This is a genomic window from Thermophilibacter sp. ZX-H3, assembly GCF_052599055.1.
On sequence record NZ_JBQXES010000003.1, the window covers coordinates 1 to 55,591 of the forward strand.

Sequence of the window (55,591 nt, forward strand, 5' to 3'; positions counted from 1 at the left end):
ACGTTCACGGCGATGAGGACGGCGACGACCTCCGCGATGAGCTTCCCGAGCCTCGAGCCCGAGGCCCCGCGGGCGCTGACGGGCTCGGCCGCCGCGGGCCGCGGCGCCCGGCGCGACCGGCGCCCGCCCGCCGGCGGCCCGTCGATGGAGGGGGCGTCGTAGTCGTGCCCCCGCGTGGTGGGCGCCTGGTAGTTGTCCTCGCGCTTGTGGGGCTGGCCGCCCGGCTCGCCGTGCGGCGCGTACTCGACGGGCTCCGCCTGGGGCCCCGGCTCGCCCGCCCCCTCGTACGGGCGGTCGTCGAAGACGTCCCCCTCGTCAGCCAGCGCGTCCGGGTCATCCCAGGGCAGGACGGGCTCGCCTGCGTTGAAGGGGTCGATCTGGGACTCGTCGCGGCGCGAGAAGCGGAAAGCGGGCATGGGTGCTCCCTCCGTCCGGCGGAAATGCCAGCTCACGGTAAAAACTCAGCTTCCAGTATATTGTTGTCCGGCCAGATGGGTATGCTGAGAAGAACCTGTTGGTCGTTCTAGGGAGTGACTATGGAGCTCTTAGGCTTCGTTCTTCTCGTCCTTGTCGTGTTCTTGATTGTGGGGCTGGTCACGGGCAACCTGTTCTACGTGGTCAAGCAGCAGCACGCCGTGATCATCGAGCGCCTGGGCAAGTTCCACCGCATCGTGGGCGCGGGCTTCCACGCCAAGATTCCGTTCGTGGACCGCAAGGCCGCCACGGTCTCCCTGCGCACGATGAAGAACGGCTTCAACATCGACGTCAAGACGCAGGACAACGTCACCATCGGCCTCGAGGTCTCCGCGCAGTACCACGTGAGCTACGAGACCGGCGCCACCCCGCAGCAGTCCGGCGTCTACAAGAGCTACTACATGCTGCAGCAGCCCGTGGCGCAGATGCGCGACTTCATCACCGACGCGCTGCGCTCGTCGATCCCCGTCTACACGCTCGACGAGGTCTTTGCCAAGAAAGACGACATCGCGCGCGACGTCAACGACACCGTGTCCGAGCAGATGACCGCCTACGGCTTCACGCTCGTCTCCACGCTCATCACCAAGATCGCGCTGCCGGCCGAGGTCGAGGACTCGATGAACCAGATCAACGCCGCCCAGCGCACCAAGGCCGCGGCGCAGGACCTGGCCGAGGCCGACCGCATCCGCCGCGTGACCGAGGCGCAGGCCGAGGCCGAGGCCATGGAGAAGTCCGGCGAGGGCATCGCCAACCAGCGCAAGGCCATCGCCGCCGGCATCTCCGACTCGCTCGCCACGATCCAGGAGACGGGTGTCTCCGCCGCCGAGGCCAACCAGCTCTTCATGTTCACGCAGTGGACCGAGATGATGGGCGAGTTCGCCAAGGCGGGCAAGAGCTCCACCGTGGTGCTGCCGAGCGACTTCACGCAGACCGCGGGCATGTTCGAGCAGATGCTCGCCGCCGGGCAGGCGAACGAGGGCTCCAAGGTTCCGCCGGCGGCCCCGCAGAAGTAGCCCCCGCGCCCACACGATCCGCTTCGGGCGGGCTCCGGTCGTTCCCCTCGGGGGCCTCCGGGCCCGCCTCTCTCGTCTAGCGGGCGTCCCGGCCCAGCACGGCGGCGGGGAGCTCGCGCAGGCTTCCCAGCACGGCGGCGCACCGCTCGACGACCTCGGGGGTGGGGGTGGCCCACTCGGGCACGAGGTAGGTGGCCATGCCCGCGGCGCAGGCGGCAAGCGCCCCGTTGACCGAGTCCTCCACGGCCGCGCAGCGGGCGGGGCCGAGGCCAAGCCGGCTGGCGGCCTCGAGGTAGATGTCGGGCGCCGGCTTGGCGCGCCCGATCTGGTCTCCGAAGGTCATGGACGAGAAGAACGGCGTCATCCCAAAGCGGTCCATGAGGGGCAGCGCGTGCTCGCGGGCGGTGGAGGTGGCCAGCGCGAGCGTCATGCCGGCCTCCGCGAGCGCCCGGAGCGCGTCGAGCGCGCCCTCGCAGGGCTCGAGGCTCTGCTCGCGGATGGCGAAGTAGAGCTCGTGCTGGTGCGAGAAGAGCCGGTCGGTGAGGGCCGGGTCGCCGAACTCGGCGTCGACCATCGCGTGGGCGTCGGGCATGCTGCAGCCGACGAAGGCGTCCCAGATGCGCTCGGGGACCTCGATTCCGAGGTCGGACGCCGCGCGCCGCCATGCCGTCTGGCTCACGCGCTCGGTGTCGACGAGCGTTCCGTCCATGTCGAAAATGACCGCCTGGGGCGTCTGCATAGGGTTCCTCTCGCCTGAGCCTCGTCCGACGCCGCATTGTAGCGCAGGGACGGGTGAGACGGGGGGCGTGAGACAGAGGGGACGGGTGAGACAAAGGGGACGGGTTCATTTGTCTCATTGGGGTACATGAGACAAATGAACCCGTCCCCTTTGTCTCACCCGTCCCCTCTGTCTCACGCCCCCCGTCTCACCAGGCTAGAGCGCGTCGGCGCGCAGCGCCTCCACGAGGTTCATCGCGTGCGTCTTCCTGAGCGCGTAGATGGCGCTTGCGGCGAGGACGGCCACCACCAGGGCAAACGCCATGGCGATGTGCGCCCAGGGCACCGCGGGCGTGATCCCGCTCACGGAGAGCGACATCGCCTGCCACAGGAAGAGCTCCACGACGAGCGAGAGCAAGGCGCCGAGCGCGAGCCCGCGCAGCGCGTAATCGGCGCACTCCACGAGGATCATCCGCCGGAACGCGCGCTCGCCCATGCCGGCGGAGCGCAGCGCGGCGAACTCGCGCGCGCGCAGCATCATGCCCGAGGCGATGGTGTTGAAGACGTTGGCCACCGCGATGAGGGCGAGAATGGCGGCGAAGCAGTACAGGAAGACGCGCACCGTGAACGACACCGCGCGGGCGTCGCGCTGGACGGCGGCGAGGTTGGTGGTCCCGAGCGACTCCACGCCGGGCAGGCCGGTCGCGACGTCGGTCATCCCCCTCAGCGCCTGGGAGGCGTCGGCACCCTCGGCGAGGCGCGCGTAGAAGTTCGCCCAGGTCGTCTGGCGACCCTGGCGGAGCGCGTCGAGGGCGCTCGCGGACGCGCGGACCGCCCGGGCGGGCATCACGAGCGTGGGGAACTGCGCGCGCATCTGCGCCGCCGCCACGGGAAAGTCCCTCCCGAGGTCGTCGGGGACCACGGTCGTGGGAACCTCCGCGACGACGCTCGCGACCTCGCTCACGGGGAGCTCGATACCCTCGGCGCCGTCCGACTCCGAGAGCGGCGGGTAGTAGGCGCTCGCCTCGTCGATCCCCCAGGAGACGAGGGGGTCGTCATAGCCCTCCCTGCCCTCGAGGACGAGGAGCTCGACGGTGCCCGTCGTTCCGGCGGCCAGCGCCTGGCGCGTGCCGTAGCGAACCCCGTCGTTCACGTCCACGGTTCCGACGAGCAGGGCGGAGAGGCGCGCGGGGTCGGCCGCCTCGGGGGAGACGTGCCCTGCCTCCGCGAGCGCGCGCCAGGTGGCGTCGTCGACGAGGTGCACGTTCGCGGTGGCGATCCCGTCCGCGGCGACGGCGAGGCTGCCCGCGAGCTCCCCGCCCGCGTCCGCGGACGCGTTCCAGCCGAGAAGCCCTCCCGAGAGGCGCACGGTCGTCGACGACTCGCAGACGTAGGCGGCGCCCTCGACGCCGTCGAGCGCGGCGATTCCCTCGAGCACCTCGTCCGCCCCGTCGAGGACTGCGGAGCGCTCGGGGGCCTCCAGTGCGTCGGACTCGTCGGCGGCCACGAGCTCGAGGTCGAAGCCGGTCACGGTGAAGGGGCTCGCGCCCGACGCGCCCGAGAGCATGTCTCCCGTCACGCCCGCCGTCACGAGCAGCGCCACCGAGACGGCGAGGGAGACCACGGCCACGCGCGCCTTGCCCGCGCTGGCGGCGAGCGTGCGCCGCGCGAGAAACGCCGGGACGCCGCCGAGGCGCGCTGCGAGCCCGCGCGGCCTGCTGCCGTCCTCCGAGAAGTCGTCCATGGCACGGCGACGGCGCGAGAAGGCGCGGCGCAGCCGCCTGCCCGGCCGGACGTCGCGCGAGCCGCGGATGGCGTCGACGGCGGAGACGCGTCCCGCGCGGAGCGCCGGCACCGCGGCGCTCACGAGCAGCGTCGCGGAGGCGAGAAGCACCGTGAGCCAGAGGCACCACGGGCGCACGACGAGCGTCACGGCGGTGTCGGTTCCCACGATGCGCGCCCAGCCGGTGCCGGTGACGGCGAAGGCGGCCGCGGCGCCCGCGATTCCGAGCGCCACGCCGAGCGGTATACCCACGAGCCCGAGCGCCCCCGCCTCCACGAGGACGGCGCCCCTCAGCTGGCGCCGTGAGGCGCCGAGCGAGGAGAGCAGGCCGAACTGGCGCGTGCGCTCCGAGACGGAGATGGTGAAGGCGTTCGAGATGAGGCTCACGGCGGCGACGACGATCACCGTCGCGAGCGTGGCCGCGAACATGCCGAGGCTGTCGAAGACGCGCCGGTCTCCCGTGAGCCCCTCGTAGGCGAGAAGGCCGCCGTTCAGGACCGTGGGCCGTGCGCCCGCGGCGGGGCGCACGGTATTCACGAGGGAGGTGAGCTCCTCGTGGCTCGCACAGCTTGTCGAGAAGTACGCGTCGGTGCGCGTCGAGGCGGCGCCGCCCGTGTCGCCCGCGCTCACGTAGGCCACGGTGCCCGGGAGTGACCAGTCGGGCTCGACGAACCCGACGACGGTGTAGGAGCGCGGCGCGGAGACGCCATCGAGGGTCTCGGCGATCTGGACGGGCTCGACGTTGGGGGTGCCGTCGGGGTCGGTCCCCTCGATGACGCTCTGGTACATCACTCCGGTCTCCGCGCCGACCTCCTGGCTGGTGCCGTCCTCGAAGTGGGCGACGCGCCTGCCGAGGGAGAGCGTGACCGTGGAGCCCACCTCGATCGGCCCGTCCGACGACACGCCCGCCTCCGTGCCGGGGAGCTCCGAGGCGCCCTCGGCGAGCTCAGCCCCCATGAGGCCGGAGTCAAGGGCGATCTCGCCGTCTCGCTCGGGAAGTCGTCCCTCCGCGACGGCGGGGGAGGGCAGGACCTCGTAGTTGAGGTCGCCCCTGGCGCGGGCCGTGCCGCCCTGCTCCTCGGGGAGCGTCAGCACCGAGAGGTAGGTGCCCCGGCGCTCCGCGTCCTCGGCGGAGAAGGACGCGGCCCCGAGGTCCCGTCGAAGGGCGAGCCGGTCGAGCAGATCGCCGGCGGCGTCGCGCAGGGCCTGGAGCTCGCCGTCGTCGGTCTCCCTGAACTCCACCTGCCAGACGCCGCCGCTCTCGCGGCTCTGGTTGGCGAGGCCGTTCTGGAGGCTCGTCACGCTCGTGAGCACGGCCATGAGCAGTCCCGTGGCGAGCGCGATGCCCGCCACGGTGACGGCGGTCCGCACCCGGTTGGCCGCGAGCGAGCGCAGCGTGTACCTCACGAACACGGACCGTGCGAAGGGGACGCGTGCAAAGGGGACAGGCACTTTTGCACGGTCCCGTGCAAAAGTGCCTGTCCCCTTTGCACGCGTCCCCTTCGCACGGTCCCCCTCCGCATGCCTTGCGGGCAGGTGCTTGGCCGCCATGGCTACCTCACCCTCGTGTCGGAGGCGATGCGACCGTCCTCGAGCGCGATCACGCGGTCGGCGGAGAGGGCGATGTCCTCGTCGTGCGTGATCACGACGAGCGTCTGGCCGAGGTCCCGGTTGGACGCGCGCAGGAGCGCCATGATCTCTGCGGAGTTGCGGGAGTCGAGGTTGCCGGTCGGCTCGTCGGCGAGCACGACCGCCGGCGCGTTCATGAGCGCGCGACCGATGGCCACGCGCTGCTGCTGGCCGCCCGAGAGCTGGTTGGGGAGGTGGTGCTCGCGTCCCTTGAGCCCGAGCGCGCGGAGCATCCCCTCGAGGCGCCCCTCGTTCACCGCGCGCCCGTCCATGAGGACCGGAAGGCACATGTTCTCCACCACGTCCAGCACGGGGACGAGGTTGTAGAACTGGTACACGAGGCCCACCTCGCGCCGGCGGAAGACCGCGAGCTGCTCGTCCGTGCGCCGGAAGACGTCCTCCCCGTTCAGGAGCACCGTGCCGGACGTGGGCCGGTCCACGCCGCCCATCATGTGCAGCAGGGTCGACTTGCCCGAGCCCGAGCTCCCGATGATGGCCACGAACTCGCCGGCGGCGACGGAGAAGCTCACGTCGTCGAGGGCGGTGACGGCCGTGTCGCCGCTCCCGTATGTCTTGGTGAGGTGCTCCACCTGCAGGATGTCCATCGTCCCTCCTCGGTTCCTTCTCGGTTGACCCTATGATGGCAGAGGATCCCGGCGCCGCGATGACGCGCGCGTGACGGATTCGTCACCCGGCCGTGCGAGGGGGACAGCGTGCAAAGGGGACAGTCACTTTTGCACACAAGCACCTGTGCAAAAGTGACTGTCCCCTTTGCACGCTGTCCCCTTTGCACGCCTTGCACGCCGCTCGCGTCACACCGTTGCCCTGAAGAAGACGATGTCGAAGCGCGCCCCGCCGCCGGGCGCGTTACCGGCGCGGATGGAGCCGCCCTGCGCCGCCACGAGGCTGCGCGCCAGCGCGAGGCCGATGCCCACGCCGGCGGGGTCGACCTCGGAGCCGGCCGCCGCGGCCGCCGCGCCCGGCGCGGGGGCGCCGCGATAGAAGCGCTCGAACACGTGCGGGAGGTCGCGCTCGGGGATGCCGGGGCCCGTGTCCTCGACGCGCAGGCGGAAGGCGAGCGCGTCCTCCGTGCAGCTCACGCGCACCTCGCCGCCGGAGGGCGTGTGCTCGAGGCAGTTCTTGAGGACGTTCTCGAGCGCCTCGGCGGTCCAGGCGAGGTCCCCCTCGAAGCCGGCGCCCGGGCGCACGTCGCGCACGAGCGCCACGTCCGCGAGGTCGAAGGCAACGGCGAGCGGCTCGGCGGCGCGCCTGACGAGCTCCGCGCCGTCCACGCGGGTCCGTGCGAGCCTCACCACGCCCGCGTCGATGCGGGCGAGCTTGAGCAGGGACGAGACGAGCCACTCCACGCGGTCCTCGAGCCGCTCCATCGTGCGCAGCCGCGCGACCTCCGCCTCGTGCCCGCCCGCAGCGGCAAGCCGGCCGCGCACGAGCGACGTCATGAGGCCGAGCGAGGTGAGCGGGGTCTTGAGCTGGTGGGATACGTCGGCCAGCGCGTCGGCAAGCGCGTTCTTCTCGCGCTCGAGGTCCTCGGCGGCGAGGGTGAGCCTGCTCGTCATCTTGTCGAGCTCGGAGGCGAGGATCGCGAGCTCGCCCTCGCGCATGCGCTCGAAGCTCACGTCGCGCCCGCCGTGCAGCGCCTCGTCCACCTGCTCCGCGAGCCGGGCGAGCGCACGGTAGCGGGCCCTGGTCGCGAGGAGCAGGACGACGAGCAGCGCCGCCGTCGCGCACCCGACGCAGGCCGCCGCGCCGGCGCCCGCGACGAGCCAGGACGCGAACGCGCATGCAGCCCCCACGGCGAGGAACGCCGCGACGGTCCGGAACACCTCGCGGTTCCTGCCGATCACGCGGCGCCCTCCCCGCCGGCCCGGTACCCCAGGCCGCGGACGGTGACGATGAGCTGCGGGTCGGACGGGTCGTCCTCGAGCTTGTCGCGCAGGCGCTTGATGTAGACGGAGAGCGTGTTCTCCTCCACGTAGGCGCCCGCGTCGTCCCAGAGCGCCTCGCGCATCATGCCGCGCGTGACCAGCCGGCCCGCGTTCTTGGCAAAGAGGAGCAGCAGCCGGTACTCGAGCGCGGAGAGCGTGACCTCCTGGCCGTCCAGCTCAACGTGCGCGCGGTCGGGGTCGATGCTCACCCGGCCGAGGCGCAGCACCGTCCGCTCGGGGTGCGCGCGGCGGATGGCGGCGTGGATGCGGGCCACGAGCTCGCGCGGGCGGAAGGGCTTGGCAACGTAGTCGTCCGCCCCCATGGAGAGGCCCGTCACGGTGTTGAGCTCGTCGTCCGCGGCGGTGAGGAAGATCACCGGCACGTCCGGCGTCGCGGTCTTGATGGCGTTGCAGACGGCAAATCCGTTGCCCTCCGCGAGCGTGAGGTCCACGAGGGCGAGGGCGTAGCCCGCGCCGGGCCGGCAAGCGAGCTCGACGGCTCCCGCCTGGGTGGGGGAGGAGTCGACGACGAAGCCCTCGTTGGCCAGAAGCTCCGAGAGGCCCTCCACGATGAGCTGGTCGTCCTCCGCGAGAAGTATGCGCTGCATGGCACTCCCTTCGTCCCCTCCGAGTATAGGGTGGCGACGCTGCGTCCTCGCATGACGGTTTCGTCACGTTCCGCCGCGCCGCCGCCGTGCCACTGGCGTCAGGTTTATTTGGCACGATTTGTGTCGTGCCAAATAAACCTGACGCCAGTGGCACGGCGGCGGCGCGGCGGAACGCTGGAACGACGATGCGACCGTCCGTGAACGGTATGTTTCCTGCCGGTTAGCGGTCGGAAACTATGTGGGAATCGTGGAGGCCGCCCAGATGTTGTACGCGCAACATGTCCGGGGTTCCTGCAAGCGTAAGGGGGAAACATGAACGGAATCGTCATCGTGCTCGTCGCGGCCGTGGTCCTGGTCGCCGGGTACCTGCTCTACGGCCGCTGGCTCGCGCGCACGTGGGGCATCGACGCCGAGGCCATCACGCCCGCGCGTCGCATGGAGGACGGGAAGAACTTCTCGCCCGCCTCGTGCTTCACGGCCTTCTCGCACCAGTTCAGCTCCATCTGCGGCGCCGGCCCCGTCACGGGCACCATCGCCGCGATGATGTTCGGCTGGCTGCCGGTGCTGCTGTGGGTCCTCGTGGGCGGCATCTTCTTCGGCGCCGTGCACGACTTCGGCGCGCTCTACGCCTCGATGCGCAACAACGGCAAGTCGCTCGCCCAGCTCATCGAGAAGTACATCGGCCACACCGGCCGCCGTCTGTTCCTGATCTTCTCCTGGCTCTTCACGATCATCGTGATCGCCGCCTTCGTCGACATGGTCGCGGGCACGTTCAAGGCGACCTTCGACGCCGCGGGCGCCGTCGACGCCGCCGTCTCCTATGCGGGCGGCGCGGCCGGCACCATCTCGATCCTCTTCACCTTCGTGGCCATCGCCTTCGGCTGGATCAACCGCCGCTTCGGCCTCACCGGGTGGAAGGAGCTCCTGCTCGCCGTGGTCCTCTTCGTGGCGATGTTCGCCGTGGGCATGCAGTTCCCGGTCTACCTGGACAAGAACGGCTGGTTCGCCGTCATCATGGTCTACCTGCTCTTTGCCGCGGCCATGCCCATCCAGACGCTCAAGCAGCCGCGTGACTACCTCACCTCCATCATGATGCTCGTCATGATCGTGTGCGCCGTCATCGGCGTCTTCGTGCTCGGCGCGGGCGGCCAGGCCACCATGACCGCCCCGATGGTCGCCGACCTCGACGCCCTCGCGGCCAAGGGCAGCTACGTCTTCCCGCTGCTCTTCGTCTCCGTTGCGTGCGGCGCGCTCTCCGGCTTCCACAGCCTCGTCTCCACCAACACCTCCTCCAAGCAGGTGTCGAGCGAGAAGGACGCGCTGCCCGTGGGCTACGGCGCCATGGTGCTCGAGTCCTTCGTGGGCGTGCTCGCCATCGTCTTCGCGGCGATCATGTTCTCCGACCTCAACACCGCCGGCACGGGCCTGCTCAACAACGGCGCCGCGGCGACCCCGTTCCAGATCTTCTCGCAGGGCGTCGCGCGCGGCATGACGGCCTTCGGCGTGGACTCCACGCTCGCCACCGTCTTCATGACGATGTGCGTCTCCGCGCTCGCGCTCACGTCCGTCGACGCCGTGGCGCGCATCGGCCGCCTCTCCTTCCAGGAGTTCTTCGCCAAGAGCAACGACGCGGCCGAGGAGGCCGGCGCGGGCGCCGAGGGCGCGGCCAAGTTCTTCTCCAACACCTGGGTGGCCACCGTGCTCACGCTGGCGCTGGGCCTCGCCCTCGCCTTCGGCGGCTACAACAACATCTGGCCGCTCTTCGGCGCGTCCAACCAGCTGCTCGGCGGCATGACGATGATCATGCTCGCGGTCTTCTGCAAGTGCACCGGCCGCAAGGGCTTCATGCTCTACGTGCCCGTTGCCTTCCTGCTGGTGAGCACCTTCACATCGCTCGTCCAGAGCATCATCGGCTGCGTGAGCGCGCTCTCCGCGAGCGGCGCGGCCGTGATCGCCACCTCGGGCCTGCAGCTCGTCTTCGCGATCCTGCTCGTGGTGCTCGGCCTCATCGTGGCATACAACTGCCTGCGCGAGCTCTTCACCAAGAGCGCGGGCTCCCTGCCCGACGAGGAGCCCGAGTGGTCCGAGCTCGGCCGGAGGAACTGCGGCGAGTAGCGCCCGTCGCTCGCCCTCCCGTGGCCCCGTCGTCCCTGGGACGGCGGGGCCTTTCTCGTGGCGGCCTCGGCTCTGTTCCCGCCCCTGGCCCCGTTGCGCCGCGGGGTCCAGCGCAAGGCCGCGAGGCGGCGGATTCGCACGGGGCCGGGCCCTGCCGCGCTGCGGGATCCGGGGTCGTGGCAGCCCGCGGCGGGGGAGCGCTGCGGGATTCGGGGTCGTGGCAGCGACTGCCCTGCCATGAGCCCGGATTCCGCAACGGAGGCCGAGAGAGCCGCAGGTCGCCGTTCTTCTCGCCTGCCATAACCCCCAACGGCGCAACGCCGCGGGCCGAGGAATTGCCACGACCCCCGATTCCGCAGCGGCCGGGCGACCGCAGGGCGAGAGGGGCCCGCGACCGCCGGGCGAGAAGGGCCCGCGGCCCCAGGCCCTTCTCGCCGCGCGCGGGCGCTACTGGATTCCGGGGACGCTCGGGATTGTGGCGAAGCCGTCCTCGAGCTCCTCGTCGGTGGGCACGTGGTCCTCTATCTCGCCGCGGTTGAACTTGTCGTAGGCGACCATGTCAAAGTATCCCGTGCCCGTGAGGCCAAAGAGGATGGTCTTGGCCTCGCCGGTCTCGCGGCACCTCTCGGCCTCGCGCATGGCGGCGAGGATGGCGTGCGCGCTCTCGGGCGCCGGCAGGATCGTCTCCAGCTTGGCGAACCTCTCGCCCGCCTCGAAGACGTCGGTCTGGCGCACCGCCACCGCCTCGAGGTAGCCGTCGTGCTTGAGCTTGGACACGATCGGGCTCATGCCGTGGTAGCGCAGACCGCCCGCGTGGTCGGGGCTGGGGATGAAGCCGTTTCCGAGCGTGTACATCTTGCACAGCGGGCAGGTCTGGCCCGTGTCCGCGAAGTCGTAGGCGTAGCGGCCGCGCGTGAGCGAGGGGCAGCTCGCGGGCTCCACCGCGACGAAGCGCGTGTCGGGGCGCTCGCCGCGCAGCTTGTCGCGCATGAAGGGGGCGATGAGGCCGCCGAGGTTGGAGCCGCCGCCCGCGCAGCCGATCACGATGTCGGGGTACTCGCCGATCGCGCGCAGCGCCTCGTAGCTCTCGAGGCCGATGACGCTCTGATGCAAAACCACCTGGTTGAGGACGCTGCCGAGCTGGTAGCGGCCGCGGTTCTCGGGCACGTGCAGCGCGCGCTCGACGGCCTCGGAGATGGCGGTGCCGAGCGATCCTGTGGAGTCCGGGTGCGCGGCGAGGATGCGCCGGCCCGCCTCGGTCGTCTCGCTGGGAGACGGCGTCACCGTGGCGCCGAAGGTCTCCATGATGTTGCGACGGAACGGCTTCTGCTCGTAGGAGCACCTGACCATGAAGACGTCGAGGTCAAGGCCGTAGTGCGCCGCGGCCTCGGCGAGGGCTGTGCCCCACTGGCCGGCGCCCGTCTCGGTGGTGATGTTGGTGAGGCCCTGCGCGGCGGCGTAGTAGGCCTGCGCGAGCGCGGAGTTCAGCTTGTGCGAGCCGCTCGTGTTGTTGCCCTCGAACTTGTAGTAGATGTGCGCGGGCGTGCCCAGCGCGCGCTCGAGGTTGTACGCGCGGCAGAGCGGGCTCGGCCGGTAGACCTTGTACATCTCGCGCACCGGCTCGGGGATCTCGAAGTAGGCGGTCTCGTCGTCGAGCTCCTGGTCGATCAGGGCGTCGGTGAAGACGGGGGCGAGGTCGGCGTGGGTGGCCACGGCTCCGTTTGGCAGGCGAATGGGCTCGGGCTTCTCGGGCATGTCGGCGCGCAGGTTGTACCAGGCGGTCGGGATCTGCTGCTCGCTGAGGTAGGTGCGGTAGGGGGTGGTGCCGGTCATGACGCGCTCCTTTCGTGGTTGCTCTTCGCGGCGCACAGGAAAAGGGCCCCCGGAACTGAGTCCGAGGGCCCTTATGCATGCGCGAGTGGCCTCGTCAGTCCGAGAGGGGAGTCGTCCTTGTCCACCACCACGCGCGAGCGCCAGCGAGCTGCTGGGCGCCGAGAAGTGCGATGTGCGCGAGGCGGGTCATTGACAGCCTTCCTTTCGGAGACGATTGAGGGCAGCTTACCCGGCCACTGTTTCGCGCGTGTTGCCGGCCGGAAACAAGTCGGTCGCCGCGACGTCGCGCGCGGGGCGGCGCAGGAGGGCCCGGGCGGCGCGCTCGTCGGGGTACGCGCGGGCGAGAAGGACGTGGAACCGCTCGTTGTGGCTGGGCTCCAAAAGGTGCGTGAGCTCATGGGCCACGACGTAGTCCAGGCAGGCGGGCGGGTAGGCGGCAAGCCGGACGTTGACGCGGATGCGCCCCGTCCTGGGCGTGCAGGAGCCCCAGCGCGTGGACATCGCGCGCAGCTGCCAGCCGGAGGCGCGGGCGCCCACGGCCGCCTCCATGCGCGCGACGACCTTAGGCAGGCGGCGGGCGAGCTCGGAGCGGTAGACCTCGTCGGGGGCGGCGCCGTCGGGCAGCGGGACGAGCCGGCCCCAGAGGGGGATGAGCCCGTCTTCGGGCGTGGCCTCGGCAGCATGTGCCAGGCGCCGGGCGACGTGCCGGCGGAGCCACTCGGCGTGCCCGTCGAGGAAGCGCTGGGCCTCGGCGAGCGTGACGCGCGGCGGGACAGAGAGGTGCGCGGTGCCGTCCGCGTGCACGCGCAGGTTGAGCCGGCGCACGCGCCTGCGCTCGACCTCGACGGCAACGCCGTGCGGTCCGCCCGCGAGAAGCGTCCGCTTTGTCAGGTTCCTCTCCATGCGGGCATTGTAGCGTGCCCGGACGTGTGCGGTCCCATGACAGATGAACCTGTCGCCTCTGCCAGCCCTTCCTTCGCCGAGCTTAATTGCTATTTATTTTGTGGCATTTATGGGGAGGGAGGGAAACGAGGCCCCGGAGCACGTAGGCTCGAGAGAGGAACACGAGAAGGGAGACGGACCATGTCCAGCAATGACATTCGGGTGACGCACGGCGACGTCGCCGCAACGACGAGCCCCGAGGCCCAGGCGGAGGTCGAGCGCGCCCGCCTCGAGCTCATGGCGGAGCTCTGCTCCCTCGGATCCACGATGACGTCCGCGATGGACGCCGCCCCGGGCTTCGTCCCCTGCGGGCACGCCTTCGGGGAGCTCGTCGAGGGCCTCTGCGCCGCGACGGACTCCGATGACGAGCGCGCGCTCGCGGCTGCCGGGGCGTCCGCGCGCGTCCGCGCCGAGCACGTGAGCGAGCACCGCGGCGTCGCGCTGGGCGCGGCGGTGTTTCCCATGCTCGACGACGCGCGCGCCGCGCTGCTGTTCGCCACGATCCGAGGCATCGCCGCGGACGCCCGGCGCGCGGCGCGCGTCGGGAGGTCGGATGACGGCGTCAACGCGCTTCTCGCCAACGCGCTCTCGGCGCTCGGGGCCGGGACGGTCGACGACGACCTCCTGGTCAGGGCCGGCCGTGCGGCGTATGCCGCCGGGGCGCTCGTGGGCACGGCCCGCTAGCGGGGCGAGGAGGGGGCGCGGCCCCCTCCCATCACCAAGGTGACGGTGAGGGTCGCCCCGGCGAGGCGGGCGGAGAGGGACATCCCCTGGGCCTCGGCGAGCTTCGCGGCGACGGAGAGGCCGAGGCCCGATCCCGCCGTGGCGCGCGAGGCGTCGGCCTGGTAGAACCGCTCGAAGAGGCGGTCGGCGTCGATGGCGGAGGGGTCGGGCACGGGGTTCGAGAAGTCCACGGCGACGCCGTCCTTCTCGCCCCCTGGCGCCCCCGCCGCCCGCGCGCGCACCGAGAGCGGGCCGGAGCCGTGCCGCAGGGCGTTGGCCACGAGGTTCTCCACGATGCGCGAGAGCGCCTCGGCGTCGGCCTCCACCATGACGTCCCCGCAGGCCAGCTCGGGCTCCCAGCCGCGCCTCTCGAACTCGGGGTAGTGGCCCAGAAGGACCTGCTCGAGCACCGGGCGCAGGGCGACCGGCCCCAGCTCGAGCGGGGTGTCGGGGTCTGTCGCGCGGGCGTACGAGAAGAGCTCGTCCAGAAGGCCCGACATCGCCGCCAGCCGCGCATCGGCGGCGGCGAGCTGCGCGTCCCTGCGCGCCGGGTCCGCCTCCCCGAGCGCGAGCTGCAGGTAGCCGCGCGCGCCCGTGAGCGGCGTCCTGACATCGTGGCTGAGCGCGGTGAGCCCGCGCGAGAACTCGTCCGCCGCGCGCAGGGCCCCCACGCGCTCGGCGTCGGCTGCGTCGATCTCGGCGTTCACGGCGTCGACCATGCCGACCGTGCCCGGCAGGCGGCTCCCGCAGGTCAGCCGCGCGTTGCTCAGGCGCTCGCGCCGGGCGAGGAAGCGCGCCTGGCGCCCGAGCTCGGTGGCGTAGCAGGCGAGGGCGAGGGCCGCGCCGATCGCCAGGCCGAGCGCGAGCATCGCCACGAGCAGGAGTCCCTCAGCCATGTGGAGCCTTTCGCAGAGGTCGAGCCACCCGTCCATGGTAGGGCTCGCGAGCAGCCACCGCGCCGCGGAGCGCAGCCAGCGGTAGAGCGGCTCGAGGAGCGCGTCGTGCGTCACGCGAGGTCACGCCTCGCGCCAACGAGGGTGCCGAGCGCGCCGCACGCGAGGCAGAGCGGGACGCAGACGATGAGCGCGCGAACGGCCGGGGCGAAGCCGGTGGCGTCCGCGGCGAGCATGTCCGCGGCGCCGTTACCCACTGCGGCCGTGGTGACGTAGGGCATCCAGGCGATGGCGGCCCCGAGCGCCGGGGCCCATCCCAGGCCGAGCGCGTCGCTCACAAGCAGGAGGAAGCTGAAGAACCCCTGTTCCACGGCACCCGAGAGCAGCAGGAACGCGACGATAAAGGCAATTGCTCGGCTGCGCGTGAGCTGCCCGACGAGAAGGACGAGAAGCGCGTAGGCGCACCCCGCGAGCCAGCCCTCGCCCGCCCAGGCGGCGACCTGCCAGAGCGGCTCGACGTCTGCCACGGGGCGCATGGTCACGAGGACGCCGAGTCCGGCGAACACGAGGTAGGCAAGCAGCAGTGCGCCCGTGAGGAGCGCCGCGAGCAGGCACTTCTCGGCGTAGTATGCCGCCCGGCCGCGAAGGGACGACAGGAGCGCACGGTCGAAGCCGGCGTCGGAGTCCGCGCAGGAGAGGTGGGCCGCCACGAAGGGGGCGATGGTCGAGACGAGCATGACGGAGGTCCCGCGCCCGGCGAGGCGCAGGGCGCCCGCGCGCCCGGTGAGGCCGTCGTAGACGACGCCGGGCTCGAGCGGCCACCAGACGGTGAGGACGGCGGACCCCAGGGTGGCGAGCGCGACGAGGGCGAGCGCGACCCACGGCCAGCGGGAGCGCGCCGTGCGGTGGAGGTCCGACCTGAGCAGCGCCATCACGCGGCATCCCTCCTCGAGACGAGCAGCGCGTCGGCGGCGACGGTGGCCACGGCGGCCGGCAGGCAGACGATGAGCGCGCGAACGGCAGGTGCCAGGTGCACCGCGTTGTCGGCGGAGAGCATGGCCCGCGCGCCGGCGCCGACCGCGGACGCGATCTCCGCGGGCATCCACGGGCCCACGGCGGCCGTCACCGCGAGGAACTCTCCGCCGAGGAGCGCATACAGAAAGTCGACCCCTATGAGCAGGCCGCCCTCGATCAGTCCTCCTGCGCTGAGCACGGCAAACACCGTGGTCACGCCCTCGCCGCGCGTGAGATGGGCCACGAGCACCGCGAGCACGACGTAAGGTGCGGCGCAGAGCCACATGCAGCCGAGCCAGGCCGCCACCTGCCACGCGGGCTCGGGGTCTGCCACCGGGACCCCGGAGACCGGCAGGGCGAGGAGCCCCACCACGAAGGCGAACGCGATCAGGGCGGCGGCAAGCGCCAGCGAGAGGACGCACTTCTCGGCGAACCAGAGCATGCGGGCGCGCTCGCAGAGGGACGAGAGGATCGACCGCGCGAAACCGATGTCGGTCCGGTCGCAGCACACGATGGCCGCCATGGCCGCGGCGAGCATCTGGATGCCGCCCATGGAGAGCGCGGAGCCCGTGAGGTCGTCGTAGCGGACGGGCCCCATGCCGGTCCAGCGCATCATGACGGCCGGCGCGAGCAGGAGAAGCGCCACGATGGCGGCCGCGCCCCAGATCCAGCGCGAGCGCAGGACGCGGTAGGCGTCCGAGCGGAGCAGGGCGATCATCGGGCCCCACCGTCCCCCGCGCGCGAAGGCGCCCGTCCCCTTTCCACGCCCATGAGCTCGACGAAGCACTCCTCGATGTCGCGCTCCTGCCGGGCGAGCTCGCGGACCTCGACGCCGGACGAGAAGCACGCGGAGCTGACCTCGTCGAGCGCGGCGCCGGTCACCACGATCGCGCCGTCGGGCTCCGCGCGGAAGGCCGCCCGCGGGAGCGCCTGCTCGAGCAGGGCGAGGCCGCGCTCGGGGGCGGCCAGGCGCACGCGCACCGAGCTGCCGCAGCGCTCGTGGAGCTCCTCGTCGGTGAGCTCGGCCGCGAGGCGGCCGCCCGCGATGACGCCGAAGCGCGTGGCCACGCGGTCGAGCTGGTCGAGCACGTGGGAGGAGATCATGACCGTGACGCCGCGCTCGCGGTTGAGGCGCGCGAGCGCGAGGCGCATGTCGCGCGTGGCCTCCGGGTCGAGGCCGTTGAAGGGCTCGTCCAGGAGCAGCAGGTCGGGGCTGCCCACGAGCGCGAGCGCCAGGCCCAGGCGCTGCCTCATGCCGAGCGAGTAGGCCTTCACGCGGCGGCGGTCCGCGGGGTCCAGCCCCACGAGGCAGAGCAGGTCGTCCGCCACCCGCCCCGCGCGCGTCATGCCGAGCGCGAGCGCCTTGGCGACGAGGTTGTCGCGCGCCGTGAGGCTTGCGAGCACGCCCGGGCTCTCGATGAGGGCGCCGATGCGCGAGAAGCCCTGCGGCGTGGCGCCGCCGCGCTCCGGGTCGCCGAAGAGGACGACCTCGCCCGCCGTGGGGCGCGCCAGGCCGCAGATCATCTTCATCGTGGTCGACTTGCCGGAGCCGTTCTTGCCCACGAGGCCGTAGATGTCGCCGGCGGCGACGGTCATGTCCAGGTTGTCCACGGCCAGCTTGCGACGGTAGCGCTTGGTGAGGCCGTGCGTCTCGATGACGTTCACGCGAGCTCCTTTCTAGAGGCTGCCTCCCAGTCTGGCAGGCGGGCCTTTAGAAACCATGAGCCAAATCTAAAGAAACCTTGAGGGTGAGACAAAGGGGACGGGTTCATTTGTCTCATTGGGATACATGAGACAAATGAACCCGTCCCCTTTGTCTCACGCGAGCTTGAAGCCCATACCCCAGACGGTCTTGACGTAGTCGTCCGTGCCCGACTCACGGAGCTTGGAGCGGATGTTGGACACGTGCACCGCGACCGTGGAGTCGTCGCCGGCGAAGGGCTCGCCCCACGCCAGCTCGAAGAGCTCCGCCTTCGAGAGCACGCGGTTCGGCCTGCGGACGAGCGCCTCGAGGATGTTGAACTCGATCCTGGTGAGCGAGACGGCGCCGCCGCGCCCGTCGCCCTCGCCGGGGGCCACCGCGAGCGTGCGGGCCTCCGGGTCGAGCCCCCAGCGGCGCCAGCGCAGCGTCCTGCCGTCCGCGGCGGGCGTCCCGCGATGGCGCAGCTGGACCTCCACGCGCGCGGCGAGCTCGTCGAGGTCGAAGGGCTTGGTCAGGTAGTCGTCCGCGCCGAGGCGCAGGAGGTCAACCCTGTCGGCCGCCGTCGTGCGGGCGGAGATCACCACGACGGGCGTCCCGGCGCCGTTGGAGCGGATGAGGCCGACGAGCTCCTCGCCGGTGGCGCCGGGCAGCATGAGGTCGCAGACCACGACGTCGAAGCCGCCGTCCTTCTCGCCCGCCGCGCCCAGCAGGAGGCGCGCCTCGGACCCGGAGAACGCCTGGGTCACGGCGTGGCCGTCGCGCGAGAGCCTCGTCGCCACCACGTCGTTGATCGCCGCGTCGTCCTCTATGACCAGCACCCGTGCCATGCGCCTGACTCCTCTCGACCGCCCCATTGTGCCAAATCCTCGGGCGGGGGAGCGGCGGCGGGACGCGCCGGCCCCCGCGACCGGGCGTGACGCCAGACCCACCGATCGTGCGGGCGGGTCTGAGGGGCGGGCGGTTTGGGTACCATGAATGGATCCGCGACCATTCCGGAGGAACCACATGCTCGAGCTCAACGACATCTGCAAGCGCTACGTCACGGCCGGCTTCACGCAGGTCGCGCTCGACCACGTCTCCGTGGCCTTCCGCGACAGCGAGTTCGTGGCGGTGCTCGGCCCCTCCGGCTCCGGCAAGACCACGATGCTCAACATCGTGGGCGGCCTCGACCACTTCGACGAGGGCGACCTCGTCATCGACGGCATCTCCACCCGCAGGTACAAGGACCGCGACTGGGACACCTACCGCAACAACCGCATCGGCTTCGTGTTCCAGAGCTACAACCTCATCCCGCACCAGACCATCCTCGCGAACGTCGAGCTCGCGCTCACGCTCTCGGGCGTGGGGCGCGCAGAGCGCCGCCGCCGCGCGCTGGACGCCCTCGCGCGCGTGGGCCTCGCCGACCACGTGAACAAGCGCCCGAGCCAGCTCTCCGGCGGCCAGATGCAGCGCGTGGCCATCGCGCGCGCCCTCATCAACGACCCGGAGATCCTGCTCGCGGACGAGCCCACGGGCGCCCTCGACTCGGCCACCTCCGTGCAGGTCATGGACCTCCTCAAGGAGGTCGCGCAGGACCGCCTGGTCATCATGGTCACGCACAATCCCGAGCTCGCGCACCAGTACGCGACGCGCATCGTCGAGCTCGCCGACGGCCGCATCACCGCGGACTCCGACCCCTTTGACCCGGCCACGGCCCCGCGCCGCGAGGCCAAGCGGGCCCGCCGCACCTCCATGAGCTTCCTCACCGCGCTCGGCCTCTCCTTCAACAACCTCATGACCAAGAAGGGCCGCACCATCATGACGGCCTTCGCGGGATCGATCGGCATCATCGGCATCGCGGCCATCCTCGCCCTGGCAAACGGCGTCAACGAGTACATCGCGCGCGTGGAGGAGGACACGCTCTCCAGCTACCCGCTCACCATCAGCAAGCAGAGCATGGACATCTCGGGCATGCTCTCGGAGGACGCGGGCTCGGGCGACGGCGGCGCCGCGCCCGAGGAGGGCGAGGGGGACGGCGAGAAGGACGCCGACGGGCAGATCCCCGAGTTCATGATGCTTACGGACATGTTCGCCTCCGTTGGCTCCAACGACCTCTCCGGTCTCAAGTCCTACCTCGAGACCAACCCTGAGGGCCTTGACGAGGACGTCAACGCCATCCAGTACGACTACGGCCTCACGCCGCTCGTCTACAAGGCGGACACCTCGGGGGGAGCGGTCCAGCTCAACCCCAACGCGCTCTCCACGGCCATGACCGGCGGCGCGTCCGGAACCGCCACGGCGGGCATGTCCACCGGCGGGATGTCGGTCTTCAACGAGATGATCGACGACCAGGAGCTCCTCGAGTCCCAGTACGACGTCGTGGCCGGACGCTGGGCCACCGCGGCCGACGAGTGCGTGCTCGTGCTCACCCAGAGCGGCCGCATCAGCGACTACACGCTCTACGGAATCGGCGTGCTCGACCCTGCCGAGCTCACGAAGATGGTGAGCTCCGCGATGAGCGGCACGGCGGGCGACAATACGGTAGAGCGGGAGGACGTCGACTTCACCTACGACGACGCGCTCGGACTCTCCTTCAAGGTGATCGCCCCCACGGACGCCTATCGGAGAAACGAGGAGACCGGCGGCTGGACGAACATGTCCTCCGACGCGCAGTTCATGGCCAGCGCCGTGGACAACGGGCTCGACCTGCACGTCGTGGGCGTGGTGCGCCCCAACGAGTCCTCCGACGCCAAGGCGCTCTCCGCCGGCATCGCCTACACCCCCGAGCTCACGCTCGAGCTGATGGACCGCGCCGCGAGCTCGCAGATCGTCCAGCAGCAGCTGGCGGACCCCGAGGTCGACGTCTTCACGGGCAAGTCCTTCGACACGCTCCAGGAGGAGGCGCGCCAGGGCGTGGACCTGGAGAGCCTCTTCACGGTGGACGAGGACAAGCTGCGCTCCGCCTTCTCCTTCGACACCTCCGGCCTCGCGGCGGGCTTCGACCCCTCGGGGCTCGACCTCTCGGGCCTCTCGGTCGACCTCTCGGGCGTGGCGGACTCCGTCGACGTGGAGTCGCTCGTCGCGGGCGTGCCCGCGCCGGACTTCTCGTCCATCCTCGACCAGGAGCTCGCCGACCCCGCGCTCACCACGGAGCAGCTCGAGGAGGTCACGACCCTCGGCGGCCAGCTCGCGCAGGACTTCGTCGCGTGGTGGGGCCAGAACGCCGGCGCCCTCGACCCCGAGGACCCCGAGCTCGCCCAGAAGGTGGCCGGGTACTTCGAGCAGTACCTCGCGACCGAGAACGCGCAGGCGATCCTCACCCAGATCGACGCCGTGGCCGGCCCCGCCGTCCGCGAGCGCGTGGAGGAGATCGTGCGCGCCTATGTGACGAACGACCTCGCCCCCTATCTCCAGGGCTTCATGCAGAGCATGTCCGCGCAGATCGGCTCCGCCATCTCGTCCCAGCTCCAGGCGGCCATGACCGAGGTGCTCTCCCAGTACGCGAGCCAGGCCGCCGCGAGCCTCTCCAACCTCCAGGAAGCGTTCTCGGTGGACGTGGACGCGCTCGCGAGCGCGGTGCAGTTCAACATGGACGCCGAGGACCTCACCTCGCTCATGGAGAGCTACGCCAACGCGAGCCAGCTCACCTACGACAACAACCTCCAGACGCTCGGCTATGCCACGCCGGACGACCCGGCCGCCATCCAGATCTACCCCAGGGACTTCGAGGCCAAGGAGCGCGTGGTGGGCATCATCGACGCCTACAACGAGCAGCAGCGCGCGGCCGGAAACGACGACGCCGTCATCACCTACACCGACTACATGGGCGTCATCATGGGCAGCGTCACCGACATCGTGAGCATGATCTCGCTCGTGCTCATCGCCTTCGTGAGCATCTCGCTCGTGGTGAGCTCCATCATGATCGGCATCATCACCTACATCTCCGTCCTCGAGCGCAAGAAGGAGATCGGCATCCTGCGCGCCATCGGCGCCTCCAAGGGCAACGTCGCGAGCGTGTTCAACGCCGAGACCTTCATCGAGGGTCTCATCTCGGGCCTCTTCGCCATCGCCGCGGTGGTGGCCGTCTCGGTCCCGGTGAACGCCTGGGTGCTCGCGGACTACAACGTGGAAAACATCATGAGCCTGCCCTGGACCTCGGCCGCCGTGCTCGTGTGCATATCGGTCGTGCTGACCCTCGTGGCGGGCCTCATCCCGAGCTCCGCCGCCAGCCGCCGCGACCCGGTGGAGGCCCTCAGGAGCGAGTGATGGAGAGCGCGCTGACAGGGACGATGCTGACAAAGGTGACAGGGCCAACTGTCAGGAAGCACTTCCTGACAGTTGGCCCTGTCACCTTTGTCAGCATCGCCGGAGCGGTATGCGCGGCGGCGGGGGAGGCGCGATGAGCGCGTTTTCCCGGGGCATAGGCAGGGCGATACGGTCCTCGCTCGGGCGCTTCCTCGCAATCATGGGGATCGTGGCCCTGGGCTGCGGCTTTTTCGCCGGCATGCGCATGGGTGGCCCGGGCATGCGCGCCGCGGCGGACGCTTACTACGACGACGCGGCGCTCTGGGACCTGCGCGTCGTTTCGACCCAGGGGCTTGGCGAGAAGGACGTCGAGCGCCTGGCGCAGGCGGAGGGCGTCTCCGACGCGGTCGGCTCGACCTCCGTCGACGTCATGGCGCGAATCGGGTCCGAGCAGGTCGCCGCGCGCGTCTCCACTCTGCCGGCCGAGTACCTGGGCGGCTCGTCCGAGCCGGACGTCAACCGCCTCGTCCTGCGCGACGGCCGGTGGCCGAGCGAGGCGGGGGAGTGCGTGGCCTCGGCGGACAACCCGGCGCTTGCCGTCGAGCCCGGCGATGTGGTCGAGGTGCTCCGCGAGGCTGGCGACGCGGGGGTCCTCGTGACCGAGGAGCTCACCGTCGTGGGGACCGTGAGCTCCTCGACGTATCCCTATACGGTGACCTTCGGCTCGACCACGCTCGGGTCCGGCATGATCGACCAGTACCTCTACGTTCCGGCGTCGACCTTCTCCGAGGACGCCCCCTACACCGAGGCGTACCTGCGCGTGGCGGGCGCCGAGGACGAGGGGAGCGGGTCCGCCGCGTACGAGGCCGTGGTTGGCGCGGTCGCCGACGGGATCGAGGGCGACGCGCCCGCGTTCGCCGCGTCCCGGCTCGACGACGTCCGCGCCGACGCCCAGGGACGGGTCGACGAGGCCCGGGCGGACTACGAGGCCGAGCGCGCGTCCGCCGAGGCAGAGCTCTCCGACGGGCGCGCGGAGCTCGACGAGGCGCTGTCCCAGATCGAGTCGGGCGAGGCGCAGCTCGCCGACGGGGAGGCGGACCTCGCCGCCGCGCGCTCCGAGCTGGAGGCGAGCCGGGCCGAGGCCGACTCCCAGCTCTCCTCCGCCCGCGACCAGCTCGACGCCGCGCAGTCAGCGCTCGACGCCCAGGTGGCGGAGCTCGACGCGCGGGCGGGCGAGGCCGAGGCGGCCCGCGCGGCGTACGACCAGGGGCTCGAGGTCCTTCTCGCCAGCCTCTCCGAGCAGGGGCTCGACGCCGCCGACCTCGACGGCGCGCTCAGCGCCCTCGAGGCGGCCCGCGGCGAGCTCTCCTCCGCCCGCGAGGCCGTCGCCGCCCTCGTCGCGCAGCTCGAGGCCGCCCAGGAGGAGGCCGGGGCCGCGGGAGGGGATCTCCCCGCCGAGCAGCTCGGGCAGCTCGAGGCCGCGCGGGCGCAGCTCTCACAGATCGACGCCCAGGCGCAGTCGCTCGAGTCCGCCTCGGCGAGCGCCTCGGAGCTCGCCTCCGCGCGAGACGCCGTCAGCGCCTACGACGCCGGGCGCGCCCAGGCGGCGGACGCGCAGGCAGAGATTGACGCCGGGCGAGGCGAGCTCGCCGCCCGCGAGCGCGAGGCCGCCTCCCGGCTTGCCGCCGCCCAGGCGCAGATCGACGCCTCCGCCTCCGAGCTCACCTCGGCTCGCTCCGAGCTCGACGCGGCGCGCGGCTCCTACGAGGAGGGCCTCGCCGCCTGGGAGGAGGCGCGCGCGGAGGCCGACGGGCGCCTCGCCGAGGCCGCGTCCCAGATCGACGACGCGCAGGCCGAGGTGGACGCGCTCGAGCCCGGCGACATCTACGTGCTCGACCGCACCCAGAACGAGGGCACAGCCTCCTATCAGGGCGACTCCGAGCGCATGGACAAGATCGCCACCGTCTTCCCGCTCATGTTCTTCCTCGTCGCCGCGCTGGTGTCGCTCACCACGATGACGCGCATGGTGGAGGACGAGCGCGGGGTCATCGGCACCCTCAAGGCGCTCGGGTACGGGACGGCGCGCATCGCCTCGCGCTACCTCGCCTATGCCGGGCTCGCCGCCACGGCGGGGGCCGCCATCGGCATCCTCGCCCTCTCGCAGGTCCTCCCGCTCGTGGTGATGTCGGCCTACCAGATCATCTACGCCGTCCCGCTGCCGAGCCTCCCGCTGGCGGTCGACCCCGCCGTGGCGCTCGCCTCGGCCGGCCTGGGCGTGGGCGTGACGCTCGCCGCAACGTGGGCCGCCGTCGAGGCGAGCCTGCTCGATTCCCCGGCCGCCCTCATGCTCCCGCGCTCGCCCAAGCCGGGAAGGCGCATCCTGCTCGAGCGCGTCCGGCCGCTCTGGCGGCGCCTCTCGTTCCTCCGCAAGGTCACGGCGAGAAACCTCTTCCGCTACAAGCGCCGCCTGCTCATGACCGTCATCGGCATCTCGGGGTGCACCGCGCTGCTGCTCGTGGGCTTCGGCCTGCACGACGCGATCTGGGACATCATCGACAACCAGTTCGGCCCCATCGTGCGCTACGACACGGCCGTGAGCCTGGACGACGGCGCCACCGCCGAGGAGGCGGACGCCGTCGCGGCCCGCCTCGTCGCGGACGGGCGCGCCACCGACCTCGCCCACGCCGCCACGGTCAACCTCCAGCTCTCGTCCCCCTCCTCCGAAGGGGCGGTCTCCGCCCAGGTCATCATCCCCGAGGACGCCTCGTCGCTCGAGGACGCCATCAGCCTCCACGACCGCCTGTCCGGGGAGGGGGTCCCGCTCGAGGGGGAGGGCCTCGTCCTCGCCGAGAAGACCGCCACCAAGCTCGGCGTGTCCGTCGGCGACGAGGTGGTGCTCAGGGGCCAGGACGCCGTCGGCAACGCGGTGGGCGAGGGGTGTGCCCTCACGGTCGCCGGCGTGGTGGAGAACTACGTGGGGAGCCTCGCCTACCTGGCGCCCGAGGCGTGGGGCACGTTCCGCGCGGCCGGCGTGGTCGATGACGAGGAGCCGTCCTTCTCGACCATCTACGCCACGACCGACGACGATCCCGCCTATCGCGCGGGCCTCGCCGACGACCTCGCCGAGGCGGGGCCGGTCTCCACGGTGGCCTTCGTGGACGAAACGGTGGAGATGTACCGCGACATGCTCTCCGCCGTGGACATGATCGTCGTGGTGCTCATCGTGTCGGCGGCGGCGCTCGCCTTCATCGTGCTCTACAACCTCGCGAACATCAACGTGGACGAGCGCGTCCGCGAGATCGCCACCCTCAAGGTCCTCGGGTTCAGGAGGGGCGAGGTGGCCGCCTACGTCTTCCGCGAGATCCTCGTGCTCGCCCTCATGGGCGACGTGCTCGGCCTCGCGCTCGGGACCTGGCTCGAGGGCTTCGTCATCGTGACGGCCGAGGTCGACCTCGTGATGTTCGGTCGCGTCATCCACCCCGCGAGCTATGCCTGCGCGTTCGTGCTGACGCTCGTCTTCGCGGGCCTCGTGATGCTCACCATGCGCCGCAAGCTCGACCGCGTGGACATGGTGGAGAGCCTCAAGTCCGTGGACTAAGTGAGACAAGGGGGGCGGGGCGAGACAAGGGGGACGGTGAGACAAAGGGGACGGGTTCATTTGTCTCATGGAGCACATGAGACAAATGAACCCGTCCCCTTTGTCTCAGTCCCCCTTGTCTCGCCCCGCCCTCGCTGGGACGCGCTATGCTTGCGGGGTGACGAGAGGAGCATCGATGCTGCAGCGAGACTATATCCTGGAAATCGTGGGCCAGTTCGTGGACGGCGTGGGCGAGGCGCTGCGTCGGGCGTTCGGCGGAGACGCCGGCGCGTGCGAGGACGTGGAGTCGCAGGTGGCGGAGCTCCTCGAGCTCGACCGCGCGACGGCGCTCTCGCTCGCCCCCGACTCCCTCGTGACGATGATGGTCCTCTCCGGTATGGGCGACACGGTCGCCGCGTACGTGTGCTACGCGCTCGACAGGCTCTCCCGCGTCTACGAGGCGCGCGGCGAGGACGACCTCGCCGGGCTCAGGCGCCTGCAGGCGCGCGCCGTCGCGGAGTCCTTCGACTGCGACCCCGCCGCGGCCCCCGCGGAGCTCTCCGCGCTCGACGCCGAGCTTTTCTCGTAGTCCCCGGGCCGCCCGGCCCCGCGCTATGCAGACGCTGCGACGGCCTCCCTCTTGCGGGGTCTGCCGCCGCGCGGCTGCTCCTCGAGGCGGGCCCGGACGGAGTCCATCGTCACGTAGGTGTTGCGGCCGTCCCGGTAGCCGATGAGGCGTGCGGAGGCGAGCATCTGCGTGACGCGCGCGGGGGTGACCCCCAGCAGCCGCGCGGCCTCTGATGCCGTGACCTTCTCCACTGTCTCGCGCCCCGCCTGCACGGCGAAGACCATGTTCGTGCCCCCGTGGCGCGGGGCGTTGCCGAAGGTCGGCCTGGGCGGCGTCTCGCCGCGCATGTCGAAGTCCTCGAGGGTTATCTTGAGCCAGTCCGCGACCATGAGGCAGAGGTCCTCGAAGTCCTCTCCCTGCGTCCCCCCGGGAAGGTCGTAGGGAGAGGCGACGTACCATCCCTCGTCCTGCACGATTTCGAACTCGTAGACTCCGAACAACATGTTATCTCCCTATCCGCTCGGTGATTCCCGCCTGCGTGAGGATGAGCCGTGCGTCAGCCCCCTGATCTCCCTGTGGCGGGGAACGCTCACCTCCCGACCGTCCGGATGCGAGAACCGCTCGTGCTTGGTCCCGCCGTCGGGCGCGAAGCCGTTTCTCACGAGCAGCCTGACGAGGTCCCTCCGCTTGGTCATCACGCCTCCTAAACTATATATTCACTTTATAGTTACGTCAAGGAGGAATCTCACCAGTAGCGCGGCGTTTCGGCCATGAGCCTCTCGTGCAGGGCGCGCCGCCGCGCGAGGAGCTCGGGCGTGGACGGCGGAGGCGTGGCGCCCAGCTCGCGGGCCACGCGGGTCATGACCCGGTTGCATCGGTCGAAGTCCGCAAGCTCGTCGCACGTGGTCTGAATGACGCGCACCCCGGGGTGCGCCGTCCGGTCGAACGGCTCCGCCAGCGGGTCGTCGACGATCTCCAGCGCAACTCCCTGCTCCGGCCAATAGAGCGCCATGGGTCCTCCTCACCTCGCGTCCTCTGGGGCGCCCATGCTACGCAAAGGGCGCGCGGGATTGTCTTCCCGCCAGCTGACGCGTTGCTGACGCCGCAGGTGAGGTCCTCCGTCCGGTGAGACAGATTGAACATATTATCGGCGGGCGGCCTCACTTCGCCCGTGGGCGCGGGCCTCCGGACGGCGCGGCGCGCGGGGACGTCGGAATCCGTCGCGTTCTGCACCGCCGGCTGAGGGGGCGTTGCGCGCCCGCCCGCGGGGGACGTAAGGTTGTCACGAGACGACAAGAAAGAGGGGAAGGCCCACATGGACAGGATCGAGCGCGGCCAGGTCAGCGACGACGAGATGGGGGAGGCCGTCTACGTGCTCCCGGCAGAGGAGCTCGACAGGCCCTCGGTCGCGTCCGGGCTCTCCCTGCGCGCGAGGGCGGCCATCGCCGTCGCGCTCGTGGTCGTGGCCCTCGTGAGCGGGTTCCCGCTGCGCGAGCACTTCTCCGCTCCGGAGACCTATGCCGACACCATCGCCACCATTGACGAGAAGAAGGCAAACGTCCTCGGCCTCGTGGCGAGCTCGACCGCCCTCTCCGCCGCGATCACCGCCATCCCGGACGACACCGGGACCCCCGTCGCCGAGAAGCTCATGGAGGTCTCCGGGGACCTCGGCATCGTGCTCTCGGTCCTCTATCTCGAGAAGTACCTGCTCACCATCTTCGGCCTCGCCGCCTTCGGGATACTCGTCCCCGCCGCCTGCGCGCTGCTCGCCGCCGCCGTGCTCCTCGCCGGGAGAGTCTCCTGGGACGGGGCGCTCGCCCGGCTCGCCGCCAAGCTCGTGGCGCTCGCGCTCGTCATCCTCGTCACGATCCCGGCGAGCGTCGCCGTCACGCGGATGATCGACGACACCTACGCGGGCTCCGTCGCGCCGGTCGAGGAGGTCGCCGAGACGCAGTCGGACGAGCAGTCGGACGAGGGCGGCTCTCCGCTCGACTTCGTCCTCAACCTGCCCAGCATGGTGGCAGACGGGCTCACCAGCATCACGGACGGCGTCCTCGACCAGGTGAACGCCCTCATCGAGTGGCTCGCCGTGATGGTCGTGACGTCCTGCGTGATCCCCGTGATCGTGCTGCTCTTCTTCCTCTGGGTGGCAAACGCCATCCTCGGGATCGACGTCAGCTCCCCCATGGGGGCGCTCCGCGGCCGCGCGCGGCGTCTCGTCCCCGCGCGGAGAGGCCGCTAGCCCCGCGTTGACATGCAAACTCTGCAGATTGACTCGTCTGCACAGTCCTGCATGTCGGGGGAGAAGGGCGCGGGCGCGCCGCCCTCCGGCGTGGCGTGCCAGGGGCTGCGGTGCCGCACGGTTGAGTGGCGCTGCTCCAGCCCGCGCGGCGCCGCGGACGGTGCCGCCGGGTACAATTGAGAGTCCGGACACCCAGCGAGAAGAACGGGAGGACCCGCGCCCATGCCCTACGCGAGCGTCGTGCTCGACATACCAACGCGCCACCTCGAGGGCGCGTTCTCCTACGCGGTGCCGCCCGAGCTCGCGGGGGAGGCCAGGACGGGCTCGACGGTCCTCGTGTCCTTCTCGCACCGCATGGCGGTGGGCTACGTGCTCGCCGTCTCCGAGGAGCCCCCCGAGGGCGTGTCGGCGGAGCGGGTCCAGCCCGTGCTCCAGGTCCTGGCGCCGCCCGCCTTCGACGAGGCGGCCGCCCGCGTCGCCGCGTGGATGGCGCGCGAGTACGCCTGCCCGCTCTGCGAGGCCGTGCGCCCGTTTCTCGCCCCGGGGCAGAAGGTCCGCGTGACGCGCGCCGCCGAGGACGCCCCCTGGGAGCTCCAGACCGAGCGCGCCGGCGCCGTGGACGCCCGCTGGGCGAGCCTCACCCCCGCGGCGAACGACTTCGTCCCCGCCAGGACCGCCTCCCGCCAGCGCGCGGTGATCGAGGCCCTGCGCCAGGGACCGCAGCGCGTGGCTGAGCTCTCCGCCACCATCCCGGGCGCCGCGTCCGCCGTGACGGCGCTCGCCAAGAGGGGCGTCGTGGCGATTGAGAGCCGGCGGCAGATCCGCGGCGCCGACGACACAACGCTCTCGTCGGCCGCGGCGCCGCGGCCCGAGCGCCTCACGGAGGGGCAGCGCGCCGCCCTCGCGGCCATCGACGAGGCCCGCGCCGCCGGCAGGGGCGACGTGGTGCTCGTGGACGGCGTCACGGGCTCCGGCAAGACCGAGGTCTACCTCGCGGCCATCGAGCGCGCCCTCGCGGACGGCCGCGGAGCGCTCGTCCTCGTGCCCGAGATCTCGCTCACGGCGCAGACCGTGGGCCGCTTCCGCAGCCGCTTCGGCGACGAGGTGGCCGTGCTCCACTCGCGCCTCTCCGCCGGCGAGCGCTTCGACCAGTGGGACCTCGTCCGCGCCGGCTGCGCCCGCGTGGTGGTGGGCGCCCGCTCGGCGCTCTTCGCCCCGCTCGCCGAGGTGGGCCTCGTCATCATCGACGAGGAGCACGAGGGCTCCTACAAGCAGGACAAGTCCCCGCGCTACCACGCGCGCGAGGTCGCGGCCCGGCTCGCCCGCGAGCGCGGCGCGGCGCTCGTGCTGGGGTCGGCCACGCCCTCTCTCGAGGCGCTCCAGCGCTGCCGCGAGGGCGGCTTCAGCGGCGCCCGCTGGACGCGCGTGGAGATGCCGGAGCGCCCCGGCGCGTCGGTGCTGCCGCGCGTCACCGTGGTCGACATGGGGGAGCAGTTCCGGGGCGGCGGTCGCTCGATCTTCTCGGCACCGCTCGCGAGGGCGCTCGAGGGCGTCGCGGAGCGGCGCGAGAAGGCCGTGCTGCTGCTCAACCGCCGCGGCTTCGCGAACTTCCTCATGTGCCGCGACTGCGGCTGCGTGCCCGAGTGCCCGCACTGCTCCACGGCGCTCACCTACCACGAGCGCGGGCACCTGCTCGCGTGCCACACCTGCGGCAGGAGCTGGCCTGTGCGTGCCTACCCCGACCCCTCGACGAGCTGCCCCAACTGCGGGAGCCGCTACCTCGCCGCCTTCGGCGTGGGCACGCAGCGCGTCGAGGACGAGCTGCGCATGCTCCTGCCGGCAGACGTTGAGGTCATCCGCATGGACGCGGACACCACGCGCGCCAAGGGCGCCCACCAGCGCCTGCTCGAGCAGTTCGACGCCGCGGAGTGCGCGGTGCTCGTGGGCACGCAGATGATCGCCAAGGGGCTCGACTTCCCGGAGGTCACGCTCGTGGGCGTCATCAACGCGGACACCATGCTCAAGCTGCCCGACTTCCGCGCCGCCGAGCGCACCTACGACCTTTTGGAGCAGGTCGCGGGCCGCGCGGGCCGCGGGGAGCGCCCCGGCGAGGTCATCGTGCAGACCTGGTGGGCCACGCACCCCGCCATGCGGGCCGTGGCGTCCCACGACCGCTCCGTCTTTCTCGAGGCGGAGCTCGCCGAGCGCGCCGAGGCGGGGTACCCGCCGTTCGGCCGCCTCGCCAACGCCGTCGTGTGGGGCCGCTCGGAGCGCGGCGTGCGCGACGCCTCGGCCCGCCTCGCCGAGGCGGTCCGCGAGCGCGTGGGGGGCGCCCCCGGCTGGGAGGTGCTCGGCCCCGCCGACTGCGTCAAGGCGCGGGCGAAGGACCAGGTGCGCCGCCACGTGATGGTGAAGGCGCCCACAGGCGCGGACCTCGGCGGGATGCTTTCCGCGTGTGCCGCCTCGCTTGGCCGCCTGCCGGGTATTAACATGGCAGTGGACATCGACGCATACGACATGATGTGACCCTCGGCGCCGGGGCCCAGAGCCCGGCGCCCGGAAGGAGGACCATGAACGAGCTCAAGGAGATCGTGCTCTCGCCCGACCCCCGCCTCTCCCAGGAGTGCGCCCCCGTCGAGAGGATCGACGACGACGTCCGCGCCCTCGCCAAGCGCATGCTCAAGGTCATGTACGCCGCCGACGGCTGCGGCCTCGCGGGCCCGCAGATCGGCGAGATGCGCCAGATCGTGGTCATCGACGTCGACTACGCCGGGCGCGGGGGCAAGAAGAACCCGTACGTGCTCATCAACCCGCGCATCGTCACGGCCGACGGGCCCGAGAGGGAGGGCTCGGAGGGCTGCCTCTCCTTCCCGGGCGTGAGCGTGCGCGTGAGCCGCCCCTCCCACGTGGTGGTGCAGGCGCTTAACCTGGACGGCGACCTCATGCAGTACGAGGCGGCGGACAACCTGCTCGCCGTCTGCCTCCAGCACGAGATCGACCACGTCCACGGCGTGACGATGTTCGACCACCTGCCGCCCATCCGCCGCGCCGAGGCACAGCGCGAGTACGAGGCCGCGCTCGCCGCGGGCGCGCGCCCCGGCGACACCGAGGTCGGGTAGGGGATGCCATGGTTGACGAGAAGAACGCGGCCGCCCCGGGGGCGCGCCGCCCGCGCGTCGTCTTCATGGGGACGCCGGAGTTCGCCGTGCCGTCCCTCTCCGGGCTCGCCGAGGCCTGCGACGTCGCCCTCGTGGTCACGCGACCGGACGCGGTGCGCGGCCGCGGCCGGCGGCTCGAGCCCTCGCCGGTGAAGGCCCGCGCGCTCGAGCTGGGGCTTCCCGTGCTCGAGGCCTCCCGCATGACGCCTGAGGCGCTCGACGCCCTGCGCGCGGCCGCGGCCGACGTCTTCTGCGTGGCCGCCTACGGCTGCATCCTGCCGGACGAGGTGCTCGCGATGGCGCCCGCCGGGTGCGTGAACGTGCACGCCTCGCTCCTCCCGCGCTGGCGCGGCGCCGCGCCCATCCAGCGCGCGATCCTCGCCGGGGACGAGCGGACGGGCGTCTCCATCATGCGGATCGGCCACGGCGTGGACACCGGCGCGTACTGCGCGCAGGCCTCCACGACGGTGGCCGGAAAGACCGCGACCGAGCTCACGGGCGAGCTTGCCCGCCTGGGGGCGGGCCTTCTCGTGGAGACGCTCCCCGCCGTGGTGGGCGGCACCGCCGCCTGGGTCGAGCAGGACGAGTCGCTCGTCACCCACGCGGCCAAGATCTCCAAGGCCGAGCTCATGCTGGACCCGGCCGACCCCGCCGCCGAGAACGTCCTGCGCGTGCTGGCGTCCTCGGACGCCGCGCCGGCCCGCTGCTCGGTGGCCGGCCGCGGCGCCCGCGTGACCCTCGCGCGAGAGGGTGAGAAGGACCTCGGGCCGGGGGAGATCGCGACCGCGCACGGGCGCGTCCTTCTCGGCTGCGCCGAGGGCGCGCTCGAGGTCCTGCGCGTGAAGCCCGACGGCAAGCGGGAGATGGAGGCCTCCGCATGGGCCGCCGGCCTGCGCGGCGGCCTCTCCTGGGGGCGCGTCTAGGTGGCGCGCGCGACGCCCGCCCGCCGCGCCGCGCTCTCGCTCGTCTCGGAGCGCCGCCGCCGCGACGCCCGCGCCCGCGACCTGCTGCGCGCCTCCGATGAACTCTCGGGCCTTTCGGAGCGCGAGCGCGCCCAGGTCACGCGCCTCGTGCTCGGGGCCGTTGCCGCGGAGGGGGAGCTGGACCGCGTCATCGACGCCCACCTCTGCCGGGGCGCGCACCTCGAGCCGCGGGTGCGCGACGCCCTGCGCCTCGCCGCCTTCGAGCTCCTCTACCTTGGCACGCGCGACGACGTCTGCGTGAGCCAGGGCGTCGAGCTCGTGCGCGGCGTGTCCCCGCGCGCCGCGGGGCTCGCCAACGCCGTGCTGCGTCGCATCGCCGAGAAGGACGCGCCCGCGCTCGCCCGAGCGCGCGAGCGCGTGGTGGCCGGGGCCTTTGACGCCCGCGACCTCGCCCGCGTCGGCGCCCTTCCCGAGTGGCTCTGCGCCCGGGCCCTCGCCTCGCTCGGCGAGGGGCGCGCCGCCGCCTGGGCCGTCGCGGCGCTCGGCCCCGCGGGCGCCTGGGTGGCCGCCAACCGCGTGCAAAGGGGACAGGCACTTTTGCACGCTCTCGAGGAGGCGGGGTGCGCGCCCACCCCCGGTCCCGTGCCGGGATCCTACCTTCTGGGCGCCCCCGCGCGTCTTGCGCCGTCCGGCCTCGTCGAGCGCGTGGACGTCCTGCCCTGCGACCTTGCGGCGCAGGAGGTGGTGCTCGCCGCCGCTCCCGAGCCCGGCAGTCGCGTGCTCGAGGTGGGACAGGGTCGCGGCACCAAGACCGTGCTCCTCGAGGGTGCGGCGGTGGCCGCGGGCGGCCCGTGCGAGATCGTCTCGGTGGAGATCGACCCCCGCAAGTCCGATCTCGCCGCGCGCCGCATGGCGGCGGCCGGGATCTCCGAGCACGTCCGCTGCGTCGTGGCCGACGGGCGCGCGCTCGCGGGCGCGGGCCTGCCCGAGGACCTTCTCGGCAGCTTCGACCTCGTGTTCGTCGATGCGCCGTGCTCGGGGTCGGGCACGCTCGCGCGCCATCCGGAGATCGCGTGGTCGCTTCGCGAGGAGGCGCTCCCCGGCCTCGCCGCGCTCCAGGCGGACATCCTGCGCGCCGCCGCGACGCGCGTTGCGCCGGGCGGGCTCGTCGTCTACTCGACCTGCTCGGTCCTCGCCGAGGAGGACGAGCGCGTCGTGGAGGCGCTGCTCACCGGTCCTACGGGCGGACAGTTCGAGCTGCTCGACGCCCGGCGCACCGACCTTCCGGGCGCTGACACCCACTTCGTGGCGCGCCTGAGAAAGAGATAGCCCCTCCCGAGCTCCATGGAGGGTCCGGGAGGGGCTATTGCTTTAGTACGGGTGTCGAGCTGTACGTGCTGAACAGCCCTTGTCTTATGCCAGCCAATCAATTCTTCACCTCCATGAGCCTCTCCTTGCTCCTGGCTATCGCGGTGTGAACCTGCCAATCTGTATCGAGCCCATCTCCCTCCTCCCGTTGGCCTCCCAGACGATTACGTAACCATCGGGGCTTCTCGTGCCGCTTAAGAAGTCTTCCTTCCTGACGTAGCCGGGCTGGCCATATGAGTTCGAGGATGTTGACGTTGTCGCAATGAGGTCGGGCAGGCATTCACGCATATCGGATTCCGTTACAGAGGGATGCTCAAGAAACTCGTCCCATGGTTCGGGCAGGTTAGCGCGTTCGATCGAGCCAAAGGTCTGGTCGTTCTCGTTGATTGCGTAAAGGACGCCGTTGACGCTGCGCATGCCCACGGCCTCGCCACTCAGGAATTCCCCAATGGAGTCGACCGGGAGAAATGCCCCAGCGAGCGCGAGAAGCGCGGAGACGGCAATTACCGTGACCATGCATCCGAGAGCGAGACGCTTTCCCCTCCTCTGCCTCCTCTCACGTTCCGTGCGTTCGCCTTCCAGCATGGAGAGGAGCTCTTCTCGTGAGCGAACGCCGAGGAGCCGGTACCCGTTGGACCTCGCGCATCCGACGGTGCCAGGCGCCACGTGGAGCTCCCGGGCAATCTCTGACGTGGGAACTCCCGCCGCAGCACGTGCGAGGACGTCGAGCTGGGTATCCGTAAGGCCCCTGTTCACAAGGGAGCTGCGAAAGCCCTCGATATCGTTCGCGAGTTCGTTCGCGTCCTTGTCGCCATGTGGCCCGTAGCGTCGCACGAGTTCGCGCCCGTCCTCCATGCCGAGCTTGTGATACGCCCGTTGCCTGAAGCCGCCCACCGTTGATGCCTCAATGCCCATCTCCCTCGCCGCCATCTCAGCGGTCATGCCGGCGAGCACGGAGCGCGCGGCGTCGACCTCTCGCTCGGTGAGGCCGTGCTCGGAGAACGAGCGCTCGGCCTCGTCGGATGCGTGCGGGATCCCGGGCGCCTCATGGGTGGAACGTCGCTGGTCGCTCATGGTAGCTCCTATCGCCTAGGCCTCTTTCGAGCATCGTATGTCCCCGTGGTGGGGAGGTCTGTGCTAAGGGGGCATGAATCCCGATTGCCACAGGTTTTGATGTGCGATGAGTCGATCTTCTCAATGTTGCCGAGGCATATCCCGCATTGTGGGGGAGCGATTCCCGGTGCACTATGCCAGCAATGTGCAGAAGTTCGGGCGCTCGGCTCCGCTGGCCTCAGCCCGCAAGCCCCTCCCAGCCGTCGATCCAGAGGTCGGCCGCGCGACGCAGCTCGCGGGCGGGCTGGCGCGGGTCCTCGCAGCGCACGGCGACCGTGGTCATCCCGGCGCGGGCGGCCGAGAGCGTGCCGGGCAGTATGTCCTCGAAGACGCAGCACGCCCCCGGCGTCGTTCCCAGGCGGCGCGAGGCCTCGAGGTAGATGTCGGGGTGGTCCTTCCCGCGCGCGACCTCGCGCCCGCAGACCACCTCGTCGAAGAGGCCGTAGACGTCCACGTGCCGCATGGCGCCCAGCACGTGCGGGTCGTTCGTTGTGGCGAGCGCCAGCGGGACGCCCTGCGCGCGGAGCGCGCGCAGGTAGGCCTCGGCGCCCGGGCGCAGGCGGACCTCCTCCTCGTAGAGCGCCGCCCCCAGGCGGTTCCACTCGTCCACGATGTCGGACACCTCGTCGCGCAGGCGGTAGCGCTCGACGCACCAGCGCGCCCCGGCGGCAAAGCCGAGCGTGGCGAGCGTCGCGGAGGCGTCCTCGTCGAAGGGCAGCCCCCGCGTGGCGAAGAAGATCTCGTCGACGCGCCGCCAGAGGTGCCAGGTCTCCGCGAGCGTCCCGTCGAAGTCGAAGATGCCCGCCGAAAAGGACGGCGGGAGGAGCGAGGGAGCGGCCATCAGCGGTCCGGCTCGTCCTCGAGGGAGCGGAGCATGCCGAAGTAGACGTCGTCGCGCGAGATCATGCAGAGCTTGCGCAGGAGGTCGCGCGCCACGCGGAAGATGCCGGCGTCCGTGGCGGCGCGCGTGGCCTCGAGGAAGGCCGTGCTCACGGGCTCGGTCGGGGCAAGCGGGATCCCGGCCGCCTCCAGGAGCGAGTCCGCCTGGTCGGGCGAGAGCTCGCCTCCCGCCGAGACCCCCACCTGGCCGATGAGGGCCGCCATGGCGAGCCGCGCCACGAGCGCGGGCGCCCCGAGGTGGCGGGTCGCGCGCTGGTAGCAGGCCTGGGCGGTGAGCACGTGGCCGCCCTGCCACTGGAGCTGCGCCATGCCCAGGTAGCCGAGCCCGATCGACTCCGGGTCGTGCGCGAGCGAGAGCAGGCGGCAGAGCTCGCGCCCGGCCGCCTCGGGGTCGCCCGACGCCTCGAGGCACTGCGCCAGGTTGAGGCTCGCCTGCGAGGAGAGCGGGGCCACCTCGGCGGCGCGCCGGGCGTGCGCGAGCGCCTCCTCGGCGCGGCCCCGGGCGAGGGCGGAGGCGGCGGCGATGGTGTGGGCCTCGAGGTAGGCGGCGGGGACGAGGGCGCAGCGCTCGCCGGGGGCCGCGACCAGCCGGTTGTAGAGCGCGCGGTCGGCATAGGACCCGAAGCCGCGCCAGACGAGCCCGTCCGACCCGTCGAAGGACCCGAGCCCGTCGATGGGCAGGAGCGCGTCCGCCGCGTACTTCCCCGCGGACTCGAGGTCGTGCGAGAGCAGGGCGTCGCGCGCCCGCGCGCAGCCGCGCTGGAGGTCGCCGCCCTCCACGAAGGACTCGCCGATGGCGAGGGGGTCGTCCTCCAGCTCGCCGTCGATGAGGCCGGAGACGCAGCGCCGCGCCGCCTCGACGACGTCGGGGTGACCGTCCTCGCGCGCCGCGGCGAGGATTGCCTGGACGTTCTTCTCGGTGGAGTCCGTGAGGTGGCGCGCGAGCTCGTCGGCGACGCTCCTGCGCCGGGCCCCCTCGTCGATCCCGAGGTCGCTCACGCGCCAGCAGCCGAGCGCGTCGCCCAGCTCGCCGGCGAGCGTCGCCTCGGAGAGCTCGGGCGCGTCGTAGCGCTCGCGCGGGCAGAGCGCCTCGTCGTCAAGGGAGAAGCCCTGGCGGACGGGGGCGAGGCCGCCCGTCTCGTCGAGGGAGATTGCCGCCCCGCAGGAGCGCAGCAGCGCGACGGGGTCGAACGACCCCTCGAGGTCGACGGCCTCCAGGGCCTCGCGCGCTATGCGGGCGGAGTAGAGGCAGGCGTGGTCGCGCGCGGTGTCGATGACGCCCGCCACCCAGACCTCCCCGAGCTCGGGGGCGACGGCCAGGGCGTAGCCCGCCACGAGCGCCGCGAGCCGGGCGTTGTAGATGCCGGCGGCGCGCCGGCGCATCTGCTCGGTCGCGGGGACCACGCCGAGGCCGTCGACGAAGGCCGAGCGCGGCCACGCCTCCGGCGGGACGAGGTCGAGCTCGAAGGCGGCGAGCCCCGCCCGCGCGTTCACGCGGAAGCGCGCCGTGAGGCGGTGGGGGAGGCGGAAGGCCTCGATGCCGTAGGCAAGGGCGTAGCGCACGTCCCACTCCCCGCGCACGGGCCCCTCGAGGCGCGACGCGACCTCGCGCGCCTGGCCGGCGACGGACCTCGTGACGCGCTGCTCGGCCCGCACGATCGCGTCGAGCGGGGCGTCGTTGGGGCTTTCGAGCGCATGGCTCGCGAGAAGGACGGCGTTGAGCGCGGACTCGATCTGCAGGACGCGGAGCTTGGCGAGGTAGCTGACCCGCTCCTCCTCGATGCGCAGGTAGAAGAGGCCCGAGGTGCGCGGGCGGACCACGCGGACGCCCGGGAGCTCGACGTCTGGCTCCAGCAGGCCCGCCTCCACGAGCCTCGTGGCGAGATGCACCTCGAGCGGGCTCGGCGGCAGCTTGGGCGCCTCGCCCGGGAAATCGGGCGCGCCGGTCGCGCCGACCCGCGCGCGGACGTCGACGACGAGCCCGGCGAGAAGTGCCATGGGGTCGGGGGACGAGGCGAGGGAGCGCGAGAGCCCCTCGAGGTCGAGGACGGTGGTGTTGCCGCCCGTCAGGTCCTTCTCGTCATCCGGCTCGACGGGGTCCGCCCCCGCGGGCGCCGCCTCGTCTCCGCCCGCGTCTCCCACGTTCACGAGCGCGGCGAAGAGCCTTCCGAGTCGTCCCGTGCGCTCCTCCTCTGCCATGGCCTTGCCCCCTCTCGTCGCTCCCGACGTTTCATGCGGCCTAGTGCGCGCCCGCCCCGCGGCCCGGGCCGACCCTCCGGATGAAGAGCCCGCTTCTGAGCTTGGGCTCGAGCCAGGTCGACTTGGGCGGCATGAGCCTCCCGGCGTCGGCCACGGCCATGAGCTCCCCCATGGAGACGGGGAAGAGCGAGAACGCGACGCCCCGCTCGCCCGCGCGCCGCGCGAGCGCCTCCGGGCCCTCGGCGCCGCCCACGAACGAGATGCGCCCGTCGGAGCGCGGGTCCGCGATGCCGAGGACGGGGCCGAGGACCCGGTCCTGCAGGATCGCGACGTCGAGGCCCTCCGCGGGGTCGTCGGGCCGCGCGCCCCCGAGGGCGAGCTCGCGCCACGCCCCGAACGCGTACATCCCGACCTGCCCGCGCCTGCCCGGGCTCACCGGCCCCTCGCGGCGCTCCCCGACGGCGACGCCCGCCGCCTCGAGCGCCGCCACGAGCCCGGCCTCGTCGAGGCCGCCCGTGTCCGCGACCACGCGGTCGTACGGCAGGACGGAGAGCTGGCTCGCGGGGAAGAGGACGCAGAGCAGGTAGTTGTAGGGCTCGGTGCCGGACAGGCTCGCGCCCGCCGCCTCGCGCATGCGCCGGCAGACGCCCGCCGCCGCGGCGGCGCGATGGTGCCCGTCGACGATGTAGGCGCGGCCCACCTGGCCGAGCATCGCGCGGAAGCTCTCGACGGCCGCCGGGCGCGCCACGCGCCAGACCGTCTGGCGGACGCCCTCGTCGTCGGTGAAGTCGTAGAGCGCCTCGGCCGCCTTCGCGGCCTCCACGAGGATGTCCATGACCGCGTTGTCGCGGTAGGCGAGAAAGACGGGGCCGGTCTGGCAGCCCGTGGCCTCGATGTGGCGGGCGCGGTCGGCCTCCTTCTCCGGGCGGGTGAGCTCGTGGGCCCGCACGGTCCCGTCCGCGAGGTCGTCCATCGCCACCCCGGCGACGATGCCGGTCTGCTCGTGGCCGCCACTGCGCAGGCGGTAGAGGTAGTAGCAGGGCGTGGCGTCGCGCAGGAGCGTCCCGTCGGCGACGCGCTCGGCGAGCAGGTCGCGGGCGCGCGCGTAGACGTCCTCGGCATACGGGTCGTGCCCGGGCGGGAAGGCGGTCTCCGGGCGGTCGATCGCCAGGAAGGAGCGCGGGTGCTCGGCCACGTACGCGGCGGCCCCGGCGCGGTCGAACACGTCATAGGGCGGCGCGGCGAACTCCGCGGCGGCGTCCGGGCGCGGGCGGTGGCAGGTTATGGGCTCAGCGTGCATTTGGCCTCCTCGCTTGCGTATGAGGACATGATACCCCGCGGGCGCGCTCCGTCGCTCGCCCGCTCCCACCGCCCGGTCCCGCGCCTTGCCGCCCGGCGCCGCCCTTTGCTGCTCAGCGCCGCTCTTTGCGCCCAGACAGAGCGAGCGGACGTTTTCGGCCGCCCGAGGGCGCGTTTTTGTCGATTCGCTCTGTCTGGGCACGGGGGCATGCTCGGTTGGCTCGCGGACCCGGGCCCACCCGGGCGCGGGGGCATGCTCGGCCGGCTCGCGGACCCGGGCCCGCCCGGGCGCGCCGCGCATGCCGCCGGCCGGGGTGCTACCCTGATACGGACGAAAGGAGGCGCGCATGGCGCTCACGGGCGAGGACGTCACCGGCAGGGGCCTCGTGATCTTCGACTTCGACGGGACGCTGGCGGACACGATCGCCGGCATCATCTCCACGGCGCGCACGGTCCTGCTTCGCCACGGGCTCACCGAGGAGGAGATAGGCGACGTGCGCAGGATCATCGGGCCGCCCTTCCCGCAGGCGTTCTCGAGCGTCTACGGGCTCTCCGAGGAGGAGGCCGCCCAGGTGACCGAGGAGTATCGGGCCATCTATCTGAACCTCGGCCTCGAGGGGTGGCCGCTCTACCCGGGCGTCCGCGAGCTCCTCTCTGACCTGCGCTCCGCCGGCAGGACGCTCGCCGTCGCCTCCTCCAAGCGCCAGCAGCTCGTGGAGCGCGCCGTCGCGGACAACGGCGTCGAGGGACTCTTCCTCGCGGTGCTCGGCAAGGCGTCCGACGCGCAGGGCGACAAGACCGCGACGATCGGGCGCATCCTCGAGCTCGCGGGGGCGGGCCCGGACGACGCCGTGATGGTGGGGGACCGCCACCACGACGTGGAGGCGGCAGCGGCATGCGGCGTGCCCTGCGTGGGCGTGACGTATGCGGGCACCGCCGACCCGGGCGAGCTCGAGGCCGCCGGGGCGTGCGCCGCGGCGGCGAGCGTCGACGAGCTTCGCCGCGTCCTTCTCGGCACGTGACCGCAGGTCGCGGCGGCCACCCGCGACCGCCCCGGCGGGCCGTCCCCAGACGGGCCGCGCCGCTTGCCGAGAAGTGCGGGGCCGCGGCCCCGGGATGTGGGTAGAAGGACGAGCATAGAGGGATGCGAGGGGCGTCCCGCCGGTCTCGAGAGATGGGAGCAGACATGGCAGACTTTGACGTGACCGAGGGCATCCGCAAGCTCTTCCTGGCCAGTGTGGGCGCGGTTGCCATGGGGGCCGAGAAGTCCCAGGAGGTCGTCGAGGAGCTGGTCAAGAAGGGCGAGCTGACGGTCGAGCAGGGCAAGACGCTCAACCAGGAGCTCACCCGCAAGGCCAAGGAGGTCATCGACGGCGCCGGAGACTCCGCCCTGCGCGCCCGCCTCGAGTCCATGACGCCCGAGGAGCGCGCGGCGTACGCCGCCAAGGTGGCCCAGATGTCCGCGGACATCGACGCGCAGGCCGTCACGGTCGACGTCGAGGACGCCGAGGGAGAAGAGGAAGACGCCGAGTAGCGGCTTGGGGAGCACGTGACAGAAGCTCGAAGTGACACAGACCGGGGTCGCGCCGACGACGCGGCCCCGGCTCGGCAGGACCCGCGGGCCACGACGTCGCCCGCGGAGCAGGCGCCCCCCGCGGGCGACGTCCCCCCCGAGGGGGAGGGGCGGCGCGCGTGGGGTCCCGTCATGGGCACCGAGCTGCCCCGGCGGCAGGTTCCCACCACGGCAAAGACCCCGGACGACATCCTGGACGCCTGGTACGCCGCCGTGAGGAAGCGCGAGGAGCAGCGCGACTCCTCGCAGACGATCGGCCTCTTCGGCGGGCGCGCGGACGGGGCGGACGACTACGGCCTCACCACGGGGTCGCGCCTCGCGCGCATCGGCGAGATGGTCAACATCGTCCGGCGCTACGACATCTTCCACGGCCTCACGCCGAAGAGCCTGCGGCGCATGCTCGAGGAGCTCGGCCCCACCTTCGTCAAGGCCGGGCAGATCCTCTCCATGCGCTCGGAGATCCTGCCGGAGAGCTTCACGCGCGAGCTCGGGAAGCTCCGCACGAGCGTGGAGCCCATGGACCGCGACACGGTGATCTCAGCCCTGCGCGCCGAGTACGACCGCCCGATCGAGGACATCTTCGACGCCATCGACGACCGTCCGCTCGGCTCGGCCTCCGTCGCCCAGGTGCACAAGGCGCGCCTCGTGACCGGCGAGGTCGTTGCGGTGAAGGTCCAGCGGCCGCACGTGCAGGAGATCATGGCGCGCGACATCTCCATCATCCGCTCGCTCGCGCGCTACGCGAGCCGCTTCATGGGCGACGAGCAGTTCATCGACCTGCAGTCGGTGGTGGACGAGCTCTGGCAGTCGTTCCGCGAGGAGACGGACTTCCTCGTGGAGGCGCGCAGCCTCGAGGAGTTTCGCCGCAACAACGCGGGCTGCCGGTTCATCGACTGCCCCAAGCCCTACCCCGCGCTCTGCACGCGGCGCGTGGTGGTCATGGACTACGTCGAGGGCATCCCCATCAACGACACCGCGCGCCTCGTCGCCGAGGGCTACGACCTCGCGGAGATCGGCACCAAGCTCGCGGACAACTACACGAGCCAGATGCTCGACGACGGCTTCTTCCACGCCGACCCGCATCCCGGCAACCTCGTGATCAACGGCGGCAAGATCGTCTACCTCGACCTCGGCATCATGGGACGCCTCTCCAGCCATGACCGCGGCGCGGTGCGCGACATGGTCTTCGCCGTGGCGCGCTGCGACTCGCCGGCGCTCGCCGACGGCCTGCTGCGCTTCTCGACGTCCGACACCACGGAGGTCGACCACGCGCACCTGCTCGCCGACCTCGACGCCATCGTCGCCGACTACGGCCTCGCCGACCTCTCCGACCTCGACATCGGCTCGTTCATGAACGCGCTCATCTCCATGGCGCAGAAGAACGGCATCGAGCTCCCGGGGTCGGTCACCATGCTCGCCCGCTCCCTCGTGACGCTCGAGGGCGTGGTGCACGCGCTTTTGCCGGACGCCTCGATCGTGGAGATCATCCAGAGCCACCTGCACGCGCACGCCGCGCCCGACGAGCTCGTGCGCCAGGAGCTCTCTCGCCTCTCGCGCGAGGCGGTCGCCGCGACGCACGGCCTGCTCGGGGCGGCGGGCGACCTCAGCCTCATCACGCGCATGCTCACGCGCGGCCAGCTCCGCGTGAACCTCGACCTCGCCGGCACCGCCGACCCGCTCGAGGACCTCTCGCGCATCGCCAACCGCCTCACGATGAGCGTCATCGTGGCGGGCCTGTTCATCGGCTCGTCCGTGGTCTACTACGCGCGCATCCAGCCGGTCATCTTTGGCATCCCCATCATCGGCTTCATCGGCTACCTCGTCGCCTTCATCCTCGGCGCGTGGGTGGCGCACGACGTCATCCGCGAGAGCCGCCGGCGCAGGCGCAGGTAGCGCGCCCTGCCGCGCGGGTGCGACGGCGGTGCGGGGCGAGAAGAGCGGGGCGAGAAAAGCGCGGCGAGAAGAACGCGGCGAGAAGAACGCGAAAAAGCCCGCAAGGATTCCCGCCCCTGATTCGTGTCTGTGATGAGGGGCGAGAGGGTCGCCCCACGGAGCAGGGGAGTGATTGCGATGCTGAGGGGAATCTGCCTGGGACTTGCCGGCCTCGCCATGGCGGGGACGATTGCGCTCGGGTGCCTGGCGACGCCGGCCGCCGCGACGGGGTCGACGCCCACCGGCCAGGCGATCGAGCGCAAGGTCGACGCCGCCACGGCCCGATGCGCCTACGCGGACGCGGACGGGGTGTGCGACAACCGCGAGGCCAACGCCTGCGGCTCCTTCGTCGATGCGGACGCCGACGGCGTGTGCGACAACCGCGAGGACGGGACGTGCGCCGGGAGGGGCTGCGGACGTGGCCGCCATTCCGGCCGGGGCTGCGGCCCCGCCGCGCGGAGCGGCTGCGGCGGGGCGCATCGTTGCCGGTAGCATGAGGGAGGGGAGCGAGGGGGAGGTCACGTGCGCGACGCGGCGGACATAGAGCGCGCCATGGGCGCCCACGCCGACGCGGTGTGGCGCGCCTGCCTCGTCTACCTGCCCAGTGCGGACGCCGAGGACGTCTTCCAGGAGACCTTCCTCAAGTACGCGCTGCACGACGGGCCGTTCCGCGACGACGCCCACGCCCGCGCCTGGCTCCTGCGCGTGGCCATCAACGGCTGCAAGGACGCCCTGCGCGCGGCCCGGAGGCGTGACGTCTCGCTCGACGAGCGCATGGAGCGGCTCGGCGAGGGGGCCGTCGACGCCGAGGCGCCCTCCGAGCTCGGCCTGCGCGAGGTGCTCGACGCCATGTCCGCGCTCGGGGACCCGCCCCGGACTCAGCTCTACCTCGCCCTGTGCGAGGGATACACCGCGCGCGAGATAGCCGGGATCTGCGACATGCCCGTGGGCACGGTCTACTCCTGGATCTCGCGGGGAAAGCGCAGGCTCAGGGAGGTGCTGTCATGAGGGAGGGTGCCGCCGAGAGGCGCGTGCGCGAGGCGCTCGCGTCCGTCCACGCCCCCGAGGACGTCAAGGCCCGCGCGCTTGCCGCGATCGAGGCCCGCCGCGGCGAGGGGGAGCGTGCCGGCGCGGGCGCGCCCGCCACGAGCGTCGCCGCGACGGAGCCGCGTCCTTCTCGCCCGCGCGCCCGGCGTCGCGCGCGGCTGCTGCTCGCCGCCTGCCTCGTGGTCGCCGCGGTGGGCGCGGGCCTTCTCGGGCTTGCCGTCACCACCCCGACCGCGTACGTGGACATCGACGTGAACCCCTCGATCGAGCTCGGCCTCAACCGCTTCGACCACGTGGTCAGCGCGCGGGGCCTCAACGAGGACGGGGAGGACGTGCTCGCGGCCACGGACGTGACGTGGATGGGCTACGAGGATGCCGTGCGCGCGCTCGCCGAGGGTATGGAGGCGGCTGGCTACCTCACGGCGGACTCGGCGGTGAGCGTGACCGTGAGCTGCGAGGACGACGCCCAGTACGGCGCCATCGAGGATGCGAGCCATCGGTGCCTCGGCGCCTCCGCCGCCGAGGTGAGCTGCTCGCATGTGAGCGAGGAGGAGCACCATGCCGCGCACGAGGAGGGGCTCGGCGTGGGGAAGTGGCGCGTCTGGCGCGAGCTCGTGGACGCGGGCTCCGACCTCACCGCCGAGGACGCGGCGGACATGAGCGTGCGCGAGCTCTCGGAGCTGCTGGAGGGCACTGGGTCCACCTCGGGACACCACGGAGGGCGGCGTCGGGGGCAGGCCGGGCACGACTGACCCGGACTGCCCGGCGCGTTTGCACGTGCAAACGCGGTCTGCGCCCCTCTCCAGTGACGTCTCTGCAGGTCGGTTCTTCTCGCCCCGGCTCCGAGTGACGTTTGCTCGTGCAAACGCGCCGGCCGTGGACGGTTGCTCGCGCAAACGCGGCGCGCCCGCACGCTTGCCGACCTGTCCTCCGCGCGCGGCGGCCCCGGCGCTACAGTTAGGTCGTCAGGAGCATGCGAGAAAGGGGAGACCATGAGGGACGAGAGCTGCGCATACTGCATGATTGGCGAGAAGGACGAGCTGGTGGGCGCCTTTGGCATCCCCATCTGCGAGCTGCCGGCAAGCCAGCTGATACTCTTCAAGGAGCAGAGCCATCGCGGTCGGTGCATCGTCGCCTCCAAGCGCCACGTCGACGACATCAGCGACCTCACCGAGGAGGAGTCGGCGGCGTTCATGGCCGACGTCCGCCATGTGGCCGCCGCGCTGCATCGGGCCTTCTCGCCCGACAAGATCAACTTCGGGGCGTATGGCGACACGATGCATCACCTGCACTTCCACCTCGTGCCCAAGTACGCGGAGGACCCCTTCGAGTTCGGCGACGTGTTCGCGATGAACCCGGGTCGCGTGACGCTCTCCGACGCCGAGTATGCCGAGCTCATCGACAAGATCTCTGCCGCCCTGTAGCGCCCCCGCCAGAGGCTGACAGAGACGACGGGGTCGACCACTAGGTTTTTTCCTGACGGTCGACCCCGTCGCCTTTGTCAGCGCCCTAAAGTTATGTTCATCTAACAAATTGAGTTGCAATAGGCTAACCCTTGTGTCCAGATAGTTTACTCTGTCTAACAGAGAAGGACGTCGGACGTGAGGGGCGACGACACGTGATGATCGACAAGCGGCTCATCGGCATCGTGCCGGGGAGCATGAGGTACGTGGGCGCAAGCGTGGCCCTGCAATGGGCGTCGCTCGTGGCCAACATGGGTATGGTGCTCGTCATCTGCCGGACGCTCTCCGCGCTCTGGGCGGGCGCGGCGGGCGAGAGGGACCTCGTTCTTCTCGCCGTCTGCGTGGTCGTGGCGGCAGTCGTGCGCGGCCTTGCCGCCGTGGGCTCCGCGCGCATGGGGTTTCTCGCCAGCCGAGAGGTCAAGCGCACGCTGCGCTATCGCATCTACGAGAAGCTCCTGCGGCTGGGGCCGAGCTACCGCGAGGACGTGCGCACCTCCGAGGTCGTGCAGGTGGCCGTTGAGGGATGCGATCAGCTCGAGACCTACTTCGGAGCGTACCTGCCGCAGTTCTTCTACGCCATGCTCGCGCCGCTCACGCTCTTTGTGGCCCTGGCCTTTGTGAACGTGCCGGCGGCCGTGGTGCTGCTCGTGTGCGTGCCGCTCATCCCGGTTGCCATCGCCGCGGTGCAGACCTGGGCAAAGAAGCTGCTCGGCCGCTACTGGGGGCAGTACACCGAGCTCGGCGACACGTTCCTGGAGAACCTCCAGGGTCTCACCACCCTCAAGGTCTACCAGGCAGACGAGTTCAAGCAGGCCGAGATGAACGAGCAGGCCGAGAAGTTCCGGCGCATCACGATGCGCGTGCTCACGATGCAGCTCAACTCCATCACGATCATGGACCTCGTGGCGTACGGCGGGGCGGCCGCCGGCGTGGCGCTGGCGCTCACGCAGACGGCGGCGGGTGCCGTTGACCTGGGCGGGTGCCTGGCCATCATCCTGCTGGCGGCGGACTACTTCATTCCCATGCGCCAGCTGGGGTCGTTCTTCCACGTGGCCATGAACGGCATGGCAGCGAGCGAGAAGATCTTCCGGCTGCTGGAGCTGCCGGAGCCGCCGGCGGGCGGCGCTGCGTTTCCCGCGAGCTGCGACGTGCGTGCTCGCGACCTGCGCTTCTCGTATGACGGGGAGCGTGAGGTGCTTGACGGCGTGAGCCTGAACGTATCGGCCGGCGGCTTCGTGGCCGTGGTGGGCGAGTCCGGCTGCGGCAAGTCCACGCTCGCGGCGCTCCTGCTGGGCCGGCTGCGCGGGTATCGCGGCTTGCTCGCGGTGGGCGGCGTGGAGGTCTCTGCGCTCCATGCTGCCGACCTGCTCGCCCACGTGACGTACGTGGGTCACGAGAGCTACCTCTTCAAGGGGGCGGTGCGCGAGAACCTGCTGGTCGCGGCGCCAGGCGCGAGCGACGATGCGCTCTGGTCCGTGCTCGAGGTTACGCGTCTCGCGGGCTTCCTGCGCGGCGAGGACGGGCTGGACACGATGCTCGCGGAGCGCGGCTCCAACCTCTCGGGTGGTCAGCGCCAGCGCCTGGCCATCGCCCGAGCGCTCTTGCACGAGACGCCGGTCTACGTCTTTGACGAGGCCACCTCCAACGTGGACGCGGAGAGCGAGGACGCCATCATGGATGCGGTGCGTGGACTGGCCGGACGCGCGACGGTGATCCTCATCTCACACCGCCTGGCGAACGTCGTGGGGGCCGACGAGATCTTCGTGCTCGACGGCGGACGCGTGGTGGAGCGCGGGCGTCACGCCGAGCTCGTCGCCGCGGGCGGGCGCTACGCCACGCTCTGGCGCGCCCAGCGTGAGCTCGAGGGTGAGACAAAGGGGACAGGTTCATTTGTCTCATCGCCTCGCCCTGCGCGCTCGTCTTCGATTGGCCAGCGCGATGAGACAAATGAACCCGTCCCCTTTGTCTCGCGGGAGGTGGTCGCATGAGGGTGATGCTTCGGCTCGTGGGGCTGGTGCGCCCGCTTGTGGGATTCATGGTGCTGGCAATCCTCATGGGGCTTCTCGGCCACGTCTGCGCGGCGGCGATCACGGTGCTCGGCGGCTACGGCGTGCTCGCGGTGCTCGCGGACGGCGCGGCGGCGCCACTTTTTGGTCTCATCGTGGCGATGGCCGTCTGCGCCGTGGCGCGAGGGCTCCTCCGCTACGGCGAGCAGGCGTGCAACCACTTCATCGCGTTCAAGCTGCTCGCGCTCGTCCGCGACCGCGTGTTCCGGGCGCTGCGTCGGCTTGCCCCGGCCAAGCTCGAGGGGCGCGACCGCGGCGACCTCATCTCGCTCATCACCTCGGACATCGAGCTCCTCGAGGTCTTCTACGCGCACACCATCTCGCCCGCGGCGATTGCGCTCTTCTTCTGCGCGGGCGCCTGCGCCTTCATCGGGAGCTTCCACCCGCTGCTCGCCGTCGTTGCCGCGGCGTCGTACCTCGCCGTGGGCGTGGCGTGCCCGCTCGTCGCGGCGCGGCTTGCCGGTGACGCCGGCGCGCGCTTCCGCGCCGGCGCGGGCGAGCTCTCGAGCTTCGTGCTGGAGAGCCTGCGCGGCCTGGACGAGATTCTGCAGTACGGAGCGGGTGTGGAGCGCCTGGCCCAGATGGACGAGCGGTCCCGCGCGCTCGCCGTGGACGAGGAGCGCATGAAGCGCTCAACCGGTCGTGCCACGGCGCTCACGAACACGGTCATTCTCGCCTGCGACCTGGTCATGCTGCTTGTGGCGGCGGCGCTTCACCGCGTCGGTGCCGTGGGCTTTGACGGGGTGCTCGTCCCTGTGCTCGCGCTCATGAGCTCGTTTGGCCCGGTCGTGGCGCTTGCGAACCTGGGCTCCACGCTGCAGCCCACCCTTGCGGCGGGGGAGCGCGTGCTCGCCATCTTGGACGAGGAGCCGGTAACGCCAGAGGTTACGGGCGAGAAGCACGTGGGCTTTGACGGCGCAGCGGCGAGCCATGTGGGCTTCTCCTACGGAGACGAGCGCGTGCTCACGGACGTCTCGCTCGAGGCCCCTGCCGGCAGAATCGTGGGAATCACCGGGCGCTCCGGCTCCGGCAAGTCCACGCTGCTGCGCCTGTTCATGCGGTTCTGGGACGCGGACGAGGGGAGCGTCTCCGTCTCCGGGCGCGACGTGCGGCACGTGGACACGGCCAACCTGCGCGAGCTGGAGTCCCTCGTCACGCAGGAGACCCACCTCTTCCACGACAGCATCCGCAACAACCTGCGCATCGCGCGGCTCGACGCCACGGACGATCAGATCGAGGCCGCCTGCCGCAAGGCATCGGTCCACGACTTTGTGATGAGCCTGCCGGCCGGCTACGACACGCCGGTCGGCGAGCTCGGCGACACCCTCTCCGGCGGCGAGCGCCAGCGTCTGGGACTTGCGCGCGCCTTCCTGCACGACGCCCCGTTCATGCTGCTCGACGAGCCCACGAGCAACCTCGACAGCCTGAACGAGGCCGTCATCCTGCGCTCCATTGCTCGGGAGCGCGCCGGGCGCACGGTCCTTCTCGTCTCCCACCGTCCGTCCACGATGCGCATCGCCGACACCGTGGTCAGCGTCGAGAACGGGCGCGTCTCATGATGCGGCACGCCACTGACGTCAGGTTTATTTGGCGCGTTGAGGACGCACGCCACTGGCGTCAGGTTTATTTGGCGCGTTGAGAACGGGAGGGTCAGCTGATGGCGCGCACGTCCGACTCCGAGCGCGTGGCAGCCAAGCGCGAGCGCGAGAAGTGCATGGTCTCCGAGATGATCGCGCTCTACTGCCGCAGGCGGCATGGCACGCGCGGCGACGAGCTCTGCCCGGAGTGCGCCGAGCTCGCGGAGTACGCGCGACAGCGCAGCGACCGCTGCCCCTTCATGGAGACCAAGACCTTCTGCTCGAACTGCCGCGTGCACTGCTACAGGCCGGAGATGCGCGAGAAGATCCGCGAGGTCATGCGCTTCTCGGGCCCGCGCATGATCTTCCATCACCCTGTGGCGGCCGTCCGCCACGTCATCGAGACCAAGGCCGAGAAGAGGCGGCTGTCCGTGTAAAAGCGTGCAAAAGTGACAGGCACTTTTGCACATCGGAAGGAGGACGCATGAAGGTGAAGAAGGTGCTGCTCGTTGCGCTTGGCTGCGTGGGGCTCGTGCTGGGGGCCATCGGCGCGGTGGTGCCGCTGCTGCCGGCGTTTCCGTTCCTGATGCTCGCGGCGTTCTGCTTTGCCAAGAGCTCCGAGCGGCTGCACGCGTGGTTCACTGGCACCAAGCTCTACAAGAAGAACCTCGAGAGCTACGTGAGCGGCCAGGGCATGGACTGGGCCACCAAGATCCGCGTGATGGTCACGGTGACCGTGCTCATGTCCATCGGCTTTGTCATGATGCACCAGGTGCGCCTGGGCCAGATCGTCCTCGCGTGCGTGTGGGTGTTCCACATCCTGTACTTCTGCTTCGGCGTGAAGACCCGTCGCGTCCCCGCCGAGGCGTGATCCAAAAGGGGACAGACCCCTTTTGAATCATTTGGCGGGCGAGAAGAACGTGAGCTCGTAAGGAGGTTGCCATGATCAACGTCATTATCGTCCTCGCCGCGGTGGCGGTGGTTCTTCTCGCCGCCCAGCGCTACCTGCGGACGCTGCGCCGGGGCGGCTGCGGCTGCGGGTGCTCCGATGGGGGAGAGTCCCATGTCGCGCGCCCGACGGTTGCCGACACCAACGAGGCGCACTACCCCTACGAGGTCGAGCTCACCGTTGAGGGGATGCACTGCGAGCACTGCCTCGCAGTAGTGGAGACCGCGCTCGACGGCATCGGAGGCGTGTGGGCGCGCGCGACCCTGCCCGGCCACGTGCGCGTGCTCTCCAAGGACCCGATCGACCGCGCCGCGCTCGCCGCCGCGGTGGAGGCGGCCGGCTACCGCGTGGTGGGATAGGGTTTTCGCGTTACGGAAAAGACGGGCAAGCAAAAGGGGTCTACGTCGCTCGGGCGAGTTTGAGCTAAGAGCAGAGCCTTTGCGTGACAGCGGAATACGTCTCGCTGATGCACGTGGCGAGCGCCTCGGCGTATCCGGGGACTCCGAGGATTTTCTCAAATGCCTCGCGCGGAACGAATCGCGCCATCTGGTCGGCAAACTCACGCGAGGTGGCAAGCGCGAGCGCTCGCGCCCGCCCGGACTCAAGGAGCTCCAGCAGGCGCCGCGAGCATCCGTAATCAACGTGCTTGAGGCCCACCATGCGAGCGACTTCGTCCATGTGCCACCCATGGTTTCCGACGATCCACGGAATGTCCCACAGGTCACGGTAGCGGGGCGCTGCGGACGAATTGGCAAACGAGATGAGCTTGCCAGCGAGAATCTCATCTGCGCTCTGACAGCGCACGAGCATGTTGGCAAAAGCTCTGGGCAGCTCAGGATAGTTAATGGCGAGGAAGCGCATCGAAGTATCGTAGGATGGAATCCTTGCGATTTCAATCTTGATTCTCTGCGAGGGAAGGTCAGGACGTTCGGGGGCGGTATCTACGATGATTTGCCAGCGTTTGAGACTTCCGCCTCCGCTGAAGGCCTTGACGGAGGTGGGTTCCTTGACGCGAACCCCAAGATGGTACTGTGTGTCGAGAGCTTGTGACAGCACTTGGGCAAAACCGGCGAGGTCGATCTCAATGAGTTCATCGGGGGTCGTGAAATCCAGGTTCTCACTGTACCTCACGTTGCCGTAGCACAGCCTCAGACAGGTGCCGCCCTGGAACACGAGCCGTTTCAGCCATCCCGAGGCGTCGAGCGCTGCGAGGATGTCGTAGTGCAGAAGCTCCTTCTCCACGACGGGAAGGAGGGTTCCCAGCTGGTGCCGCGCTGCGACCCCTCGTGCGAATTCGGAAAACATGCTACTGCTCACCTTCAAGCTCCTCCCAGTCGATGAGGTCAAGCGAGCGCCGTGCGCGTTTGAGACCGACGGCGGCGTAACGCTTTGTTGCGAGGCGCAAGGGGCTGTTGGGGACATCTACCGTGTTCTTCGCGATTTCGAATGCGTCCGCGCGGGTGTGGATGAACTCAATGGTTCCGAAGGGTGTGGGAAACGTCCCCTCGCGTCCAGTCGTGACCACGGTGAGACGGTCGACGGGGACCTGCGAGATGATGCCCCATCTCGAAGCGGCGCTCTCCATGCCCACGTAGCAGCTGCTGCCGATCCGCAGCAGCGCGGCGATCTCCTCGATGGGCTGAAACTTGGTTGCGGCTGTAGTGGGGTGCCAGTACAGGTCACGCGCGACGCGCACGAGGACACGGGCGTCGACGAGGCGCCTAATGGTGCTTCTCAGCTTCTCCCCACGTTCCTCGAGCAGAAGCTCGAGGTCTCGAGAGCGGTATGCGTTCTTGACGTTTTCGAGTTGAGAGAAACGCCGCTGTGCCTCCAGTGTCTTCATGCCCGTCCTCCTTTGGAACAGTATACAGCAATCGTCTATATAAAGCCGATTTCTGTATAGTTATAGTGGATTGAACAGAAGCGAATAGACACGCTCTGTGTTATGTATTATTGACCAATGTTCAATCAAGGTGTACGATCCCTCCCGAGGAGGTGGCCGCCGTGACCAGAACCGTGATGGACCCCGGGGAGCGCCGGCGCGAGCTGCTGGCCTGCGCCATGAGGCTCTTCGCCGAGGAGGGCTACGACAACGTGTCCGTGCGGGCCGTGGCGCGCGCCGCCGGCGTGGCGCCGGGGCTCGCCTACCACTACTTCGACTCCAAGGAGAGGATGTTCGCCGAGGCCATCGGGGACTACGCCCGCCGCTGCGCCGAGGGGATTAACGCGGCGCTGGACGAGGAGGGCCCCTCGCTGGACGAGAGGCTCGAGCGAGCCCTCGACCTCGGTGCGAGCGGCGGCTACCCCTACTCCGCCTTCTTTCACGCCGAGGGGCACGGCGCCCTTCACGACAGGCTCTCGCTCGCCATGTGCGAGGCGGTGCGGCCGCACCTGCGCGCCGCGCTCGAGGCCGACGCCGCCTCGCGCGGCGCGGCTGCTCCCGACGCCGACGAGCTCGCCGCGATCATGACCTACGGCGCGGTGGGCCTAACCTCGGGCCCGGGCATGCCGGACGGGGCCGCGACCGCCGCCGCCCGCCGCTACCTCTGCGCGCTGCTCGCCGAGTTCCGCTCGGGGGGCGCCGCCGACTAGGGATCCCGCCCCGGCTGTCGCCGGGGCTCTTTTCGGCCGATTATATTGAACAATGCTCAACAGAAAGGACAACTGATGGACAACAGGATGGATGAGAAGGACGCCGAGCTGTTGCGCTCGCGCTCCCGCGCGGCCTTCGACGCGCAGGCGCCGACCTACGACGTGAGCATGCAAGGCGATCACGCGCGCCGGCTCTACCCGCACGTGCTCGCGGAGGTGAGGCGCGCCGTGGAGGGCGGCCCCGCCCCGCGCCTGCTCGACCTGGGCTGCGGCACGGGCGCCCTCGCCGAGCTGGCGCTCGGCGAGATCCCGGGCGCGCGCCTCTCGTGCGTGGACCTGTCGCCGAGGATGGCCGAGGCGACCCGCGCGCGCCTGGGCGGGCGGGCCGAGGTCCTCCTCTGCGACGCCGAGCGCCTGCCCTTCCGCGACGGCTCGTTCGACGCCGCCTGGTGCAACGACTCCTTCCACCACTACCCGGACCCCGAGCGCGCAGCCTTCCAGGCGTGGCGCGTGCTCGCGCCCGGTGGGACGCTCGTCGTAGGCGACGCGTGGCAGCCGGCGCCCGCCCGCGCGATCATGAACGCGTGGATGCCCCACTCAAAGGAGGGCGACGTCCGCATCTACTCCGAGGCCGAGATGCGCCGCATCCTCGGCACCTGGTTCAGCGACGTGTCCTGGCGCCGCGTGGGCTCGACCGCCTGCGTCGCCGTCGCGCGCAAGGGTGCCTGATTGCTCTGTCAGTATGATCGCTCATGGCAATCGCGCAAGCGCAAAAGCTTGGCTTAGACAAGCATATATTTCTGTTATAGACTATTACAGAAGCATCTCTTTCTGTTAGGAGCGCTATGGCGGGAAGAACCCCCATACCGGTGTCGCGTGCAATGCGCACCATTGCGGCCAATCTCGACCTGGCGCGTCGCCAGCAGCGCATCACGCTTGGGCTGCTCGCCGAGCGTGCGAACCTCTCTGTCCCCACAGTTCGTCGCCTTTTGAACGAGGGCGCGGGCACATTCGAGAACTTCCTGCGCGTCGCCCGCATTCTGGGTTTGCTGCAGGGCGTCGAGGACGCAACCGACCCGCTGAACACGCCTATCGGTCGCGCGCGGGCGGAGCAGGACGTGCCCAAGCGTGTGAGGAGGTGAGGGCATGCAGCTCGACGTTACCGTTCAGATCGAGGGCGAGGACGTCCTGGCGGGAAGGCTGTATCAAAACGTCCGTCACGGCGATGAGACGGCGACCTTCTCTTATGCGACCTCTTATTTGGATGACGCCCGCGCCTTTACTCTGGCGCCGGACATGCCGCTCGGCCCGGGGACTTTTCACTCCGAGGGGCTTCGGGCTTTTCGCGCGCTCGAGGACTGCATGCCAGACCGGTGGGGGCGCAACCTGATGCTTCGTGCGGAGCGCGTCCGCGCACGGGAGGACGAGCGGGTTCCCAGGACGCTCTTCGAGGCCGATATGCTCGTCGGCGTTAACGACGAGGCAAGGCAGGGTGCCTTGCGCATTTGGGATACGGATGGCCGGGTGCTTTCGGGAGTTGCGGACGGGGTGCCGCGCGAGACGAGCATCCCCTCCCTTCTGCGGGCTGCCGACATCGCGGCCTCGGACATGGACGCCGACGTCCGTGACCTTCTCGCCGCCGGGTCAAGCCTGGGCGGCGCTCGGCCCAAGGCCTCTGTTCGGGATGAGGGAGGTTTTCTCTGCATCGCGAAGTTTCCCAAGGCGGACGAGTCGGCCATCGATGATGTGTGCGCATGGGAGCACGTCGCTCTGTGCCTCATGGAGAGGTCGGGTATTCCCGTACCGGTCTCCCGTCTGCTGCGCGTCGCCGGGCGCTCTGTTCTGCTGACGCGGCGCTTTGACCGACGGGGGCGCGAGCGAGTCCCGTACATCAGCGGTCTGACCGCGGTTCAGGGCACCGATGGTGGGCGGTACTCCTATCTCGAGCTAGTTGACTTCATCGAGACTGAGGGGTCGCAGCCCGCCTGGGATCTCAGGGACCTCTGGACGCGGGCGCTCTTCTCCTGTGCCGTTGGCAACACGGACAACCACCTGAGGAACTACGGCTTTCTCCGGGAGGAGTCCGGCTGGAGGCTCTCGCCCGCATTCGACGTGAACCCCACGCCGGGGTCCGAGCCCAAGTTCCTCACGACTGGCCTCGAGTTTGACGTGCGCGACGCGGAGCCGGAGCTGGCGTTTGAGGTTCTCGACTTCTTCCGTCTGGGCCTCGCCGAGGCGCGCGACGTCGCGTCCCGCATGGTGTCGGCCCTCTCCGGTTGGCGCAGGCAGGCCCGTGCGGACGGCATATCCGAGGCGTCCATCGACTACATGGCGGACTGTTTCGAGGTCGGCGTTCGCAAACTGAGGGCGCTCTCTCGGTAGGCGCCGCCACCTCACGGAAGCCTGAGGGCAAGAACCATTGCGGCGAACATGATCGTGAAGACGAGGTTGCTCCACCCGCCAAAGAGGATGCAGCGCGCCGGCTGCGGCACGCGCATCCACACGAGGCCGAGAAACGACGTAACCAGCGGCGTGAGGACGACAAGCCACGCGGGAAAGACCGTCTGCCCCAGCACTATGGCAACGCCGAGAACAACAAAGCCCAGGTACATGGGCACAGTGGCAAATCGCATGACAAACATGATGTTGCCCGCGACCTCGTCGTACAGCTCTTCTCGCCCCGCCTTGGCGATGACGGAGAGATAGACGTACTGGGCATGGTAGGCACCGCCGCAGATGAGGGCAAAGGCGAGCAGCGCCGCGGCCAGCCAGACGAGCCAGGAGAAGTCGCCGCGCGCCGTGAGGGCAAGCCCCGCAAACCCGAGCACGTACAGGAACGCGGCGATCGGTCCGAGCGCGCCTCCAACCCGCACGCGGCCGGCGGGCACGTCCCGCATGATGCGCATATACGGCCTGAGCGTGCCGTCCATGTCGTAGGCGCCGGGCGTGAAGTAGAGCAGCATGTCCCCGGCGAACATGAGAATCGAGCCCAGGAGCCCCAGGGCGAGAAGAACGAGCGTCGGCGGCATGGGTGCCTCCCATCCATCGCGGGCGTCAGATGGTCCCGGAGCCCGCTCGGTTCCGGGGTCTCAGCATGAGCCATTACGCCTCGATAAGGCTCCTTGCGGCTGCCTCGAGCTCGGCGACGGCATCGTCGTCGGGGGCCTCGTTGGCGATCACGGTGCAGACCACGTTCACGCCGGCCCCTTCCGCGTCCGCCCGCCAGGTCTCCATCCACTCACCGGTGCCCCAGCCGTAGCTGCCGAACAGCACAACGGGCTTGTCGCCCAGCGCGTTGCGGCATGCCTCCCAGACGGGCTCGAACTCGTCAGACTCCAGCTCCTCGGCGCCCATGGCGGGGCAGCCAAAGGCGAGCGCGTCGTAGTTGGGCACGTCCTCCGCCGAGAAGTCCGCGACGGGCACGACGCG

Annotated in this window: 51 protein-coding genes (1 of these 51 cut by a window edge); 27 read left to right on the top strand and 24 right to left on the bottom strand. The window is 70.8% G+C overall.

What is annotated here, in order from left to right:
* The coding region (locus tag ACULPM_RS01760) for a hypothetical protein (RefSeq protein WP_445332307.1) at positions 1 to 416 on the bottom strand (416 nt) is incomplete at its 3' end.
* A gap of 120 nt (positions 417 to 536) precedes the next feature.
* Here ACULPM_RS01760 and ACULPM_RS01765 point away from each other — a divergent pair.
* Entirely contained in the window at positions 537 to 1,487 is a 951-nt protein-coding gene (locus ACULPM_RS01765; RefSeq protein ID WP_167930239.1) for an SPFH domain-containing protein, read from the top strand.
* 76 nt (positions 1,488 to 1,563) lie between these two features.
* Here ACULPM_RS01765 and ACULPM_RS01770 read toward each other — a convergent pair whose 3' ends face one another.
* The 5 genes from ACULPM_RS01770 to ACULPM_RS01790 form a co-directional block, all read right to left on the bottom strand.
* Complete coding sequence (locus ACULPM_RS01770) at positions 1,564 to 2,226, bottom strand: HAD family hydrolase (protein ID WP_445331969.1); 663 nt, start codon at positions 2,224 to 2,226, stop codon at positions 1,564 to 1,566.
* Between the two features lie 195 nt (positions 2,227 to 2,421).
* Positions 2,422 to 5,394 (bottom strand): ABC transporter permease, encoded by a 2,973-nt coding sequence (locus ACULPM_RS01775; protein ID WP_445331319.1) that lies wholly within the window; start codon positions 5,392 to 5,394, stop codon positions 2,422 to 2,424.
* Between the two features lie 146 nt (positions 5,395 to 5,540).
* Positions 5,541 to 6,221 (bottom strand): ABC transporter ATP-binding protein, encoded by a 681-nt coding sequence (locus tag ACULPM_RS01780; protein ID WP_445331318.1) that lies wholly within the window; start codon positions 6,219 to 6,221, stop codon positions 5,541 to 5,543.
* A 207-nt stretch (positions 6,222 to 6,428) separates the two neighbouring features.
* Positions 6,429 to 7,481, bottom strand: a complete 1,053-nt coding sequence (locus tag ACULPM_RS01785; protein ID WP_445331317.1) for a sensor histidine kinase — start codon at positions 7,479 to 7,481, stop codon at positions 6,429 to 6,431.
* Complete coding sequence (locus ACULPM_RS01790) at positions 7,478 to 8,170, bottom strand: response regulator transcription factor (RefSeq protein ID WP_445331316.1); 693 nt, start codon at positions 8,168 to 8,170, stop codon at positions 7,478 to 7,480. Before ACULPM_RS01790 ends, ACULPM_RS01785 begins: the two co-directional genes overlap by 4 nt.
* Before the next feature lie 312 nt (positions 8,171 to 8,482).
* Here ACULPM_RS01790 and ACULPM_RS01795 point away from each other — a divergent pair, with 312 nt between their 5' ends.
* Complete coding sequence (locus tag ACULPM_RS01795; RefSeq protein WP_445331315.1) at positions 8,483 to 10,285, top strand: carbon starvation CstA family protein; 1,803 nt, start codon at positions 8,483 to 8,485, stop codon at positions 10,283 to 10,285.
* 447 nt (positions 10,286 to 10,732) lie between these two features.
* Here ACULPM_RS01795 and ACULPM_RS01800 read toward each other — a convergent pair whose 3' ends face one another.
* Together ACULPM_RS01800 and ACULPM_RS01805 are read right to left on the bottom strand one after the other, a co-directional pair.
* On the bottom strand, positions 10,733 to 12,118 hold the full coding sequence (locus tag ACULPM_RS01800) for a TrpB-like pyridoxal phosphate-dependent enzyme (protein ID WP_445331314.1): 1,386 nt from the start codon (positions 12,116 to 12,118) through the stop codon (positions 10,733 to 10,735).
* Between the two features lie 225 nt (positions 12,119 to 12,343).
* Complete coding sequence (locus tag ACULPM_RS01805; protein ID WP_445331313.1) at positions 12,344 to 13,021, bottom strand: M48 family metallopeptidase; 678 nt, start codon at positions 13,019 to 13,021, stop codon at positions 12,344 to 12,346.
* Positions 13,022 to 13,201: 180 nt separating this feature from the next.
* On the opposite strand from ACULPM_RS01805, the gene ACULPM_RS01810 reads away from it, so the two are divergent.
* Positions 13,202 to 13,744, top strand: a complete 543-nt coding sequence (locus ACULPM_RS01810) for a hypothetical protein (RefSeq protein WP_445331312.1) — start codon at positions 13,202 to 13,204, stop codon at positions 13,742 to 13,744.
* On the opposite strand, the gene ACULPM_RS01815 is transcribed toward ACULPM_RS01810, so the two are convergent.
* The 5 genes from ACULPM_RS01815 to ACULPM_RS01835 all read right to left on the bottom strand — a co-directional run bounded on the left by ACULPM_RS01815 (position 13,741) and on the right by ACULPM_RS01835 (position 18,219).
* Positions 13,741 to 14,793, bottom strand: a complete 1,053-nt coding sequence (locus ACULPM_RS01815) for a sensor histidine kinase (protein WP_445331311.1) — start codon at positions 14,791 to 14,793, stop codon at positions 13,741 to 13,743. The two genes, ACULPM_RS01810 and ACULPM_RS01815, sit on opposite strands and share 4 nt — an antisense overlap.
* Positions 14,790 to 15,608, bottom strand: a complete 819-nt coding sequence (locus tag ACULPM_RS01820; protein WP_445331310.1) for a hypothetical protein — start codon at positions 15,606 to 15,608, stop codon at positions 14,790 to 14,792. The genes ACULPM_RS01815 and ACULPM_RS01820 overlap by 4 nt, the downstream gene beginning before the upstream one ends.
* On the bottom strand, positions 15,608 to 16,408 hold the full coding sequence (locus tag ACULPM_RS01825) for a hypothetical protein (RefSeq protein WP_445331309.1): 801 nt from the start codon (positions 16,406 to 16,408) through the stop codon (positions 15,608 to 15,610). Before ACULPM_RS01825 ends, ACULPM_RS01820 begins: the two co-directional genes overlap by 1 nt.
* Positions 16,405 to 17,355, bottom strand: a complete 951-nt coding sequence (locus ACULPM_RS01830; RefSeq protein ID WP_445331308.1) for an ABC transporter ATP-binding protein — start codon at positions 17,353 to 17,355, stop codon at positions 16,405 to 16,407. Before ACULPM_RS01830 ends, ACULPM_RS01825 begins: the two co-directional genes overlap by 4 nt.
* 153 nt (positions 17,356 to 17,508) lie before the next feature.
* Positions 17,509 to 18,219 (bottom strand): response regulator transcription factor, encoded by a 711-nt coding sequence (locus tag ACULPM_RS01835; RefSeq protein WP_445331307.1) that lies wholly within the window; start codon positions 18,217 to 18,219, stop codon positions 17,509 to 17,511.
* Positions 18,220 to 18,397: 178 nt separating this feature from the next.
* Here ACULPM_RS01835 and ACULPM_RS01840 point away from each other — a divergent pair, with 178 nt between their 5' ends.
* The 3 genes from ACULPM_RS01840 to ACULPM_RS01850 all read left to right on the top strand — a co-directional run bounded on the left by ACULPM_RS01840 (position 18,398) and on the right by ACULPM_RS01850 (position 25,782).
* Positions 18,398 to 21,637, top strand: a complete 3,240-nt coding sequence (locus ACULPM_RS01840; RefSeq protein WP_445331306.1) for an ABC transporter ATP-binding protein/permease — start codon at positions 18,398 to 18,400, stop codon at positions 21,635 to 21,637.
* A gap of 133 nt (positions 21,638 to 21,770) precedes the next feature.
* Positions 21,771 to 25,214, top strand: a complete 3,444-nt coding sequence (locus tag ACULPM_RS01845) for an FtsX-like permease family protein (RefSeq protein ID WP_445331305.1) — start codon at positions 21,771 to 21,773, stop codon at positions 25,212 to 25,214.
* Positions 25,215 to 25,389: 175 nt separating this feature from the next.
* The gene (locus tag ACULPM_RS01850; RefSeq protein WP_445331304.1) at positions 25,390 to 25,782 is read left to right on the top strand and encodes a hypothetical protein; all 393 of its coding nucleotides are present in this window, start codon (positions 25,390 to 25,392) and stop codon (positions 25,780 to 25,782) included.
* Positions 25,783 to 25,805: 23 nt separating this feature from the next.
* On the opposite strand, the gene ACULPM_RS01855 is transcribed toward ACULPM_RS01850, so the two are convergent.
* Genes ACULPM_RS01855 through ACULPM_RS01865 form a run of 3 tightly spaced genes read right to left on the bottom strand, consistent with a single transcriptional unit; the run spans position 25,806 to position 26,773 of the window.
* Entirely contained in the window at positions 25,806 to 26,264 is a 459-nt protein-coding gene (locus ACULPM_RS01855; protein WP_445331303.1) for a type II toxin-antitoxin system HicB family antitoxin, read from the bottom strand.
* Positions 26,265 to 26,273: 9 nt separating this feature from the next.
* Entirely contained in the window at positions 26,274 to 26,456 is a 183-nt protein-coding gene (locus tag ACULPM_RS01860; protein WP_445331302.1) for a type II toxin-antitoxin system HicA family toxin, read from the bottom strand.
* Between the two features lie 50 nt (positions 26,457 to 26,506).
* On the bottom strand, positions 26,507 to 26,773 hold the full coding sequence (locus ACULPM_RS01865) for a hypothetical protein (RefSeq protein ID WP_445331301.1): 267 nt from the start codon (positions 26,771 to 26,773) through the stop codon (positions 26,507 to 26,509).
* Positions 26,774 to 27,076: 303 nt separating this feature from the next.
* On the opposite strand from ACULPM_RS01865, the gene ACULPM_RS01870 reads away from it, so the two are divergent.
* The 5 genes from ACULPM_RS01870 to ACULPM_RS01890 all read left to right on the top strand — a co-directional run bounded on the left by ACULPM_RS01870 (position 27,077) and on the right by ACULPM_RS01890 (position 33,413).
* On the top strand, positions 27,077 to 28,003 hold the full coding sequence (locus ACULPM_RS01870; RefSeq protein WP_445331300.1) for a hypothetical protein: 927 nt from the start codon (positions 27,077 to 27,079) through the stop codon (positions 28,001 to 28,003).
* 222 nt (positions 28,004 to 28,225) lie between these two features.
* Positions 28,226 to 30,529 carry a replication restart helicase PriA gene (gene priA / locus ACULPM_RS01875; protein WP_445331299.1) on the top strand — a complete coding sequence of 768 codons (2,304 nt, stop codon included), beginning with the start codon at positions 28,226 to 28,228 and terminating at the stop codon, positions 30,527 to 30,529.
* Positions 30,530 to 30,573: 44 nt separating this feature from the next.
* Positions 30,574 to 31,122, top strand: a complete 549-nt coding sequence (gene def, locus ACULPM_RS01880; protein WP_445331298.1) for a peptide deformylase — start codon at positions 30,574 to 30,576, stop codon at positions 31,120 to 31,122.
* An 8-nt stretch (positions 31,123 to 31,130) separates the two neighbouring features.
* The gene (gene fmt, locus ACULPM_RS01885) at positions 31,131 to 32,084 is read left to right on the top strand and encodes a methionyl-tRNA formyltransferase (RefSeq protein WP_445331297.1); all 954 of its coding nucleotides are present in this window, start codon (positions 31,131 to 31,133) and stop codon (positions 32,082 to 32,084) included.
* On the top strand, positions 32,085 to 33,413 hold the full coding sequence (locus ACULPM_RS01890; RefSeq protein WP_445331296.1) for an RsmB/NOP family class I SAM-dependent RNA methyltransferase: 1,329 nt from the start codon (positions 32,085 to 32,087) through the stop codon (positions 33,411 to 33,413). It begins immediately after the preceding gene.
* A 135-nt stretch (positions 33,414 to 33,548) separates the two neighbouring features.
* Here ACULPM_RS01890 and ACULPM_RS01895 read toward each other — a convergent pair whose 3' ends face one another.
* The 4 genes from ACULPM_RS01895 to ACULPM_RS01910 all read right to left on the bottom strand — a co-directional run bounded on the left by ACULPM_RS01895 (position 33,549) and on the right by ACULPM_RS01910 (position 38,964).
* Complete coding sequence (locus tag ACULPM_RS01895) at positions 33,549 to 34,526, bottom strand: helix-turn-helix transcriptional regulator (RefSeq protein ID WP_445331295.1); 978 nt, start codon at positions 34,524 to 34,526, stop codon at positions 33,549 to 33,551.
* Between the two features lie 217 nt (positions 34,527 to 34,743).
* Entirely contained in the window at positions 34,744 to 35,406 is a 663-nt protein-coding gene (locus ACULPM_RS01900) for an HAD family hydrolase (protein WP_445331294.1), read from the bottom strand.
* Positions 35,406 to 37,664: a tetratricopeptide repeat protein gene (locus ACULPM_RS01905; protein WP_445331293.1), complete on the bottom strand. Its 2,259-nt coding sequence runs from the start codon at positions 37,662 to 37,664 to the stop codon at positions 35,406 to 35,408. The genes ACULPM_RS01900 and ACULPM_RS01905 overlap by 1 nt, the downstream gene beginning before the upstream one ends.
* Positions 37,665 to 37,704: 40 nt before the next feature.
* Positions 37,705 to 38,964 carry a DUF1015 domain-containing protein gene (locus ACULPM_RS01910; protein ID WP_445331292.1) on the bottom strand — a complete coding sequence of 420 codons (1,260 nt, stop codon included), beginning with the start codon at positions 38,962 to 38,964 and terminating at the stop codon, positions 37,705 to 37,707.
* Positions 38,965 to 39,310: 346 nt separating this feature from the next.
* Between ACULPM_RS01910 and ACULPM_RS01915 the strand changes: the two genes are divergently transcribed.
* The 12 genes from ACULPM_RS01915 to ACULPM_RS01970 all read left to right on the top strand — a co-directional run bounded on the left by ACULPM_RS01915 (position 39,311) and on the right by ACULPM_RS01970 (position 49,929).
* A complete protein-coding gene (locus ACULPM_RS01915; protein WP_445331291.1) occupies positions 39,311 to 39,985 on the top strand; it encodes an HAD family hydrolase in 675 nt (224 codons plus the stop codon).
* A gap of 164 nt (positions 39,986 to 40,149) precedes the next feature.
* Positions 40,150 to 40,497: a phasin family protein gene (locus tag ACULPM_RS01920; protein WP_167929480.1), complete on the top strand. Its 348-nt coding sequence runs from the start codon at positions 40,150 to 40,152 to the stop codon at positions 40,495 to 40,497.
* Between the two features lie 171 nt (positions 40,498 to 40,668).
* Positions 40,669 to 42,429: an ABC1 kinase family protein gene (locus ACULPM_RS01925; RefSeq protein WP_445331290.1), complete on the top strand. Its 1,761-nt coding sequence runs from the start codon at positions 40,669 to 40,671 to the stop codon at positions 42,427 to 42,429.
* 177 nt (positions 42,430 to 42,606) lie between these two features.
* Entirely contained in the window at positions 42,607 to 42,960 is a 354-nt protein-coding gene (locus ACULPM_RS01930) for a hypothetical protein (protein ID WP_445331289.1), read from the top strand.
* A 30-nt stretch (positions 42,961 to 42,990) separates the two neighbouring features.
* Positions 42,991 to 43,476, top strand: coding sequence for an RNA polymerase sigma factor (locus ACULPM_RS01935; RefSeq protein WP_206108944.1), 486 nt, complete (start codon positions 42,991 to 42,993; stop codon positions 43,474 to 43,476).
* Positions 43,473 to 44,267, top strand: coding sequence for an anti-sigma-I factor RsgI family protein (locus ACULPM_RS01940; protein WP_445331288.1), 795 nt, complete (start codon positions 43,473 to 43,475; stop codon positions 44,265 to 44,267). Before ACULPM_RS01935 ends, ACULPM_RS01940 begins: the two co-directional genes overlap by 4 nt.
* 240 nt (positions 44,268 to 44,507) lie before the next feature.
* On the top strand, positions 44,508 to 44,939 hold the full coding sequence (locus ACULPM_RS01945; protein ID WP_445331287.1) for an HIT family protein: 432 nt from the start codon (positions 44,508 to 44,510) through the stop codon (positions 44,937 to 44,939).
* Between the two features lie 197 nt (positions 44,940 to 45,136).
* Positions 45,137 to 46,966, top strand: a complete 1,830-nt coding sequence (locus ACULPM_RS01950) for an ABC transporter ATP-binding protein/permease (protein ID WP_445331286.1) — start codon at positions 45,137 to 45,139, stop codon at positions 46,964 to 46,966.
* Entirely contained in the window at positions 46,963 to 48,603 is a 1,641-nt protein-coding gene (cydC, locus tag ACULPM_RS01955; protein ID WP_445331285.1) for a thiol reductant ABC exporter subunit CydC, read from the top strand. Before ACULPM_RS01950 ends, cydC begins: the two co-directional genes overlap by 4 nt.
* Before the next feature lie 98 nt (positions 48,604 to 48,701).
* Complete coding sequence (locus ACULPM_RS01960) at positions 48,702 to 49,058, top strand: nitrous oxide-stimulated promoter family protein (protein WP_167929486.1); 357 nt, start codon at positions 48,702 to 48,704, stop codon at positions 49,056 to 49,058.
* A gap of 47 nt (positions 49,059 to 49,105) precedes the next feature.
* On the top strand, positions 49,106 to 49,492 hold the full coding sequence (locus ACULPM_RS01965; RefSeq protein WP_167929487.1) for a YbaN family protein: 387 nt from the start codon (positions 49,106 to 49,108) through the stop codon (positions 49,490 to 49,492).
* Positions 49,493 to 49,563: 71 nt separating this feature from the next.
* Complete coding sequence (locus tag ACULPM_RS01970) at positions 49,564 to 49,929, top strand: heavy-metal-associated domain-containing protein (RefSeq protein ID WP_445331284.1); 366 nt, start codon at positions 49,564 to 49,566, stop codon at positions 49,927 to 49,929.
* Between the two features lie 64 nt (positions 49,930 to 49,993).
* Here the strand turns inward: ACULPM_RS01970 and ACULPM_RS01975 are convergent, their stop codons facing one another.
* Positions 49,994 to 50,887, bottom strand: a complete 894-nt coding sequence (locus ACULPM_RS01975; protein ID WP_167929489.1) for a nucleotidyl transferase AbiEii/AbiGii toxin family protein — start codon at positions 50,885 to 50,887, stop codon at positions 49,994 to 49,996.
* On the bottom strand, positions 50,877 to 51,413 hold the full coding sequence (abiEi, locus tag ACULPM_RS01980) for a type IV toxin-antitoxin system AbiEi family antitoxin (RefSeq protein WP_167929490.1): 537 nt from the start codon (positions 51,411 to 51,413) through the stop codon (positions 50,877 to 50,879). Before abiEi ends, ACULPM_RS01975 begins: the two co-directional genes overlap by 11 nt.
* A 161-nt stretch (positions 51,414 to 51,574) precedes the next feature.
* Here abiEi and ACULPM_RS01985 point away from each other — a divergent pair, with 161 nt between their 5' ends.
* The 4 genes from ACULPM_RS01985 (at position 51,575) to ACULPM_RS02000 (ending at position 54,544) form a co-directional block, all read left to right on the top strand.
* Positions 51,575 to 52,162: a TetR/AcrR family transcriptional regulator gene (locus tag ACULPM_RS01985; protein WP_445331283.1), complete on the top strand. Its 588-nt coding sequence runs from the start codon at positions 51,575 to 51,577 to the stop codon at positions 52,160 to 52,162.
* A gap of 75 nt (positions 52,163 to 52,237) precedes the next feature.
* Positions 52,238 to 52,891: a class I SAM-dependent methyltransferase gene (locus ACULPM_RS01990; RefSeq protein WP_445331282.1), complete on the top strand. Its 654-nt coding sequence runs from the start codon at positions 52,238 to 52,240 to the stop codon at positions 52,889 to 52,891.
* Between the two features lie 116 nt (positions 52,892 to 53,007).
* Positions 53,008 to 53,304, top strand: coding sequence for a hypothetical protein (locus ACULPM_RS01995; protein ID WP_167929492.1), 297 nt, complete (start codon positions 53,008 to 53,010; stop codon positions 53,302 to 53,304).
* Between the two features lie 4 nt (positions 53,305 to 53,308).
* Entirely contained in the window at positions 53,309 to 54,544 is a 1,236-nt protein-coding gene (locus tag ACULPM_RS02000) for a type II toxin-antitoxin system HipA family toxin (RefSeq protein ID WP_167929493.1), read from the top strand.
* Positions 54,545 to 54,555: 11 nt separating this feature from the next.
* Here ACULPM_RS02000 and ACULPM_RS02005 read toward each other — a convergent pair whose 3' ends face one another.
* Together ACULPM_RS02005 and ACULPM_RS02010 are read right to left on the bottom strand one after the other, a co-directional pair.
* Positions 54,556 to 55,191 carry a DUF6796 family protein gene (locus tag ACULPM_RS02005; protein WP_167929494.1) on the bottom strand — a complete coding sequence of 212 codons (636 nt, stop codon included), beginning with the start codon at positions 55,189 to 55,191 and terminating at the stop codon, positions 54,556 to 54,558.
* 73 nt (positions 55,192 to 55,264) lie between these two features.
* Positions 55,265 to 55,591, bottom strand: the 3' portion of a protein-coding gene (locus tag ACULPM_RS02010; protein WP_167929495.1) for a flavodoxin. 102 nt of this gene lie beyond the right edge of the window; 327 of the gene's 429 nt are visible here — the last part of the coding sequence; the start codon falls outside the window, past its right edge — the gene reads right to left on this strand; its stop codon occupies positions 55,265 to 55,267.

Excerpts from the sequence above, each read along its gene's own strand:
- ACULPM_RS01765 (WP_167930239.1), top strand. The coding sequence starts at position 537 with ATGGAGCTCTTAGGCTTCGTTCTTCTCGTCCTTGTCGTGTTCTTGATT.
- ACULPM_RS01770 (WP_445331969.1), bottom strand. The coding sequence starts at position 2,226 with ATGCAGACGCCCCAGGCGGTCATTTTCGACATGGACGGAACGCTCGTC.
- ACULPM_RS01780 (WP_445331318.1), bottom strand. The coding sequence starts at position 6,221 with ATGGACATCCTGCAGGTGGAGCACCTCACCAAGACATACGGGAGCGGC.
- ACULPM_RS01790 (WP_445331316.1), bottom strand. The coding sequence starts at position 8,170 with ATGCAGCGCATACTTCTCGCGGAGGACGACCAGCTCATCGTGGAGGGC.
- ACULPM_RS01795 (WP_445331315.1), top strand. The coding sequence starts at position 8,483 with ATGAACGGAATCGTCATCGTGCTCGTCGCGGCCGTGGTCCTGGTCGCC.
- ACULPM_RS01800 (WP_445331314.1), bottom strand. The coding sequence starts at position 12,118 with ATGACCGGCACCACCCCCTACCGCACCTACCTCAGCGAGCAGCAGATC.
- ACULPM_RS01805 (WP_445331313.1), bottom strand. The coding sequence starts at position 13,021 with ATGGAGAGGAACCTGACAAAGCGGACGCTTCTCGCGGGCGGACCGCAC.
- ACULPM_RS01810 (WP_445331312.1), top strand. The coding sequence starts at position 13,202 with ATGTCCAGCAATGACATTCGGGTGACGCACGGCGACGTCGCCGCAACG.
- ACULPM_RS01820 (WP_445331310.1), bottom strand. The coding sequence starts at position 15,608 with ATGGCGCTGCTCAGGTCGGACCTCCACCGCACGGCGCGCTCCCGCTGG.
- ACULPM_RS01825 (WP_445331309.1), bottom strand. The coding sequence starts at position 16,408 with ATGATCGCCCTGCTCCGCTCGGACGCCTACCGCGTCCTGCGCTCGCGC.
- ACULPM_RS01835 (WP_445331307.1), bottom strand. The coding sequence starts at position 18,219 with ATGGCACGGGTGCTGGTCATAGAGGACGACGCGGCGATCAACGACGTG.
- ACULPM_RS01840 (WP_445331306.1), top strand. The coding sequence starts at position 18,398 with ATGCTCGAGCTCAACGACATCTGCAAGCGCTACGTCACGGCCGGCTTC.
- ACULPM_RS01845 (WP_445331305.1), top strand. The coding sequence starts at position 21,771 with ATGAGCGCGTTTTCCCGGGGCATAGGCAGGGCGATACGGTCCTCGCTC.
- ACULPM_RS01850 (WP_445331304.1), top strand. The coding sequence starts at position 25,390 with ATGCTGCAGCGAGACTATATCCTGGAAATCGTGGGCCAGTTCGTGGAC.
- ACULPM_RS01855 (WP_445331303.1), bottom strand. The coding sequence starts at position 26,264 with ATGTTGTTCGGAGTCTACGAGTTCGAAATCGTGCAGGACGAGGGATGG.
- ACULPM_RS01860 (WP_445331302.1), bottom strand. The coding sequence starts at position 26,456 with ATGACCAAGCGGAGGGACCTCGTCAGGCTGCTCGTGAGAAACGGCTTC.
- ACULPM_RS01865 (WP_445331301.1), bottom strand. The coding sequence starts at position 26,773 with ATGGCGCTCTATTGGCCGGAGCAGGGAGTTGCGCTGGAGATCGTCGAC.
- ACULPM_RS01870 (WP_445331300.1), top strand. The coding sequence starts at position 27,077 with ATGGACAGGATCGAGCGCGGCCAGGTCAGCGACGACGAGATGGGGGAG.
- priA (WP_445331299.1), top strand. The coding sequence starts at position 28,226 with ATGCCCTACGCGAGCGTCGTGCTCGACATACCAACGCGCCACCTCGAG.
- def (WP_445331298.1), top strand. The coding sequence starts at position 30,574 with ATGAACGAGCTCAAGGAGATCGTGCTCTCGCCCGACCCCCGCCTCTCC.
- fmt (WP_445331297.1), top strand. The coding sequence starts at position 31,131 with ATGGTTGACGAGAAGAACGCGGCCGCCCCGGGGGCGCGCCGCCCGCGC.
- ACULPM_RS01895 (WP_445331295.1), bottom strand. The coding sequence starts at position 34,526 with ATGAGCGACCAGCGACGTTCCACCCATGAGGCGCCCGGGATCCCGCAC.
- ACULPM_RS01900 (WP_445331294.1), bottom strand. The coding sequence starts at position 35,406 with ATGGCCGCTCCCTCGCTCCTCCCGCCGTCCTTTTCGGCGGGCATCTTC.
- ACULPM_RS01905 (WP_445331293.1), bottom strand. The coding sequence starts at position 37,664 with ATGGCAGAGGAGGAGCGCACGGGACGACTCGGAAGGCTCTTCGCCGCG.
- ACULPM_RS01910 (WP_445331292.1), bottom strand. The coding sequence starts at position 38,964 with ATGCACGCTGAGCCCATAACCTGCCACCGCCCGCGCCCGGACGCCGCC.
- ACULPM_RS01915 (WP_445331291.1), top strand. The coding sequence starts at position 39,311 with ATGGCGCTCACGGGCGAGGACGTCACCGGCAGGGGCCTCGTGATCTTC.
- ACULPM_RS01920 (WP_167929480.1), top strand. The coding sequence starts at position 40,150 with ATGGCAGACTTTGACGTGACCGAGGGCATCCGCAAGCTCTTCCTGGCC.
- ACULPM_RS01925 (WP_445331290.1), top strand. The coding sequence starts at position 40,669 with ATGGGCACCGAGCTGCCCCGGCGGCAGGTTCCCACCACGGCAAAGACC.
- ACULPM_RS01930 (WP_445331289.1), top strand. The coding sequence starts at position 42,607 with ATGCTGAGGGGAATCTGCCTGGGACTTGCCGGCCTCGCCATGGCGGGG.
- ACULPM_RS01940 (WP_445331288.1), top strand. The coding sequence starts at position 43,473 with ATGAGGGAGGGTGCCGCCGAGAGGCGCGTGCGCGAGGCGCTCGCGTCC.
- ACULPM_RS01945 (WP_445331287.1), top strand. The coding sequence starts at position 44,508 with ATGAGGGACGAGAGCTGCGCATACTGCATGATTGGCGAGAAGGACGAG.
- ACULPM_RS01950 (WP_445331286.1), top strand. The coding sequence starts at position 45,137 with ATGATCGACAAGCGGCTCATCGGCATCGTGCCGGGGAGCATGAGGTAC.
- cydC (WP_445331285.1), top strand. The coding sequence starts at position 46,963 with ATGAGGGTGATGCTTCGGCTCGTGGGGCTGGTGCGCCCGCTTGTGGGA.
- ACULPM_RS01960 (WP_167929486.1), top strand. The coding sequence starts at position 48,702 with ATGGCGCGCACGTCCGACTCCGAGCGCGTGGCAGCCAAGCGCGAGCGC.
- ACULPM_RS01965 (WP_167929487.1), top strand. The coding sequence starts at position 49,106 with ATGAAGGTGAAGAAGGTGCTGCTCGTTGCGCTTGGCTGCGTGGGGCTC.
- ACULPM_RS01970 (WP_445331284.1), top strand. The coding sequence starts at position 49,564 with ATGATCAACGTCATTATCGTCCTCGCCGCGGTGGCGGTGGTTCTTCTC.
- abiEi (WP_167929490.1), bottom strand. The coding sequence starts at position 51,413 with ATGAAGACACTGGAGGCACAGCGGCGTTTCTCTCAACTCGAAAACGTC.
- ACULPM_RS01990 (WP_445331282.1), top strand. The coding sequence starts at position 52,238 with ATGGACAACAGGATGGATGAGAAGGACGCCGAGCTGTTGCGCTCGCGC.
- ACULPM_RS01995 (WP_167929492.1), top strand. The coding sequence starts at position 53,008 with ATGGCGGGAAGAACCCCCATACCGGTGTCGCGTGCAATGCGCACCATT.
- ACULPM_RS02000 (WP_167929493.1), top strand. The coding sequence starts at position 53,309 with ATGCAGCTCGACGTTACCGTTCAGATCGAGGGCGAGGACGTCCTGGCG.
- ACULPM_RS02005 (WP_167929494.1), bottom strand. The coding sequence starts at position 55,191 with ATGCCGCCGACGCTCGTTCTTCTCGCCCTGGGGCTCCTGGGCTCGATT.